Genomic DNA, 56,510 nt, shown 5'->3' with positions numbered 1-56,510 from the left:
CGTGATTTGATGGATATTGAGTATATTCGAATTACGGAAGATCGACATAAGTATGATTAAAAGAAAACGACTGCAGGCGAATGCCATCAGTCGTTTTCTTTCTTTATTTAAGCTCTTGATGTTTCCCGCCCATACCACCAGACTCATTGCTATCTTGGTGTACAGTTAGTTTATTTGTTTTCGCATCTTTTAAAACTCTATATGTATATGATTCATTTGTTTCATCTTTAAACTGTACATTCATACCATACGAATCCATTTTGCTATAAAAGGCCGGTTTTATATATAAAATATCACTTTCTTTATATCCTTTATCTTGTAAATGCCACATCGTTGCGATAACCGCTTCTTCTCGCTTTTCTTTTTCACCAACATACATATATTTGTCCAAAAGAAACACTTTAGCATTTGCAATTAAACTAATTAACAGTACAATGATAAACACTATTTTTTTCATAGACTTCCCCTAAATTGTTATTTTTTACTACATTGTAACTTAAATGCTAGTAAAAAATAAAGTACGCCAGACTTTACTAGACTGGCGTACTTCCCAACTCAATTCTTAATAACTTCTTTCGTTAACCCCTTCGCCTTCTCCAAAGCGTTTTTGATTTGTTCAAACCCAGTCCCGCCAGCACTGTTACGACGCTTTACAGCTGCATATGGTGACAGCACTTCATACAAATCTTCTTCAAATAAGGAGCTCATTTCTTTATATGTTTCAAGAGAGACATCTAATAAATAAATTCCTTTTTGTGTGCAATATAGCACTAACTTTCCAACAATTTCATGAGCTTGACGGAATGGTAGTCCTTTGTTCGCTAAATAGTCAGCAATTTCTGTTGCGTTGGAGAAATCTTGCGTCACAGCTTGCCCCATTTTTTCTTTGTTTACAGTCATCGTTTCAAGCATGCCCGCTATAATATGAAGGCATCCTTCTACTGTTTTAACTGTATCAAACATTCCTTCTTTATCTTCTTGTAAGTCTTTATTGTAAGCGAGCGGTAATCCTTTCATTACTGTGAGTAAACTGAATAAATTACCGTATACTCTGCCTGTTTTACCACGGATTAGTTCCGCCATATCCGGGTTTTTCTTTTGCGGCATAATGCTGCTTCCCGTTGCATATTGATCGCTCATTTCAATAAATTGAAACTCTTGGCTACTCCATAAAATAAGTTCTTCGCAAAAGCGTGATAAGTGCATCATAAGCATAGAGGAGTTACTTAGGAACTCCAGTATGAAATCACGATCGCTTACTGCATCTAAACTATTTTCATAGATTCCATTAAATCCAAGAAGCTCCGCACTATACTCTCGGTCAATGGGGAATGTCGTTCCAGCTAACGCTCCTGCTCCTAATGGCGAAATGTTAATACGTTTTAACGAATCTTCATAACGATTCACATCACGCTCTAACATCCAAAAGTAAGCGAGAATATGATGAGCAAATGAAATCGGCTGAGCACGTTGCAAATGCGTATAGCCAGGCATAATGGTTTCAATATTATTTTCTGCTTGATGAACAAGAACAGTTTGCAATTGCTTTGTAGCTTTTATAATATGTTCTACCTTTTCTTTTAAATACAAATGCATATCTGTCGCTACTTGATCATTACGACTTCGGCCAGTGTGAAGTTTTCCTCCTACTTCGCCAATTTGTTCAATTAACATTTTTTCGATGTTTAAATGAATATCTTCTGCTTCTACTGAAAATTGTAGCTTATTCTCTTTTGCTTCTTTCAATAAATATTGAAGACCTATCTTTATTTTCTCTGCTTCTTCTTGCGTAACGATGCCTTGCTTTGCTAGCATCGTGACGTGCGCAATACTTCCTTTTATATCTTGATTTACTAATTGTTGATCGAAGGAGATGGATGCTCCGAACTCTTCAACCCATGCTTCCGCTTCTTCTGTAAAACGTCCGCCCCAAAGTTTGTTCACGCTTCCACCTTCTTTTGATTCACTTGGCTGTATACTTTCGTCGGTAAACCGAATAATGAAATGAATCCAACTGCTGCATCATGATTAAATTCATCTTGAGCAGTATATGTTGCTAATTTTTCATCGTATAAAGAGTATTCAGATTTACGTCCTTCTACAATCGCATGACCTTTAAATAATTTCACACGCACTGTACCTGTTACATTCTTTTGCGTTTCTTGTAAAAATGCATGAAGCGCTTGTTTTAAAGGCGAGAACCATAAACCATTATAAATAAGTTCTGTTATTTTCTGTTCAATCACTGGTTTAAAATGTGCTACTTCTTTTACGTGTGTTAAATCTTCCAACTCTTTATGCGCAGTGATTAACGTCATTGCTGCTGGGCATTCGTATACTTCACGAGATTTAATACCGACAAGACGATTTTCTACGTGATCAATACGTCCAACGCCGTGTTTTCCAGCAAGCGCATTTAACGTTTTAATTAATTCTGCAAGTGAATATGCAGTGCCATTTAAAGTAGTCGGTACGCCTGCTTCAAATCCGATTTCTACAAACTCTGGTTTATTCGGTGTATCTTCTAATGCCAATGTCATCTCATATGCATCTTCTGGCGGCGCTGCCCATGGATCTTCTAAAATTCCACATTCGTTGCTGCGTCCCCATAAGTTTTGATCGATTGAAAACGGGCTATCTAAATTAATCGGAATTGGTACATCGTTTTCTTTTGCATAGGCAATTTCTTCTTCACGTGACCACTTCCATTCACGTACAGGTGCAATCACTTCTAAGTAAGGATTTAATGCTTGAATAGAAACTTCAAAACGAACTTGATCATTTCCTTTCCCTGTACATCCGTGTGCAACTGCAGTTGCGCCTTCTTGTTCTGCGATTTCTACTAATTTCTTCGCAATAAGCGGACGAGATAATGCAGAGACAAGAGGGTATTTCCCTTCGTATAATGTGTGTGCTTGCATCGCCATCAATGCATATTCATTCGCGAATTCTTCTTGAACATCAATCATATATGATTTAATTGCACCTACTGAAAGTGCCTTTTCTTTTACAAATGCTAAGTCTTTACCTTCCCCTAAGTCTAAACAAAGCGCGATAATATCATAATTCTTCTCTTGTAACCATTTAATTGCAACGGAAGTATCAAGACCTCCGGAATATGCTAATACAACTTTTTTCTTCTCCATTTTGCATCCCCCTAAGAATAAATATTCATTTTCTTTTATAATAATTCACACTTTACCACCTTTCACAAAATGTATCAAGAGTCATTTTCAAATTTTTTCAAACAATTTCGTCGAACTTCTTTCTGTTTTTCTGTACAATATAAGCAGGACAACGGGGGTGAACTTATGGAAAAGTATTTCTTATACGATGATCATCTAGGAATTGAAATTCCTCATTTACAAGAAGATTGGGAAGATATCCCCGAAAAAATGCAGCATGCTATTTTACTAAGGTGGGAACAAGTTCGCGGAAAGATTCCTGATCGAATAAAAGAACTCGAGCACTCTATTAATGCAAAACAGCATCATTTAAATAACGAAGAAGACTTCGAAATTTCTTGCAAATTGAATTCAGAAATTGCCGATCTCGCTTCCATCATTAATGACCTTTGGCTTTGGTATCGACTCACTCAAAATGTATCTGAGGGGAAAGCACACCAATGAAAAAAGCATGCCCCTCAATTACTTTGGGTCATGCGTTTTTGTCGTAACATGATTTACAATATATTTCTTGTGCTGTTTTCGCCAAACATACATCGAATGGACCAACTAATATACTTCTTTCTTCCGGCAACTTTACAAAAGCAACAAGCTCTTCTTCATATTGAATTTTTTTCTGACATGAAATGCATATTAATTCTTTTCTTTTGAACATGTCTTTTAGCATACCTTCACTCTCCCCTTCATCTATCTATATTAATATAATCTCATAACAGTTAAGACTTGTAAAAAAATGACACATTCCGAATCGAATGATTCATATACTATGTACAAAGGGGGGTCTAAAGCTTATGCGTGCTTTCGTTATTATTGCTTTAACTTTTTTAAGTGTGATTAGTTGGGATGCGTTTTTTAAAGATAAAAGTGATGAAAAGAATACAACTGAATAAAACCCTTTTTTTCTTACTTATTGGACAAACCGTTACAAACTGTCCAATCCTCCGAAATAACTTAGGCTTTTCTACAAAAATATTTAAACATAACATTTTTTGTAGATTCCCTCCGTTTATTGTCGGTTTCCATCCGCATACATTTTTTAAAAGTATGATATAATAGTATAAATCTTGAAGGAAGGGATTTTGATATCATGATCGCTCGAAGGAGCATGTGGCATCGTATTGACGAATCATACACGTAGCGTATTTTTTAGCTCAGATACTTTAGTCTAGCGAAAAAAATACGAGAGTGGGGAAATTATGATTGCCCGAAGGATAATTTGGCAAAAAAAAGACTCTTCTTACACATAGCGTTTTGTTTAGGACTTAATTGTTACTAACTAAACAAAACAAAGAAGAGCAGGATTGCTAAATGACGAATCCTACTCCACGTTTTGTTTAGTCGTTTTAAGACTTAAACTAAAACGAAGGTAGGGAGAATTGATGGACGAGAGGATTATTCGTTATTTCTTCAGCGACATATAGCGTAGTTAGTTTTTTCGTAAACTAACTGAAAGCTACATGTGAGCTCGTAGTTAGTTTACAACACAAAAAGGACTACTAACTACGGAAAGAAGGAATAACGATGAGGAACATCCAAAGTCGGCAAATTATTAAAGAAATTTTTATGGTTTTAATCGGTTCATTTATTTTAGCAGCAGCGCTATATCACATTCACTTCCAAAACCACTTAACAGAAGGTGGCTTTGTAGGAATTGCACTATTCATTCAAAACTTTTATGATATTTCACCATCTATTTCAACTGTATTAATGGATATCCCAATTATTTTACTGTGCGCTTCATTTTTAGGTAGAAAAATGGTTGGTTATTCATTCCTAGGTTCAATTTCATTCGGAGTATTTTATTCCTTTATGGAAAATTATTCTCCATTTACGGTAGATTTATCAAATAACTTATTTATAGCTGCAGTAGTTGGCGGTGCGTTAGCTGGTATTGGACTCGGTTTTATATTACGATTTGGCGGTGCAACCGGTGGAGACGATATTTTAACAATTGTATTAAGTAAACGAACTCGTTTTACAATTGGGCAAATTTTCTTCGTCTTTGACGCGATTGTTCTTGCGCTTTCATTATATTATTTAAATTGGACAGAAATTGCTTTTACTATTCTTTCGATTGCCGTACAGGCAAAAACATTGGATTTAATTTATTATCCAAAAACAGAAAAAACAGCAGAAAAGCAGCCAGTATCTGTTCCAATGTCCAAAAAACATGCAACGAATTAAAAAAGCGAAAGGCTTCGGCCTCTCGCTTTTTTTATGCTCTTTTTTCTTTCTCGACTATATGGCGCACTTGATAAAATCTATTTGCAAATTCAGTAACGTTTCTTGTTAAACGATAATTCACTGTAGATCCAATTGCCATTCCAATTACCGGTATACCTTGGAATAATTTACGACGAAGAGCATAAATCGAAAATGTCTTCAAAATTTGTTTTAACACAACCTCAGTAGAAGCTGTTTGTAGCACTGCTTCGTCTCCTTCGTAAAAGAACGAATCTTCTTGCTCCAGCTCTTGCAATAAATTGTACCATGCATATTGCTGAAGTCTTCCTGGTAGTAATGACGCATGAAACACCTTTAACGCAAGCATCATTTCATACGGCTTGTTCACATCATGTCCAAATGATGTTGCAATAAGTTGGACTGCCTTCACATTTAACGCGATCATAACCGGAAAATCCGCCGTTAATAATAATAAACCTCCAGCACCTGTTGCCCCACCTTGTACAAATGAATATAGACGATGACGTGCTGTTTGCTGCTCTGCTATGTATGTTAATTGATCAATAGATAATGCTTTCAAATCTTCAAGCTGTTCAATCGATTCATCAAATAACCTTGATGTTCCTAAAATCCGATTACGTGCATCTAACTGTGCTTGTGAACTTTGAATAAATGCATGCAAATGAAAGAGCCATCCATCTGCTTTCGTGAAGAATTCTTTTCGCTTTTTCTCAGGTAATTTCGCAACTGTAGCATGTAACCATTTATCAAACACTTTTTGAAAATCGGTCGCTTCTTGCTCAACTAATTGCGCTTCCCATTCTTTTATATTGTCTAAAATGGCTTGTTCTCGCTTCGATCGCATCGTAACAACCACCTCGTTCGATTTTTTTCTATTGTAACATATTTCTGCTTATTCTTTGCAAATATGCTTGTCTATCTTTATTCACATACCATTTTTGAATGGCATAAAATATTAACAAAAAGGATGAGATAAATCACATGAATCTATCCGATATAAAAAAAGAATATAATGCGGTATTCAGCTTAGGACAAAACTGCTGGCCCGCTTGGGCATTATATCAATTAGAATTATCACCATTTTTTGGCGTTATTGATTTTATGCTAAGTCCCTCATTAGAAAAAGTGAATGTATTATTACAAAATCGATTTGACCGCTTTTTAAATTTCGAAAATTTATCCTTCATCTCATTTTGGGATGATGATGCAAAATTAAGATTAAGGGACAACCTTTATGAAATTGACTCCTGTCATGACTTTAAAACAGATGTAAATACACCAACTTCTTGGCCTTCTTATACAGAAATTAAGTTAAACTATGAACATCGTATTAATCGTTTTCTAGCTACAATTGAAACGGCAGAATCCATATTATTTATTCGAACTGGAGGAACATATGAAGAAGCATGTTCCCTAGAACAAATTTTATCTCAAATCGTTACACATACATTCTCTGTCCTGTTACTAATTCCTGCCGATATACCAACTATCACCCAAGAAGATTGGGGATTACAACGTATTTGCGTTATGAAATGTCCTATTATGGATGTATACCAATACAATGAAGCATTTTGGAAAGACTTATTTGATGGAATTACAATTAGACCGCACACTTAAATACACGATACTTTTATCACACCATACATTATAATCGTCCTTATACAAAACAAATAAGGAGTGATTCTATATGTATCCACGTGCAAAAGCTTTCGGTCTTGCTATACATCAAGATCGCCTTCTCGTACAAGAATATTATACAGAAGGCGAAATATATTATCGTCCTCTTGGCGGTTCAATTGAACTTGGTGAAAAATCAGCACATACTGTTATTCGGGAGTTTAAAGAAGAGCTTCATACGGAGATAGAAATCACCAATTATTTAGGGTGTTTAGAAAATGTCTTTCATCTCGATGGAGACATTGGTCATGAAATCATTCAACTATATTCTTTGCGTTTATTAGACACGTCACTATATGAAATGAAAATATTAAATATACAAGATGAAGAAACAGTAGCGTATGCGAAATGGATTCCTATTACGGCATTCATTCAGAAAGAAAAAATATTATATCCAGATGGAGTTTTAAAATACATCCAAAAGAAAAAAGACGAAATCCTATAGGATCTCGTCTTTCTTTTCATATATTAACCAATATCTCCAAGACGTAGTACGTCACGAGCAATCATAACTTCTTCGTCAGTTGGAATTACGATAATTTTTACTGGAGAGTGTGGGAAGCTGATGAATGCTTCTTCACCGAATACGTTATTACGTTTTGCATCGAAGTATACGCCCATGTACTCAAGGCCTTCTAATACACGCTCACGAATAATCGCACTGTTTTCACCTACACCAGCTGTGAAGATGATTGCGTCTACACCTTTCATACGAGCAGTGTAAGAACCGATGTATTTGTGGATACGGCTTACGAATACATCAAGTGCTACTTTCGCACGGTGGTCGCCTTCTTCTTCTTTCGCAATGATGTCACGTAGGTCACTAGAGTAACCAGTAAGACCTAACATACCACTCTTCTTGTTTAATACGTTAACTACTTCTTCTACTGTTTGGCCTGTTTTTTCCATGATGTATGGAATTAACGCAGGGTCAAGGTTACCAGAACGTGTACCCATTGTTACACCAGCAAGTGGTGTGAAGCCCATAGAAGTATCGATAGATTTACCGCCTTCTACTGCTGCGATACTTGCACCGTTACCTAAGTGACAAGAAAGTAAGCTTAAGCTTTCAATTGGACGACCTAATAATTCAGCCGCACGCTCAGTTACATATTTATGAGAAGTTCCGTGGAAACCGTATTTACGGATGCCGAATTTTTCATAGTACTCATATGGTAAGCTGTATAGGAATGCAGATTCCGGCATTGTTTGGTGGAATGCTGTATCGAATACTGCTACTGCTGGTACGTTTGGTAATACTTCTTGGAATGCTTTAATACCAACAACGTTTGCTGGGTTATGAAGTGGTGCTAAATCGCTTAATTCTTCGATATCAGCTAATACTTCATCAGTAATTAAAACAGAGTCAGCAAATTTTTCGCCGCCGTGAACAACACGGTGACCGATACCGCCAATCTCATCTAGAGATTTAACGATTCCGTTTTCAGTTAACTTTTTAAGAAGCATATTAACTGCTACTGCGTGATCTGGAATGTTTGTAATTTCTTTTTGTTTTTCGCCATCTACAGTAATAGTGAAGATACTATCTTCTAAACCGATACGTTCTACTAAACCTTTTGTTAATACTGTTTCACTTGGCATTTCAAATAATTGGAATTTTAAGGAAGAGCTTCCTGCGTTAATCGCGATGATTTTTGACATCTAGTCTTTCGCCCCTTTTTCTCTTGGTAGTTGTGTGGATGTTTCCACAAACCGCTCGATTTTATCTGATCAAATTCACCAAATATGAAAACGTTTCATCATTAGCAAATTTTATACTCACGATTTTAATTTAAACATCGTCCGACATATATTTCAAGTGAAAAAATTGTAACACCAAGAAAAAATATATATTACAGATTTCAAAAAAATTCAGTTAAATCTTGTATATATTTAAAAATATGACATATTATATAAAACTGTACTACATGAATCACTAATGCTGTTACATATACCCAGCTTTATTTATGTGTTGCAAACCAAGTATTTAATTGATCCATAATGTCTTCCATCGCCTTCATGTTAGAGAATTTAGGCAACTCCACTAATAATGCCTGTTTTGGCATTGTTACATTAGCGCCTTTCTTTTGGAGAACAAATATACTTTTTGCATTTTTCTCGTTTTTAAACATGGAAACAGGAAGCTGTAATAACCCTTGAATAAAGCATGTTTCTTTAATAAATGCATGTAATTTTGGTGCCTGGTCACTTTCAAAAATGAAGTTTGGTACTAAGAAGAATAAGTAACCGCCCTCTTTCGTATGTTTCACACTTTGTTCAATAAATAAGTGATGGGCATACGACATTCCTTCATCTGCTTTTAATTTATATTCACTTGCACCGATTTCGTTTGGATAATAACCAACCGGTAAGTCTGAAACGACTGCATCAACTGGATCGATATAAAGTGGTGCTAGTCCATCTTGATGGAAGAATTCGATTGCATGCTTTTGTAAATTTGCATTTACTAAAGCAAGTTTAATTAGCACTTCATCCACTTCTACACCAAATCCACTCATTGTTAGTCCTTCTTTGGCGCTATTAAACACTGTAGTCATTAAATTACCTGTTCCAATTGCAGGATCTAAAACTGTGATCTCGTTTTGACCTTGCATAAATTTATGGAATAAGTAACTCATGAACATTCCAACTGCATCAGGCGTCATTTCATGATTCGCTTGTACGCCTTCTTTCATTCCTTTTAAGATGGCTAACTGAAATGCTTTACGAATTTCTTCACCTTTATATGTTTCTTCATTAAACGTACTATATTCACGATTCAGCCTTTCAATTGCTGATTCGGATAATTCCTCTTGTAAAATCGCTCCCTCAAACAAGTTATCACCTGTTTCTACAAGCGCCTCTAAATATGTTACATCTAATTCTTTACGTAAAACTACCGCAGAAGAATCAAAAATAGAAAATAATGTTTCTACTGTCTGACTCACGTACATTCCTCCTTCTCTCTTTTACACATAACTTATATCATACCACAAAGTGATTTTTTCCAAAAAGAAAAAGCGACCTCCTGTAAAGAGCTCCCCTTTAGTTATATATGATATAACGTTTTTTCTCATATATCGATGCTGTTACAGAGCAATATATGAGAAAAAACGACCTCTTTATAAGAGGTCATTCTCTTCACATTACTTCGCAGATTTAGCTGCTTCTAATGCTTCTTCATAGTTTGGATGGCTTGTACCTTCGCTTACGTATTCTGCGTAAACTACTTTGTCATTGCTATCTACTACGAATACTGCACGAGCAAGTAAACGAAGCTCTTTCATTACTAAGCCATAAGCTTCACCGAATGAAAGGTCGCGGTGGTCAGAAAGTGTAACAACATTTTCTAAACCGTTTGCTGCACACCAGCGTTTTTGAGCGAATGGTAAATCAGCGCTAATTGTTAATACTTTCGCGTTTTCAATACCTGCTGCATCTTGGTTAAAACGACGTGTTTGTGCATCACACACACCTGTGTCGATTGAAGGTACAACACTAATTAATTTCACTTCGCCTTTGTATGTTTCTAAACTTACTGGAGATAAGTCGTTTGCTAATACTTGGAAGTTTGGCGCTTGATCGCCAACTTTAACTTCTGTTCCAACTAAAGTCATTGGATTACCTTTAAAAGTTACGTTTGCCACTTGAAAATCCTCCCTTATTTAAACAAAATATGTACAATGTAAATGATAGTTTGTCCCTATCGATAATGCAAATAAAATCGCTTTATTTACAAAAAAATTAAAGAAGCTAACCTATTGATTAGCTTCTTTATTCGTTAAATTTGAAATTCAGGATCATCTTCTTTTCGTTTATCCATCATTTCTTTCACTTTATCAACAGCTTGTGGCGCTAATTCAATTATTTTATCGATGACGTGTGTTTGTTTATCTAAGTGCAATACTTTCACACCATCTCCATTTATAACAAGAAAGGCAACAGGATTAATAGAAACTCCTCCACCACTTCCCCCGCCAAATGGATGACGACCTGAATGTTCTACTTTACCAAATTCACTTCCACCAGCAGCAAATCCGAAACTTACTTTCGAAACTGTAAGAATTACGCTTCCATCTGCCGCTTTAATTGGGTCACCAACAATTGTATTTACATCAGTCATTTGTTTTAAATGCTGCATTGCTGTTGTCATTAAACCTTGAATTGGATGGTCCATTCTATATCCCCCCTATGCTTGAACAGATTTTTCTGTCATACCAGATCTTTGTCTTCTCATAAATACGAGTAATTTGACGCCAGTTTTTATAGCGCGGAATATACGAAAAGATGCTGTTAACTCGCATCTTGATGCAAATCCTTTCCCTTGAAAAACTGGGGTAATTTCAAATTCTGGTACGTCGACAATATGCATATATTGTCCGACAACTCCAGCAGCCATACCTTTTGTCCCCCATGCATATCCAGTGACAATTCCAGTACTAGCTGCATCGCCTGCTCCAATTTGTGTATGCCATTTCCAACCATTGATTTTCACTCGTTTGAGAAAATCTTTAACAATAGTATGAACTTCTTGAAGCTTTTTTATCAGTTCACCAATGCTGTCAAGTTGCGCCATAATTTTATTATCGAGTCCGCCGTCCTCTTCAGCTTTTTCGATTTTCTGTCCTGTCTTTTTCTGCTGTTTTTCAATTCTTTCCAACACATCAAATGTATATCGAATCATCCATATTTTCACTTGAAGCAAACATTGCTTTTCCATTTCTGAATATAAAAATGTCACCTTAAGCTTTATTTTCGACAATAGTATAAACAAAATAAAAAGAAGAAGAATTATTATTCCAATTACGAGCCACTTCATACGTATCATCCTTTCACTCCGTACCCATTATCGACAAGTTTATTCATCGTTAAACAGAGTTCTATAAGATTGAATATAAAAATTTTTCTAAAAATAAAAAGGTATTTTGACAATTTATATCGAAATATATTATTTGAACATATCATCAGGGAACGGACTCTAATGATATGTAGCACGAAAAACAGAAAATTTAACTGCAGTGGAGGGATACATAATGGCAGATCGTCGCAATTTATTTTTCTTTTATGGTGATGACAAAGCAACGCTCGTTAAAAAAATGAAACCAATCTATCGTATTTTAGAAGAGAATGGATTTACCATATTAGATCATCCAAAAAATGCAAACGCTATCGTCAGTGTTGGAGATGATGCAACCTTCTTACAAGCCGTTCGTAAAACTGGTTTTAGGGAAGATTGCTTATATGCAGGGATTTCTACGAAAGATGAAATTTCGTTCTACTGCGATTTCCATATTGATCACGTTGATACAGCCCTTCAAGAAATTACAAAAAATGAAATTGAAGTGCGAAAATATCCAACAATTCAGGTAGATGTAGATCACAGTACATCTTTCCATTGTTTAAATGAGTTCTCATTACGTTCTAGCATTATTAAAACATTCGTTGTAGATGTTCATGTTGATGATTTATATTTCGAAACATTTAGAGGGGACGGTTTAGTAGTTTCTACCCCAACAGGAAGTACTGCTTACAATAAATCATTGCATGGTGCAGTTGTTGACCCGCTTATCCCATGTTTCCAAGTAAGCGAACTAGCATCTTTAAACAACAACACTTACCGTACGCTCGGTTCACCTTTCATTTTAAATCACGAACGTACATTAACTTTAAAACTAAGACCAGACGGTAACGATTATCCTGTTATCGGCATGGATAACGAAGCGCTTAGCATTAAACAAGTGGAAAAAGCTGTTGTACGCTTAAGCGATAAACAAATTAAAACAGTTAAATTAAAAAACAATTCTTTCTGGGAAAAAGTACAGAGAACGTTTTTATAAGATTAAAATAACCGCAGAATTATGGAATTCCATAATTCTGCGGTTATTTATTTACCCCGATTGACGCGAACAATACTCTCTTACTATCCGGCCGTTATTCTTGTCAGTTTTTGTCGGTAATTCGATATATTCCGAAAACCGCTCATATATTTTTACGCATCTTTTCTATAGACAACTTGGCCATCTATTACGGTCATTTCTGCTTGTACTTCTTTTATTTCTTCTGCCTCAATTTCAAAAATATTGCGGTCTAATATTGTAAAGTCTGCTTCATATCCTTTTGTAATTTGCCCTCGCTTCGCTTCTTTTCCAATTGCATAGGCACTTCCTGTTGTAAATAAAGAAACAGCCTCATATACCATTAATCTCTCCTCAGGCATATAGCATACACCGTCAATAAAACTTCTACGTGTAACAGCGCTATATATGCCTAGAAACGGATTTACTTGTTCAATGGGAGCATCTGAGCCACCGTTGCAGTGTAATCCTGCTTCCAGTAACGTCTTCCAAGCGTACGCATAACGAAGACGGTGCTCGCCTAGTTTTTCAATGACTGACGGAAAATCTGATGAAAGAAAGACTGGCTGTATATCGATAATGGCTTGCAAGTTTTTCATTCTTTCTATCAACTCTTCACGAGCAAGCTGACAATGAATAATGCGGTCACGTAACCCTTCTGCTGGTGGATATAATTCGAGTGCATCAATGACATATTCAAGCGATAAGTCACCGATAGTATGAATCGCAACTGGCATATGTAAATCTCGTGCTTTCTTTACTAATTCCGCAAGTTCTTCACGTGAGAAAATCGCAACTCCATTTGTTTCCTTCGCATCTTCATACGGTTCACTTAATAATGCTGTTCTTCCGCCAAAAGAACCGTCAGAGAAAATTTTCATTGCTCCAAATTCAATATAATGTTCATTTTCATATTCTTTTCGTTCATGTGCTACTTCATGGTGAACGAGCAAATGGGCTTTAAATGGCATTTCTTTTATAACGTGAGAAAACGCATTATATGTTTTTCTAAAACCACCATAATAATTTAAATCTTCCGTATGCCCGCCAACAAGTCCGTATTTCCAGCAATCTTTAATCGCTGTTTGCAGAGCTCTTTGTAAATAAGCTTCATCAATTTCTGGCTGAACATGTTTAATTAATTCTTGCCCTTGTTCATATAAAAGCCCTGTTAACTTATTTGATGAATCCCTACCAATTTTCCCGCCTTTTGGATCTTCTGTCGCTGCTGTTATATTCGCTTCTTGCAGTATGTATGCATTCACCCATGTAACGTGACGACAAACTCTCTTTAATAAAATGGGATGTTCTTTCGAAATTTCATCTAAATCACGCGCGTGAACATCTTTCGTATCTGTAAAGTTATTTTCATTCCATCCTTCTCCAATAATCCAAGAGCCCTTTGGAGCTTCTTCCACTCGCTTCTGAACAAGAGTAAGCACTTCGCCATAAGATGTACAATTTGATAAATCTAGACGGAGTAATCTCTCTCCATGCCCAATAAGATGCATATGACTATCAACGAGACCTGGGATCATTGTTTTGCCTTTTAAATCGTACAATGTAACCGCGGCATATTGGTTTTCTAACTCTTCTTTACTTCCAACATCAACGATCGTACCGTTTTCAATGTAAACAGCGTCCACTTTTTCATTTTCTTCTCTCATTGTGTAAATGGTGCCGCCATACCAAATTTCTCCCATATATCCCATCTCCTTTATTTTTTATTGTATAAAAAAAAGCACCATTTCAAAACATGGTGCTTTTCTAAAAATTACTTTTGTTCAGTAGTAGACGTTGTAACTTGCCATTCAATATTAAATTTATCTTTCACTTGTCCGTATGCTGGGCTCCAGAATGTTTCTTGAAGTGGCATGATAACTTCTCCACCTTCTTGTAACTTATCGAATACTTCTTTTGCTTTTTCTGCATTACTAATTTGAATTGCGATTGTTACTTGAGATCCGATTGCATGCCCTTGACCTGGGAATGTATCAGAAATCATAAGATCCGTATTACCAACTTTTAAAGTAGCGTGTAAAACGCGCTCTTTCGCTTCAGCTGGAATCGGGTATTCTGGATTTTCAGGCATGTCACTAAAAGTTTGCATGACTTCTACTTTTGCATCTAAAGCCTCTTTATAAAACTGTACAGCTTCTTGCCCACTACCATCTAAAACTAAGTACGGATTAATACCTAAAATCATACGGACACCTCTTTTTTAAATTTATAAAATCGAACTTGTGTTCGTTTTTATTTTATCATTGATTTACATTTCATTCAACTATTTACTTCACTGTTTTCAAAATTATTTTGACGGAATCTCCATCTCTTGTTTTCTAAGTTCAATACGGCGAATTTTCCCAGAAATCGTTTTTGGTAGTTCATCTACAAATTCAATTTTGCGAGGGTATTTATATGGTGCAGTGAGTTCTTTGACGTGTTGTTGGAGTGTTGGAATTAGTGTTTCTTCGTTCTTTTCTATATTCTCTCTTAATACGATAAATGCCTTCACGACACTTCCACGAATTTCATCAGGACTTGCGACAACTGCACATTCTCTTACGTAAGGATGTTTTACAAGTGCATCCTCTACTTCAAACGGCCCGATTGTATAACCAGAGCTAATAATGATATCATCGCCGCGCCCTTCAAACCAGAAGTAGCCGTCTTCATCTTTCTTCGCTTTATCACCTGTAATATAATAATCACCGCGAAATTGCATCGCTGTACGCTCATCGTCTTTGTAATATTGTTTAAAGAGGGCCGGCGTTTCAATGTGAACTGCAATATCACCAACTTCGCCTACTTTAACTGGAGTACCTTCCTCATTTACGATATCGACATGGTTACCTGGCGTTGGTTTCCCCATTGATCCTGGTCTAATATCCATCCCTTTCATTACACCAACAAGTAATGTGTTTTCCGTTTGCCCATAGCCGTCTCTCACTGTAATATGAAAGTGCTTTTTGAACGTTTCAATGACTTCTCTATTTAACGGCTCACCTGCCGATACAGCGCTATGTAATGCCTCTAAATTGTACTGGCTTAAATCTTCTACCTTTGCCATTAATCTATACTCAGTCGGTGTACAACAAAGTACATTCACCTTATTATCGTCTAATAAGTTTAGGTACGTTTTCGGTTCAAACTTACCGTGATATACAAACCCTGTTGCCCCTGATCCTAAAGTTGCTAAAAACGGGCTCCAAATCCACTTTTGCCAGCCTGGACTAGCTGTTGCCCATACAATATCATTCTCTTCAATTCCCAGCCAATTTGGAGCGCTCGTACGTAAATGAGCGTATGCCCACGCATGTGTATGAACGACACCTTTTGGATTTCCTGTCGTTCCTGACGTGTAAGATAAAAAGACCATATCTTCTTTATCTGTCTTCGCCATTTCTAACATGTCACTCTCTGTTTCTAACGCTGTTTTTAAATTAATCCATCCATCTACTGACTGCTCGCTCAGGACAAATTTTCGAAGAGATTCCATCGCTTCTATATCATCAAACTGCCTAATATACGGCTCATAGCTTACTATCGCTTTTACTTCTCCATGTCCAATTCGATATTCTATATCTTTTTTACGTAACATTTCCGAGCTTGGAATTACGACAAATCCTGCTTTAATAGCAGCAATATACGTCATGTACGCTTCAATTAAACGCGGCATCATAATGAGAAGCTTGTCCCCTTTTTGCAAACCACTTTTTATAAAAGCGTTTCCAATTTTATTCGCACCTTGCATTAATTCAGCGTATGTAACTTCCCTTCGATTCCCTTTATCATCTTGCCAAATTAAAGCTAACTTCCCTTTATCACCTGTATATTTCTCTATTTCAGAAACTAAATTATAAGACGGTGGCGCCAACAATTCTTCTCGCTTCATAAAATATCCTCCCTTTTCTTTATGCCTCCTTTATATAATAAAGAATTTTCAGTTAATTTTGAACCCTCTTCTTTTGACAAATTTTTCAGTTCTGTCGAATTAGTAAACGAAATTACATCGACTTACCGACAAATAGCGACACAACACAAAAAAGAAAGAGCGGGAGAACCCGCTCTTTCTAAGCCATCATATGGGATTATTTTTGGTAACCGCCTAATTGTTGCTCAGCTAGTGAAACTAGACGTTTAGTGATTTCACCACCAACAGAACCGTTAGCGCGAGCTGTTGCATCAGCTCCAAGTTGAACACCAAACTCTTGAGCGATTTCGTATTTCATTTGGTCTAATGCTGATTCAGCACCAGGAACCGCTAATTTATTTGTGCTACGTGACATGTTATATCACCTCCTTGTGAGTATAGAGTGTGATAAATAACATGACTTCATACACGTTTTAGATATGGTAATTTATGGTTTTAGAAAAGTTCTTCAAATTTTTCTTCTTCCGCCACTACTTCTACCGTTTGTAATACCATTGTTTCTTTGTTCGCTACAGCTTCATCGATTAATGGTGTGAAATCGTATTTCGCTTCAAAACGATTTGCTTTTTCACGTTTCGGCTTCGTCGCTGGGCTTGCTGGTGTGAATACAGTACAGCAATCTTCATATGGACGAATTGAAATATCATACGTGCCGATTTCTTCAGCGATTTTAATAATCTCTAATTTATCCATCGTAATAAGCGGACGAATAACTGGGTAGTTTGTTACTTCGTTAATCGTATGCATACTATCTAACGTTTGGCTTGCTACTTGTCCAAGACTTTCACCAGTCGTAATTGCAAGTGCGTTACGCTCCTCAGCAATACGTTCTGTAATACGCATCATCATACGGCGCATAACCGTCATTGAATAGCTAGATGGGATTTCTTTATTAATCGTTTTTTGCACTTCTGTAAACGGAACAAGGTGAAGCGTTACTCGTTTACAATACTTCGTTAACTCTTGTGCTAAATCGATTACTTTTTGTTTTGCACGCTCACTTGTGAAAGGTGGACTATGGAAGTGAACTGCTTCCACAGATACGCCGCGTTTCATCGTTAAGTAAGCTGCTACTGGGCTATCAATACCACCAGAAAGAAGTACCATTACTTTTCCGCCAACGCCAACTGGTAAACCGCCAGCTCCCATACGCTCATCGCACATGATATAGCTATAGCCACTGCGGATCTCTACGCGTACATTTACATCTGGATTATGAACATCTACTGTAATATCTTCTGTATTTTCTAGAATGTGTCCGCCAATCTCAGGTAATAATTCCATCGTTCTCATTGGGAAATGCTTATAAGAACGGTGTACAGTAATTTTAAATGTTTTCACATCACCTTTTACTTGTAAGAAAGCTGCTAATGCACCTTCTTTAATGTCTTCTAATTCTGATGGTACTTTCATCGCTAAGTTAAACTTATGAATACCAAATACATCCTTCAATCTTTCAGAGACTGCTTCATGATCTTCACCATTTAACTGGATGTACATACGATCATGTGTTGCATCGATTTTAATATTTGGGAATTTTTTCAGTTTGAACTTCACGTTATCTTTTAATGTGCTTACAAACTTAGAACGGTTCTTACCTTTTGTCGTCATTTCTCCGTAACGCACTAAAATATATTCATATTTCAACATAATTTCTTTACCTCATCACTTCATATAATTTTGGCATCGTCTCTTTTACAATACCTTCAAATTGTTTTACTTCTTCCATTGTGTTTTCTGGTGCCAAACTAATACGAATAGCGCTTGCAGCTGCTGCATGCGGCACTCCCATTGACACTAACACTCTGCTCACTTCATTTGCTTTTGAAGAACAAGCAGATTTCGTTGACACATATACACCGTGTTCTTCTAAAGCATGAACGACTACTTCTGGTTTTAAACCAACAAATGATACATTTAAAATGTGCGGTGCTGCATATGCAAGCGACGTGTTAATCGTTACATCTTCCATCTCTTTAAAGAAACGAACAAGCTCTGCTTGTAAACTTTGCAAATGAGCTACCTTTTCTTTCACTTGTTCCATTGTCATGCGAAGTGCTTTCACCATCGCTACAATGCCAGGTAAATTCTCTGTACCAGAGCGATACTTAAGCTCTTGTTGACCACCTGATAAAATCGGATCTAATCTTACGCCATCGCGTACATATAGAAGACCCGTTCCTTTTACACTGTGGAATTTATGTCCAGATATTGAGCAAAGATCAATATGAGACGCATATAAATCAAGCGGTACTTTCCCTATCCCTTGTACATGATCTACATGGAATCTTATTTTCGGATGATTCGATAATAACGTTCCAATTTCAGCAACGGGCTGAATTGCTCCAGTTTCGTTGTTCACATGAATAATTGACACAAGAATCGTATCTTCACGAAGTGCTCGTTTCACATCTTCTACCGACACAACACCATGCTCGTTAACCGGTAAATATGTTACATCAAACCCGAGTTCTTCTAATTGCTTATATGCCTCAAACACAGACGCGTGTTCAATATTTGTTGTAATGATATGTTTGCCACGCGAACGATTCCTCATCGCTATCCCTTTAATCGCAAGGTTATTCCCTTCTGTTCCACCTGATGTGAAAATAATTTCAGAAGGTTTAACACGAAGAAGCTGCGCTGCAATCGTTCTTGATTGTGTTAATAGACGCTCTGCCTCTCCTCCAAGCGAATGAATAGAAGAAGGATTACCAAAATATTTCCCAGCAACCGTCACGTACGATTGAAGAGCTTCTGGATATGGCTTCGTCGTCGCACTATTATCAAAATAGATCATCGTTCTTCCCCTTTCAGCGCTATCACATCGTATAATCATATCATAAATACGTGTCATTACGCTAAGACTACGCAAAGGTTCCGTTTTATCTCGATTGGTGAAGGCTAATAATTGTCGAGGATGCCCTCCTATTACAGTTTCACTTTATCCCGCATGAACAGGCAATAAGACTCTCACCTCAAAATCCAGTTAGAGCAAAGAAGTTAGGTAGGAGTCGGGCTGTCCGTAAATGCCCGATTGGTGAAGGCTAGTAATCAATGGGGATGAATCCTCCTACTGATTACAGTTTCACTTTATTTTGAAACGAATAACCTTGCTGTATTCCGCTATTCATTATAGCAACATCGTCTGCAAAATTACACAAAAAAACAAACCCTTTTATGAAAGGGTTTGTTCATTGTCTACATATTCAGCTATTTTTTGAACAACGCCAGGTTCAAGTTGCTCTAATACTGAAGCCGCTTGTTCTAAAGCTGCATCATATTGATATTCACGGAATAATTTCTCAGCATAATTTAAACTTTCTGCTAGGTTTTCATCATGACTACGGTAACGGTTACCGTACTGAATTAATTTTTCCACTAAATATGCTTGTCCAATTAACTCTTCTGTCATTTCAGCCACACCGTTCACAGTTGTGTATGCTTCTTCTAAACTGCTATTTACAGCGTTCATATTTAACGGCTTCACTTCTAATTGTTCATATACAGCTTGCATTGCCATTTGCCCTCTTTTTAAATCTTCCATAATACTCTCTGGAAGACCTGGCAAATTCGACTTTTGCATAAAGCGTTTCGTTTCGAAAATAGTATTTCGCATTTCTTGTAACTTCTCACGTGCTTCAAATTCTTCTTTGCGCATCGCTTGCAGCATTTCTTTATATTCTGCATGAAGTACTTTTAACGTTTCACATTGCTCATAAACCTCTTCTAGTTCCTCACGAATAATAGAGAAGGCAATATCTTGTTCTGCAACGCGTAATTGTAGCATTTCAAAACGTTTCGTTAAAATGTGCATTTGCTTTTCAATTACTTTTTGAGACTCAATGTCTTTATCTTGTAACTGATAGCTTTGTTTCACAAGTTGTGTTTCTGTTTTCGTTTCAATCGTTTTGATACGCATTTCTTCTAAGTCATCGTAAACAGAAAGTGTTTTTTGCTCCACATAATGTCTCGCATGTACTTCTTGTTCCAATTGATCGTAGAAGCCATCTAAACGTGTTTTTAAATTTTCTACTTTTTCAGCCGCTTCTGTTATATGAAGCTCCTGTATATCCATTAAACATGTTTGTAGTTGTTTCGTCATATCGCGAACTTCTTTAGGGACTTCCAAATAATCTAATACATAACCTTGTCTTACCATATCATTATGTCCGTGTAATAAATCTTCCAGCTGAACTGGTAACGTCGCTTGACACTCTACCAATAAATCTGGAATTTGGTGAATAATGATTTCTAAATCTGCTAAACCTTCTTCCAAACTAATAACAATTTCTCTCGCTTTTAAATAGTCGCCATTGTTTGTTGCTTCTTCAAAGGTTTTAAATTTCTCAGATTCAGCGTCTAGCATCTCTTCGATTTTCTGCTCTGCTGCTCCATACATATGTCTATGAGCAAGAACACTCTTTTTCATACTACGATATGTATCACGTAACCCTTCAATTTCCGAGCTATTTTTCTCATGGCTTTCTAACAATTGCTGTAATTCATTTAAAATGTCAGTAATACGATTATCAGCGTCATCTAAACCACTTATGGATTCGTTCATCGCATGCTTTGCTTTTCGGAAGGAGAATTGCGAGGCGAATTTTCGCGCTTGCGCTAAATCTTTGTCAGCTTTCGGAAGGGTTGTTGATACAATTTCATCCCATTCTTCACGCCATTTACCAAACAGTTCTTCTGTTTGACCCGTCATGTTTAAATCTTTTACCCGTTTTAGTTCATCTGCCACAGGTTTATCTTTTATCTCTTGTTTCCACTGCTCCAGTGCTTCAATATCTTTATATGAACGATTTCTTATCACAAGCTCTATCATGAGCAGCACTAGAATAGAGCTTACTACAATGATAACGATCGTCAGGATAGAATCCATGCAAAAAAGCCTCCTAGTTATATCTCTTTTTTTGTCCGTTCCGTTTATGAAATGGAAGGCATTATGTATAAAAAGGGAATTCCCCTATATTTAACAACTAACAATGTACTAATCATACCATGTAATGGTTTGTTTTTGACCTAGTTTTTTTTAAAATTTCATGTTTCTTTCAATGTGATTGTAATCTTTCTCAATATTCCGCCTACCTCACTACCTATCCTCAAATGATTGTAATAACAAACAATCTTTCGTATGGGATACGAAATAAATTTTCCGCATGAGTGGTGGTTCAACAGAAATTACATGTACATTTCCTTGCCTTACAGATTGCTCCACTGCCCTTTCTGGAAGTAACGTGATACCAAGGCCAGCTTTTACCATTGCAAGCATCGGTTCTGCGTAAGATGTTTCCACAGCTATAGTTGGTTTTACACCTATTTCATGAAACATGTTCATAATCATTTTCCTTACATCACATATTTCTGGATATACAATTAATTTTTCATTGTGTAGCTCTTCTATTTGAATGACTATCTTCTCTTTGTACGGATGATTATTTGAAACGGCACAAACAATTTTCTCTTGTTGCACTTCTTTTATATACGTAGCACCTTCTACTACTGAATCGATGAACATCGCGTCAATCTCCCGCGCTTTAAATAAATCTCTTAATACTTCCGTATGCCCGATTTGCCATTCCACTTCGAACTCACCACCTAATATATCTTTACATTCTGATATGTAACGCTCCGCTAAACTCGGTAGTATACCAATTGAAAACTTCCGGTTCTCTTGATACCCCCTCATTTCTGTTTTCACTTCATTTATTTGCTCCAAAATCGGTAACATTCTTTTTATAAATAACTCTCCTGCCTCCGTTAACTCTACTCCTTGCGCAGAACGCTTAAGTAACGTAACCTCTAAATCCGCTTCTAACTTTTGAATTTGTTTACTAAGCGCTGGTTGCGATATATGTAAAATCTTACTTGCCTTTGATAAACTTCGCGTATGCTTCACTTCAATAAACGATCGTACTGCCTCCAAATCCATCGTACACACCTCTAACAAAAAGTTATAACCGTTATAAGAAATCGATATTTCCTCCTATAAACAATTACTCTTTATACTTATTTCATCAACTTACTATAACGAAATGTAAAGGGGAAAGATACTCTTGAACAAAAAACAAATGCTACTCGGATCCTTTCTATGCTTACTCGCTGTCACTGCCTGGGGATTTATGTTTCCTGTAATGGCAAATGCTCTGCAATTTATCGATCCATTCTTCTTCACAACGATTCGCTATGGATCAGCAGCTATTATTTTTCTTATTTTGCTATTAATTACTGAAGGAAAGACTTCACTCCGCTTAGAAAAAAGAACACTTTCTCTATTCTTTTACGGGACAGTCGGTTTCGCGGGGTATGGTTTTCTCGTTTTCTACGGACAACAACTTGCCGGACCTTCCGGAGCAATCCATGCAGCTATGATTCAATCCCTTATGCCACTGATTGCCTTATCACTGCAATGGATAACGAAAAATCGCCGCCCACAAAACTATACATTCCTTTGTATGTTTGTTGCATTACTTGGTGTTATGCTTGTCATTTCAAAAGGAAATATTCACTTATTATTTGGAGCTGCAAGCCACTTATCAACAAACATATTGATGCTATGCGGCGTTACTTGCTGGGTCATTTATACAAACGGGGGTGCTCGTTTTCAATCTTGGTCACCACTTAGGTACACGACATTAACTTGTTTATTTGGCTCCATTTCACTCATCGTTATTGTTACTTTCTTAACGTACACAAATATAGTTACTATGCCGTCACTGCGTACAGTTGTGAGCGTTCGTTTTGAGCTCTTTTATATGTCGATTATCGCAGGCGTTATCGCTGTATTTTGCTGGAATATGGGAAATCGCTATATTTCATCTATTAACGGCATATTATTTATGAATTTAGTTCCTATCCTTGCACTGATCGGTTCTATCTTTCGAGGTTATACAGTCGATAAAATTGAAATCGCTGGAGCTGCATTAACAATTATAGCGCTATTATGTAACAATTTATGGCAAAGAAAAGTAAACATAAAAACCCCCACCTCAGTTCGTTAGGTGGGGATTCTTCACATATGAACAGCTCTTGGCCATTCATGGTACATATTCGCCTTACATAATGCTTGTTCCATCCATTGCTCAATCTCTTTCGTGTACATTTCTATGAAAAATGTCTCAGACGGGAAAGAATGCAGTACTTCTGATATATATTGTGGATATAAAAACGGCATATTTATCATACCTTTTAATTGCGTCATAAACATTGTAAATGATACTTTCTGAAATTCTTTTTTCATTTGTCCTTGTCTAATCATTTGTTCTATATAATATCTTTCTTTAGAAAAATAAACGGTCATCACTTCACGAATTAATGTCGTATCAAGCGAAAGCTCTCGGTAGAAGAAACGTGTTAGTTCTCTATTTTCAAATTGATATCGTAAAATCCCGCGCATCATTTGCACCATCACATCTTTAGCCGACAAATACTCTCTCTGTTCAAACGACATTTCAATCACATGAATATATCCTTCTAAAAAATCAGTAATAAGCTGTTCTAATAAACCTTGCTTCCCAGCAAAATAATATGAAATATTCGCTACATTCACATCCGCTCGCTTTGCAATGTCTCGCACCGATGTTCCATCATACCCTTTCGTATTAAACAACGATATTGCCGCATCAATTACTTTTTGTTTCGTCTGCTTCATGCGCTCACTTCCCCTCACTGAACAGCTATAGTTTAAATTTCTTGACTTTTAAGACAAATTCCTTTAATTTTCTATCGACAAAGTCATGTGAAATACATCGTATTTTGCTAATATTTTACACATCTCGATAAAAAAGGAGCTGTTTCCATGTTTACTAAAGAAAGTTATGCAGGATCTCGCGTGCAGCAATATGAGACAGTAATTAAACAACTGGATGCGTTATTAACTGGCGAATCAAACGTAGTCGCAAACTTATCAAATGCGTCCGCATTATTAAACCAATTTTTAGATCGCGTTAATTGGGTTGGCTTTTACGTAACAGAAGGAAATCAGCTTGTCCTTGGACCGTTCCAAGGAATGCCTGCTTGCGTACGCATTCCATTTGGACGAGGCGTTTGCGGCGTAGCAGCTGAAACGAAAACAACACAGCTTGTAGCAGACGTTCACCAATTCCCAGGTCACATCGCTTGCGATAGTGCTTCTAATTCAGAAATCGTTGTACCGATTGTGAAAGAAGGAGCTGTCATTGGTGTACTTGACATTGATAGTCCTGAAAAGAATCGTTTTGATGAAGTAGATCAGCGCTATTTAGAAAAGTTTGTGGAAACACTCCTAAAACATATGTAAAAAGAAAAGAGCGAGTTATCGATTTAGTACGCCCTGTACAAAACCGATAGCTCACTCTTTTTTCATTGATTTACAGTAGATATTTTCTTTAATGCCTGCTCTAAATCAGAAACGATATCCTCCCACGATTCTAAACCGACTGATAAGCGTATTAAATTATCGAAAATGCCCATTTCTTTTCTTAGTTCAGCTGGAATCGCAGCGTGCGTCATCGTTGCTGGATGCTGAATTAACGTTTCTGTATCTCCTAAACTCACCGCAATTGTAATAAAGTGAAGATCATTAATAAACGCTTGCGTCTCTTCTTTTCCGCCTTTTACTGAAAAAGAAATAACACCGCCCCCGCGTTTCATTTGACGAGATGCTAACTCCCCTTCTGGATACCAAACACCTTCTACCGCATCATGTTTTCTTAGGAACGATACAATTTTTTCTGCATTATCACAATGACGATCCATTCTTACTGCTAACGTCTTTAACCCGCGTAATAATAACCACGCATCAAACGGTGCCATAATACCGCCAATATCCTTTCGCATCAGGCGAATCTTTTCAGCTAATGCTTTCGTTTTACAAATTGTTACGCCCGCTACAACGTCACCGTGACCACCAATATATTTTGTCGCACTATGCACAACAGCGTCACAGCCAAGCTCAAGCGGTTTTTGTAAATAAGGTGAACAAAATGTATTATCAACAATAACAAGTAAGCCATTTCGCTTTGCAACCCGAATCACTTGTTTTAAATCAATTAATTTCATTGTCGGATTAATTGGTGTTTCAACGAAAATAAGCTTTGTATTTGGGCGAATTTTATTTTCAATATCAACCTCTGTTTCCATATCACAAAACGAATGCGTAATCATAAATTTTTCTTCTAACACTTCTAAAAAACCGTACGTGCATCCGTATAATCCATTTGAACAAATAATATGATCTCCAGCCTTTAAAAAACCGATTAAAGTCGCTGAAATAGCTGCCATACCAGATCCGAAGGCAAGTGCCTCTTCTCCTTCTTCTAACACCGCCATACGTTCTTCAAATAATTTCACAGTTGGATTTCCAAGCCGTGAGTAAATATAAGATGGATCCACTCCCGCAAAACTCGCCTCTCCTTGCTGCGCAGTCTCAAATGTAAATGTAGAAGTTTGAAATAAAGGTGGTGTTAAACTTCCTTTATGTTCCTCAGGTGTATAACCGTGATGAATTAACGCTGTCTCCATATGCTTCTTTTTCATAAAAACATCCCCCTTATGTTTTTATTGCCGCATATTCATCCATAAAAATTTGATGAACGTTTTACTTCATTTTATGTAAGCGTTTTATTTGTGTTTCTATCTCTTCTTCTATATTGTTTTAAATTCCTTCTTATATTAATTTCCAAAATTTATATGCATAAAACAAAAACGTACTCGCTTGACGAAACTCTGGGTAAAAGATATAATAGCGTTTGTGTAAAATAAAAAGGCAGCCTTGTAATGTGAGTTTATCGTTTGTATTTTGTTCCTCTACGGAGGTGTATCTCGTAACTCCCTGCTGCTGGAGCGAAGGTACATGAAAACAAAATGCCCGTAAATATCGATTACGTCTGTTTTTATTTTACGTAAATAAAAACATTTTTAAAGGAGGAGTCAACTATGGCTCGTTATACAGGTCCAGCTTGGAAACTGTCTCGTCGTCTTGGAATCTCTCTAAGCGGCACAGGAAAAGAATTAGAAAAACGCCCTTACGCACCAGGTCCTCACGGTCCTAACCAACGTAAGAAACTTTCAGAATACGGTTTACAATTACAAGAGAAACAAAAACTTCGTCACATGTACGGCATGACTGAGCGTCAATTCCGTCGCACATTTGACCAAGCAGGTAAAATGCCTGGTAAGCACGGCGAAAACTTCATGATCCTTCTTGAAGCTCGTCTTGACAACTTAGTTTACCGTATGGGCTTAGCTCGCACTCGTCGTGCAGCTCGCCAATTAGTAAACCACGGTCACATCATGGTTGATGGCGCTCGCGTAGATATCCCATCTTACCGTGTAAAACCTGGTCAAACTATCAGCGTTCGCGAAAAATCTAACAGCCTTGTTGTTGTTAAAGAAGCGATCGAAGTTAACAACTTCGTACCAGAATACTTAACTTTCGATGCTGACAAATTAGAAGCTACTTACACTCGTCACGCTGAGCGTGCTGAGTTACCAGCTGAAATCAACGAAGCATTAATCGTAGAGTTCTACTCTCGTTAATGACAAAAAGCCAATCCTGTGGATTGGCTTTTTTCGTTTATATATAAAATAAAATTATTTATTTTCCTCTTTCTGAACATATACATAAGCATCTTTCTGCTCTTTATGTACATCCACCTTCGAATTCTCTGCAAGCTGACCCGCATTTAGCAAAGAAAAAATAATGAGCGCTTCTAGTGACATTTTGTTTTACCACTCCTTTCTAGTTGTTATACATTTATCATACCGCTTACATGTGATTTCCGTATGAACTCGAAAAGGAGATTACAACAAAATGGTTACAAGCATATGAATGCACGCTATATTAACCATAAAATGGGAGGTGGATTCTTTTTGACAATAAATCAAATGGTTCAACTCGGAAGTTCATTTATGCTATTTATTACTTCCGCACTTATTAATTGGTATCAGGGAAGTAATTTAATAGATGATCCTGATGAATGGAAATATAGCGCTAAATTTACGAATTACTTTAAAGGTACCGTTTCAAATTACGAAGATATTTATCAAATCGACTTCTTTATATATGCAGCAAAATTTTATCCAACAGCATTTATCGTTATGCTAGTGAGTTTACTTTATATGCTCATATTAATTCTTTATATTCTATTCAAAAGAAAAGATGTGGCGTTTTAAATCCATACATAAAAACCCCGAATCATAAACTTTTCAGCCTACAATTCGGGGTACTATTTGTTTATATTCGTTTCGGATTAGTAACGAATTAAGAAATATTTCTTTTTACCGCGGCGAATGATTGTGAATTTACCTTCGATGCGGTCTTTTTCTGTTACAACGTAGTCTAATGCTTGTGTACGCTCACCGTTTACATAGATTGCGCCGTTCGTTACATCTTCACGTGCTTGACGTTTTGATGGAGAGATTTTGCTTTCTACAAGTAAGTCGATTAATACTGTATCTTCTGCAGTACGTTCTACAGATGGTACGTCTTTGAATCCTTGCTCGATTTCGCTTGCAGTTAGTTCTGCTACAGAACCGCTGAATAATGCAGCTGAAATTTTAATCGCTTGCTCTAATGCTTCTTCACCGTGAACAAGTTTTGTCATTTCAGAACCTAACGCTTTTTGTGCTGCACGTTTTTCTGGCGCTTCAGCTACTTGCTTTTCAAGCTCAAGAATTTCTTCATGAGATAAGAATGTGAAGTATTTTAAGTATTTAACAACGTCGCGGTCATCTGTGTTAATCCAGAATTGGTAGAACTCGTAAGGAGTTGTTTTCTCTGGGTCTAACCAAATTGCGCCGCCTTCTGTTTTACCAAACTTCGTACCGTCAGATTTAGTAACTAGTGGAATTGTTAAACCGAATGCTTTCGCATCTTCTTCTGATTTACGGATTAATTCAAGACCAGCTGTAATGTTACCCCATTGGTCACTACCACCGATTTGCAGACGGCAATTATGTTGTTGGTATAAGTTTAAAAAGTCGTATGATTGTAAAATCATGTAACTGAACTCAGTGAATGAAATACCAGTTTCTAAACGAGATGCTACCGTATCTTTTGCTAACATATAGTTTAAACCGAAGTTTTTACCAATATCGCGTAAGAATGAAATGACATCTAAGCTACCAAGCCAGTCATAGTTGTTAGCCATCGTTGCTGGGTTGTCCACGTTTTCAAACTCTAAGAAGTTTGAAAGTTGGTTTTTAATGCTTTCTGTGTAGTAAGCAACTGTATCTTTCGTATTTAATGTACGCTCTGCTTTTTTACCACTTGGATCACCGATCATACCAGTACCACCGCCAACAAGTGCGATTGGTTGGTGACCAGCTAATTGGAAACGACGTAACATTAATACTGGTAACATATGGCCAATGTGTAAGCTATCTGCTGTCGGGTCGAAACCACAGTATAATTTAACGCTTTCTTTTTCTAATAATTGCTCAAGGCCCTCAGCATCTGTTTGCTGATTAATTAGACCGCGAAATTCAAGATCTTGTAAAATACCCATATCCTACATACTCTCCTTTAAGTTCATTACTGGCGTGAAGGTTGAAAACATAAAAAAATCGCCCCTTCAAATAAGGGACGATTTTGATTATCGCGTTACCACCCTAGTTGCAAGCAAAAAAAAGCCTACCACCTTATTTACATAACGGCTTAGCACCGTCTTTTCCCTTTTGAATACAATTCAATCGAAAAAAGATGCTCTAGGGGCGTAATTCGCGATCATCTATGTGCTGATTTTCACCGGCCATCAGCTCTCTAAAACAGGGAAATGATCACTACTTCTCCCTTTCCACGCTCAATTATTCATATACTTTTCTTTATACCATCATTTATATAGGCGTGTCAAATAGAGGTCGGGTTTCCCTCCTTGCCAATCCTTTACAACGCCATAAAGAGTATCGTAATAAGAGAAAGAATTGGAACCCCAACTAATAACGATACATGAAACACAACCGATAAATCATTCCCAATGGTCGCCTCCACAGGATCTTTCGCCGGGGAACCAAGAAACCCGATTAATCGATCGAATCGACTTACCGTTTTTGGAAAGTCTGGTATTTCTACATGATCACTATCTAAATGTTGTTTTAACTTATATTCACTCTTAAAGGGATTTTCGCTCAATTTCGTCCACCTCCAGCAATTGTTTCAATTTCTTTATCCCGTTATGAAGTCTCGATTTCACGGTTCCAATCGGAATGTTTAATATCTCTGCAATTTCTTTTTGCTGCATGTCATGATAATAAGAAAGGATTAGGACCGCTCTTTGCTCTTCTGGAACTTTCAAAATTGCTTCTCTTACTGTGAGCCGATCTTCGTGAGAAAATTCTTTTTCCGGAATCGGCACTAAAAATGGCAAAAGCGTACGCCACTTTTTTCTCCTATTTAATTTATTAATCATAAGACGATAACCAATTTGAAATAAATACGTTTTTATTTTACCTTTTTCAAGTTCATACATATGTTTCTTACGCTCTAGCGTCAAAAACGTATCTTGCACAAGATCGATACTTAATTGTTCATCTCGGTTAAATCGATATAAAAATGTGTATAGCGCTGGTTTGATTAAAACGTATAGTTTTTCCCCAGCCTGCTTATCCCCACTTTGATACGCAAGCATGAGCTCCTCCTCAATCCCAATCTGCGCCATGATTTTTGATCTCCTTTATTCCTTTTAACGTTAATGAAATACGGGAAATTAAATATGCAATCGCAATAAAAATCCACAATTGTGATTGATTTGTAAAAAATTGCACATATGGGTTTTGAATCGTAAATCCCATTGCAACTAAAGTATTTAACGCTTGCACACATATGCATGCATACAACGCAAGGCAGACAGAAATAGTGTCAAATACATTCCAGCGAAAATACACTTTTGTTTTTGTAAAATCAATTTTATATCCATTTTTCCGTACTATATGTTTTCTATCAAATGGAATAATGATTGAAAACAGAACACCCATTATAACTCCAGCTGTAAGCATTGATACTCTATATCCAATTGGTATCGGTAAGAAAAGACCACAAGAAAATACAACTATAATTCCAATTAAAGCAAAAGCAAGAAGTAATTTATTAGACATAAAAAAGCCTCCCTCATCTATTCTTTCATAAATGTATACAGACGAGGAAGGCACTTCGTTCAAATATTATTTTAGTTTTTTTATAATCTTTGCAGGATTCCCGCCAACTACTACATTATTAGGCACATCTTTCGTTACGACAGCACCAGATGCGATCACCGCATTGTCTCCAATTGTTACACCTGGATTAATAATTGCTCTTCCGCCAATCCATACGTTATCGCCAATTGTAACTGGTTTTCCGTATTCTGATCCGCTTATACGCTCTACCGGATCAAGCGGGTGCGTTGCTGTATAAATGTGAACACCTGGAGCTAACATACAGTTCACTCCGATTGTTACCGGGCATACGTCTAAAATCGTACAGTCAAAGTTCGCGTAAAAATTTTCACCGACATGAATGTTATAGCCGTAATCACATCTAAAAGAAGATTCAAGATGAATATTATCTCCTGTCGTTCCGAATAATTCTTTTACGATTTCGCTACGCTCTTTCAATTGCTCTTCTGGCGTATCATTTAATTTTCTCGTTAATATACGTGCTTGCTCTCTTTCTTGTACTAAAACTGGATCAGCCGGTATGTACATTTCTCCTAGTATCATCTTTTCCTTTTCTGTTTTCATCATACTATCCCCTTTAACTTATATATATGAGTTCATGATATCATAAAAAAGAAAGGCCTGAACATTTTTCGTTCAGACCTTTCTCTCTTAATCTTCCATCGTTGATAAGTCACCTGTTGGTAAATTCAGCTCCCACGCTTTTAATACGCGGCGCATAATTTTACCACTTCTCGTTTTCGGTAATTTATCTCTAAATTCAATTTGTCGTGGCGCTGCATGAGCTGCTAGGCCTTTCTTTACAAATTGACGAATTTCTTCTTTTAATTCATCAGATGGTTCGTATCCTGCTCGAAGTGCGATAAATGCTTTAATAATTTCGCCGCGCACCGGATCAGGAATACCAATTACACCAGCTTCTGCAACAGCAGCATGCTCGATTAATTTACTTTCTACTTCAAACGGACCAACGCGCTCACCTGACGTCATAATTACATCGTCAATACGTCCTTGGAACCAGAAGTATCCATCTTCATCCATATAAGCAGAGTCACCTGATACGTACCAATCTCCCGGCATGAAATAAGATTCATATTTTTGCTGGTTATTCCAGATCCCGCGCATCATAGATGGCCAACCTTTCGCAATTGCTAAGTTACCCATTGTGTAAGGAGGCACTTCATTTCCTTCATTATCAACAATCGCTGCTTTCACACCTGGAATTGGTTTCCCCATTGAACCTGGACGGATTTCCATACAAGGGTAGTTACAAATTACTTGTCCACCTGTTTCTGTCATCCACCACGTATCATGAATACGAAGTCCAAATGCATTCATACCCCAGCGAATTACTTCTGGATTTAACGGCTCACCAACGCTTAATACGTGACGAACTTGTGATAAGTCATATTTTTTAATTACGTCTTGTCCAGCTCCCATTAACATACGGAATGCTGTTGGTGCGCTGTACCAAACCGTCACACCATAATCTTGCAGTGCTTCATACCAAGCTTCTGGACTAAAGCGTCCACCTAAAATAACGTTTGACGCTCCAACTAACCACGGTGCGAAAATACCGTAAGCTGTTCCAGTTACCCAGCCCGGGTCAGCAGTACACCAATATACATCGTCTTCTTTTAAATCTAATACCCACTTCGCCGTTTGATAGTGCTGAACCATTGCGTTTTGCGCATGAAGCACACCTTTTGGCTTACCAGTAGAACCAGACGTGTAATGTAGAATCAAACCGTCTTCACGGCCTAACCATTCAATATGTAATTCTTTTGAAGCTTGTTCAAATAACGGATTGAACGCTACCGTTTTACCGCCTTCTTCTACATTATCTCCAACAAGGAAAACTGTTTTTAAAGCCGGTAAATCATTTAATGGTACGCGCTCTAATAATTCAGGCGTTGTAATTAACACCTTTGCTTCGCTATCTTCTAAGCGATCGCGAACTGCGCCTTCCATAAATGCTTCAAATAGCGGTCCAACAATTGCTCCTAATTTCACTGCACCTAAAAGTGCGAAATATAACTCTGGAGAACGTGGCATAAAAATAAAAACGCGATCGCCTTTTTCTACATCGCCATAATTCTTAAGGACGTTTCCTGCTTTATTAGAAAAATCCTTCATTTCCTTAAATGTATATTTCTCTTTTCGCGATCCATCTTGATAATAAAGAGCTACTTTATTCTTTCGATCGGATTTCGCATGCTTATCAATTGCCTCATACGCCATATTTACTCGGCCTGTTTCATTCCAAGTAAAGTTTTTATTAACCTCTTCCCAGTTAAAATTCGCGTATGCCTCATCATAATTCGGCAAATTATTTTCTCCTTTAATGACAGGAAGCGTTTCTACTTTCATACTTTACATCCCCCTCCTATGTATTCTATTATCTATTATAATGACATTATTTAAAATTTTCAGTATATTTGTTGATTTTTAGACAAATTTTTAATGACAAATTTCGATTCACATCGCATATATTATAAAGTACGATATTAATAGATTCACAAACCCTCAAGGTGGTGAGCAATACATTGATTCATAAAAAAATATATAATGCTAGAAACTTAAAAACAGCGAAAGGCACTTTAATTATTGAAGGTCCTGTCTCTACACATAACTTAGAAATGTATGAGTTTCATCCAGACTTAATTGCGTTTCGTCCTGCCGAGCAACAATATAAAGCAATTGTCGAAATTTCTAAATTACCAGAAGCTCGTCTCATTATTGCTAGACATGACCAAACAATTGTTGGATATGTTACATACTTGTATCCTGATCCACTTGAACGATGGTCAGAAGGAAAAATGGAAAACTTAATTGAGCTTGGGGCAATTGAAGTAGTCCCAGCCTTCCGTGGGAGTTCTGTCGGAAAGAACTTACTAGAGGTTTCTATGATGGACGATTATATGGAAGATTACATTATATTGACGACTGAATATTATTGGCACTGGGATTTGAAACAAACAGGATTGAATGTGTGGGAATACCGAAAAGTAATGGAGAAGATGATGAATGCTGGCGGGTTACAATGGATGGCTACAGACGATCCTGAAATTTGTTCACATCCTGCCAACTGTTTAATGGTCCGCATCGGTAAACGCGTTGATACGGATTCTATTCAAGCTTTTGATCGTCTACGTTTTCACAATCGTTTTATGTATTAATAAAGGGGGCAACTGGAATGATTGTAGAAGAAATTATGAATCAAAATGTAGTTACATTACATCCAAACGATACAATCGAAACAGCAATCCGAACGATACGCACGAAAGGCATTCGGCACATTCCAATTGTCGATCAAAATAATCACGTCGTAGGCATTATTTCTGATCGGGATGTAAGAGATGCAAGTCCGTCTATTCTAGATGAACAAGTTTCACTCGATATGCTACAGCAACCGCTCGAACTTATTATGAAACATCCTGTTATGACTTGCCATCCTCTCGATTTTGTTGAGGAAATTGCTACTTTATTTTTTGAAAATAAAATTGGCTGTCTTCCTGTTACAAAGGCCGGGAAGTTAGTTGGAATCATTTCTGAATCTACAGTATTACACACGTTAGTAAAATTAACAGGAGCACATCAACCAAGTTCGCAAATTGAAATTCAAGTAAAAAACGAACCTGGTATTCTTGGAAAAGTCGTTGCTATTTTTAGTGATTTACAAATAAATATCGTGAGCGTTCTCGTCTATCCAGCAAAAGATGAGAATGATAAAGTACTCGTTTTCCGCATTCAAACGATGAATCCTCTAAAAGTGATTGATGCACTTGAAGCAGAAGGCTACCGCGTATTATGGCCAAACATCATGGGGATGCAGGCATGAGTAGCGCGTTTATTTATTCGGATGACTTCCGGGGCTATTCATTTAGCCCTGATCATCCTTTTAACCAACTGCGCGTCACACTTACGTATGATTTATTACAAAAGGGCGGTTTCATCTCTCCCTCTCAAATCATCTCACCACGGACGGCTACAGATGAAGAAATCGCCTACGTTCATACAGAGGAGTACATAAATGCGGTAAAACGTGCTGGAGAAGGAAAGTTAGAAAAATCAATTGCAATGACATATGGACTCGGAACAGAAGATACACCGATGTTCCCAAATATGCACGAAGCAAGCGCATTGCTCGTTGGTGGTACATTAACAGCTGTCGATGCTGTTCTTTCTGGGAAAGTAAAGCACGCTCTCAATTTAGGTGGCGGCTTACATCACGGCTTTCGCGGCAAAGCATCTGGCTTTTGTATTTATAACGACAGTTCTATCGCAATGAAATATATTCAAAAGAAATACGGTTTACGCGTCTTATATATTGATACAGATGCTCATCACGGTGATGGCGTACAGTGGTCGTTTTATGATGACCCTAACGTATGCACCATTTCACTGCATGAAACTGGTCGCTATTTATTCCCTGGAACTGGCGCTGTAAACGAACGTGGACAAGGTAATGGTTATAGTTATTCTTTTAACGTTCCACTCGATGCTTTTACAGAAGATGAATCGTTCTTAGAATCATATCGAACTGTTGTAAAAGAAGTTGCAGCGTACTTTAAACCGGATATTATTTTAACGCAAAATGGTGCTGACGCACATTATTATGACCCACTTACGCATCTTTGTGCGACAATGAATATTTACCGCGAAATACCGAAGCTCGCTCGTGAAATTGCTAATGAATATTGCGACGGTCGCTGGATCGCTGTCGGTGGCGGTGGCTATGATCACTGGCGCGTCGTTCCAAGAGCTTGGGCACTCATTTGGCTCGAAATGAACAACATCCAAAACATCTCAGGTTATCTCCCTCCAGAATGGATTGAAGCTTGGAAAGGACAAGCAGAAACAGAACTTCCCCTCACATGGGAAGATCCAGACAACATGTATAAACCTATCCCCCGTAAACCAGAAATTGAAGAAAAAAACGCATTAACTGTAGCGAAATCCCTTGAAATTATTCGGAATAATATGACAAAATCTTTGTACTAAACGAAAAGGAGGCTCGTTTTTGAATAGCCTCCTTTTATTTATTGTCGGTTTCTGTCGGTAAGTCGATATATTTTAATAATCGCTGATATATTTCGAAATGCGCCGATATATTTTCATTTCATAACAGCCTGGCCCAACTTTTATGAGAAAAGGTAGTGATATTATGTGGAAACGACAAATGATCCACACGAAACGTGGTACATTTGAACTCTTTACAAAAGGAGATGGCGAATCGCTTTGTATTACACATCACTATTCACAATTTAATGAAACTGGTGATTACTTTGCGGATGTTTTTACTGCTACGCATCGTGTATTTCTCATTAATTTACGAGACGCTGGTAACTCGTTAAAAGCCAATTCAGAAAAAGAATTAAGCATGATTGAAACAATCCACGACTTGGAAGCCATACGAGAAGCATTACAACTTCCAACATGGCATTTCGCTGGCCATTCAACAGGTGGTATGCTTGGACTTTTATATGCAATTACATATCCACATTCCTTACAATCATTAGTCGTAGCAGGAGCTGCAGCAAGTAACTATACCGAAACACCATTCTGCATTTATCACCCAGCACATCCACAGTTTCATTATATGCAAAAACTCATCGAAAACTTAAAAAGCCCTCACCTTACAAATGAAGAACGGAAAGAACTATCTACTAAGAGAACAAAATTATCATTGTATAAACCAGAAAACTACAACTCTTATTTTTGTAAACCAATCAATAAAACAATGTCCATTAGCCGGATGAATGCTTTCGCCAATGAATATCCTTCATTTGATTTAAGAGAGAATTTACCTTCCATCCAAACAAAGACACTTATTATATGCGGAAGATATGATGTACAGTGCCCAATTCAATATTCTATCGAGATACATGATGGGATACGTAATTCTATCTTCATTCCATTCGAAAACAGCAACCATTATCCTTTTTTAGAAGAAGCTGCTCAGTTTACTTCTACTACTCAAACATTTTATAAATCGTTATTACCATTATTATTAAGAAAAACTAAACACTGACAAAAAGCTCATAGCCTCTATACGACTATGAGCTTTTTTCAAATGAAATATTTCACACTAAAAACAACTAAAAAAACAAAAGAAATAACAACTAAACCCACATCAAGTAATACCGACTTTTTATCTCTATCTTTTAAACTTACCTTAGAGCTAGAAATGCTTTTAATTACCCAAAAGACCGCAAAAAAGAACCAACCGAAATGATCATTCGTAGAATCTTCATCATAAAACATTTGTATTGCACCAATAATCAATAAGATAAGTACGATATTAGTTCCAATCTTTAAAGTCTTATTTGATTTATTATCTTTTAATATATCCCCCAACATATAGCTCACTCCTCATGCTCTCCTCTGTTTTGTTTCTCTTTACATTTTAACATAAATTACCTATTCCTTCCTTTTCATTCGAATAACATACAAAAAACCTGCCAATTACTCGGCAGGTTCCCTACACATTAAAACGATAGCCAGCTCCCCATACTGTTTCAATATATTGCGGGTGAGCAGGATCTCTTTCAATTTTTTCACGTAGTTTTCTAATGTGAACAACAACAGTAGCTAAATCACCAGCTGAGTCTAGTCCCCAAATGCGTTCAAATAACTGTTCTTTATTTAATACTTGGTTTGGATGTGTTACAAAGAATGTTAATAAATCAAATTCCTTCGTTGTAAATGCCACTTCTTCATTGTTTATAAAAACTTTTCTCGCTCGTTGATCGATAGAAATTCCGTGAATATATAACGTATCACGTTGCTTACTTACATTTCCTAATAATCTTTCATAACGGGCAATATGCGCTTTTACTCTTGCGACTAATTCACTCGGACTAAACGGTTTCGTTATATAATCATCCGCTCCTAATCCGAGTCCGCGAATTTTATCTATATCTTCTTTTTTTGCTGAAACAAGTAGAATCGGAATATCTTTTACAGCACGTATTTGTTTACAAATTTCGAATCCGTTCATTTTCGGAAGCATAATATCTAAAATAATTAAATCATAGTCTTCTTGCAAGGCTGTTTGTAAACCTATTTCTCCTGAATGCTCTACATCAACTTGGAAATCATTAATTTCTAAATAATCTCGCTGTAATTCTGCAATACTTACTTCATCTTCTATTAGTAAAATTCTTTTCAATTTACTCACCACATTCCTCTACTTTTTCCAATGAGAAGAAAATGCTTGTGCCTTTACCAAGCTCGCTTTCCGCCCAAATTTTCCCGCCATGTTCTTCAACAATTTGCTTCGCTATTGCTAAACCAAGTCCACTTCCACCTGTGCTAGAATTCCGCGATTGTTCTGCACGATAAAAACGTTCAAAGATATAAGGTAGCGTATCAGATTCTATACCTGATCCATTGTCCATCACTTTCACAATAACTTTATTATTATTACTCGATACTGTTACAGTAATTTTCTTCTCTTCTTTATCCATGTATTTCACACTATTATGAATTAAATTTGATATAACTCTATTTATCTTTTCGCAATCAGCCGTTACATATAGTGGTGATGCATGTAATTGCAAGTTAACTTCTATACCTTCTTTACTTAAATCCATTTGCATCTCTTCGATTAACTCTTGCATAAACATATTTAATTCAACCGTTTCAAACTGAAAGGGAACTCGATTCAAATCGAGCTTCGAAAACAAAAAGAGTTCATCAATGAGTGTGTCCATATGTTTTGCCTTCGTATGGATAGTTGTTAAATACTTATCCATTTTTTCTGGCGTATTTGCTACTCCGTCCTTTATTCCTTCTACATATCCGATAATTGATGTAATCGGTGTTTTTAAATCATGAGAGATGTTTGAAATAAGCTCTTTTCGATTTTCTTCATACTGCGTTTGCCTCTCTATCGATTCTTTTAATCTCTTCCTCATTTCCTCAAATCCTTGATTTAATTGCCCTATTTCATCGTGTGATGTAACTGGTATTTGAAAATCTAAATTTCCTTCTTTAATTTTCTCCGTTGCGCCTTTCAATACAAAAATTGGTTTTATTACACTTCTTGAAACGAGGTAACTTAATAATCCAATAAGCAAGATGGCTAACAGTAAAAGTGATACGAACAAAATCGGAAATAATTTTTGTGTAAGATCTACAAATGAACTTTGCCTTTTTAATACAAATATACTTCCCTCTTCTTCCTGAGGAAAATAAAAATCAAACTTTACATATCGATAAAATGTATCGCCTAGTTCCGTTGTACCACGACTATTAATATTTGCTGATTCAAATTTCGGAAGGGCTTCTTTTAAAGATACACTTTCAAATACGTTTGAAGCATATGAAAGTGTTTCTCCTTTTCTTACTACTATTTTCACACCCTCTTTTTCTATTGCTGAGACAAACGACTCATCTAACAATTGAGATTGATGCTGTTTAGCTGCTGACTTCAACTCAAGATAGGCATTCTCTTCTTCTGGTGTAAGCGGCTTTTGAATATAAGAACTTTTATAGAAATTTTTCACTGCTTCCAAGTCACCTGTTATCGAAAAAACGATTAAAAATCCCGCGACTAATATAAGCGTAATGGAAACGAGGATAACAGCAATATAAGAAAATAAAAACCTTGTTTTAATAGACATATCTTAAATCCTCACTTTATCAAACCTTATTATTTATAAGCATAAAAATATATGTTCAATTACTCAAGCGATTTTATAGTAATTTTAGCGCCAGTTTATAAAAATTTAATGTTCCTATTTTACAGTTGAAATTAGGAGGTTGAAATTCCATGTTCAAAAAAACATTCAGTATGATATGTTGCGTAATTTTTTTACAAGGATGCTCGCAAGAACAAGAAGTAAAAAAGGAGATGACAAACATGGAGACTGCACTACTAGCAGCTACTGAAAAAAATGAAACGAATACTGTTATATCTTTACTAAAACAAGGCGCAAATATAAATGCGACGGATAGTCAAGGACGCACTCCGCTTATGATTGCTACATACAAAAATGATGTAAAAACCGCAAAAGCGCTTATCGAAGCTGGTGCTGACGTAAATATCCAAGATGACATGAAAAACAATCCCTTTCTATACGCCGGTGCGGAAGGTTACTTAGACATTTTAAAGCTTACGATTGATGCTGGTGCAGATCCTACGATTACAAATCGTTACGGCGGAACAGCTCTTATCCCAGCCTCAGAACATGGCTATATTGACGTTATAAAAGAACTCCTCACTCGAACAAATATTGATGTAAATCATGTAAATAACCTGGGATGGACAGCTTTAATGGAAGCCATCGTACTAAGTAACGGAAACGAAACACAGCAACAAGTCATTCGCCTTCTTATTGAGCACGGTGCAGATGTAAATATTCCAGACAATGATGGTGTTACCCCGCTAGAGCATGCTCGCGCTCATCACTTTGAGGAGATAGAGAAGATTTTGTTAGAAGGCCGTAAGTAAAAAGCTAATTTTTGCCTTCCTCCCCCACCCTATGCTACATTTAAGCCGGTACATTACTATTAATAGGGGGGGGAATAAACATGAACAAACCTAAAATTGGGATGATTGGACTTGGAAGTATTGCGCAAAAGGCCTATCTTCCAACACTTACAAAAGAAACTGATTGGAATTTTGTAGGGGCGTTTACACCTAACGCAGAGAAAAGAAAACAAGTTTGCCAGCAATACCGAATTCAAGACTTTCATTCTATTGAAATGTTAGCTTCGGAATGCGATGCAATCTTCGTTCATAGTTCAACTGCATCGCATTATGAAATCGTTTCTGAACTTCTAAAAAAAGGGATCGACGTTTATGTTGATAAACCGCTAGCAGCTACAGTGGAACAAGCTGAGCAACTAGTCGAGTTAAGCGAGAAGTATAACCGAAAATTAATGGTCGGATTTAATCGCAGATTCGTTCCTATGTATGTCGCTGCCAAAGAACAGGCTAATGATATTTCATGGATTCGAATTGAAAAGCATCGTACAAATAAAGTCGGGCCATATACGTACGACTTCACTATGTTAGATGATTATTTACACATTGTAGATACCGCTCGCTGGTTAGCTAATGATGACCTTAACGCCGTTCACAATATGATGCAAATCAATGAAAAGAATGAACTTCTTTACGGACATCATACATATACAACTCCAAGTGGACTGTTACTTTCTACTGCAATGCATCGCCATGCCGGTACAAATTTAGAACAAATTGAACTTGTAACGCCAGGGAAAATCATTCGCGTAAAAAATATGAATACATTTGAAATTGAACAGGAAAACTCAGTTTCACAAAGTGGTTCCCCATCATGGGATACGACGTTAAAACAACGTGGTTTTGAAGATGCTGTTCATCATTTTATTGAGTGTGTACAAGGCGATACAAAGCCTGTTGTAGATGGATTAGAAGGATTAAAAACGCAGCAAATGCTACAATCTTTACTAGATGATGTAAACAAAAATTAAAACGGATACATTTTTCAGAATTCACTTTCATTCCCATTCCCTCTTTATTTCTCTCGTAAATTTCTATAGAATATGTTGATAGGAATTATAAATTTCATAATGAATCGTGGAAAGGATGGGATTAACACATGTGGAACGAGTTTAAAAAATTCGCTTTCAAAGGGAATGTCGTTGATTTAGCTGTCGGGGTTGTAATCGGTGCTGCATTCGGTAAAATCGTTAGTTCTTTAGTAAAAGATATCATCACACCATTACTTGGTATGGTATTAGGTGGCGTTGACTTTACAAGTTTACACTTTGGATACGGTAAATCTGCTGTTATGTATGGTAACTTCATCCAAACAATTTTTGACTTCTTAATTATCGCAGCTTCTATCTTTATGTTTGTTAAAGTTTTCAACAAACTAACATCTAAAAAAGAAGAAGAAAAAGAGGAAGAAATTCCAGAACCAACAAAAGAAGAAGTTCTTCTTGGCGAAATTCGCGACTTACTAAAACAGCAAAACTCTTCTAAGGATAGAGCATAATTGAACGGATAAAAAGGCATGTCCCCTTGGGACATGCCTTTTCTATATGCTATAACGTTTCCGAATTCATATGAATAAATAAAATAATACCAGCAACCATAAGTACCATAATGCTACCTGCAAATAGTGTAATACCAATAAACATTAAACTTGTGCTCATATCTACTGATACACTTTCAATAAAAATAGAAATTACATACGTGATAAGGGCAATTCCTGCAAGAATACTTCCTGGAACAAATCGCTTTAAACCATTTTGTTTTAACGTCATATATGCAAAAATAGCAGTCATACAAAGCGTAATTATCCAAAGAACGATCATCTCTTTTCCCCCCTCACAAGCCTTTTCTTTCTATTATACATGACATTGCCCTATAATAGTTAAATTTGCACTTATGTGACATATAACAAGGAATAGCCCCATCTATAGTGAAGGCATTATAACATACACTTATACAATAAGGAGGCTTTCATTTGGAATATACTACTACATATAAATTAGAGCTATCCGAACGATTCGATTATGTTACGATTGACTTAGACAAACAGTTTTTTTACATCGAAGTTGTAAATTTACAAAGTAATATAACTGTACTAAAAATATCAATTAACTTGCAAAAAGACGAAACGATGGTAGAGGGAAATATAATTCATTATGATACTTTTCACGTAGATGCATTATTACAAGGATTGAAATATGTTGCTCGAACATGTATTGATCACAATTTAAAAAACCAAGAGGAACTGTTTGCATTTTTAGAAGAAAATTAGCTCCAACAAAAAAAATGGTTATTTTTTCTTTTTATTGATATAATTGTTATATAGAAATATTCTTTATAAGGGAGTGTTCATAATGATTTGGATTTCACTAATCGTATTAGCTTATTTCATCATTCTCGTCCCAATACAGTACAACTACATTAAAATGCTCAAAGAAAAACAGAAAAAAATGAGTGTCTCACAAAACGAACTATATGACAACATGTCTTATGAAGAATCCCAAGTACATTACCATTATCAAAGTAACGTATTTACAATACCTGCTTCGCTTGTCGCAAGTATTATTTATAAAGTGAACCATGTAGCATAATATGTACGCTGTAAAATTATTGTTTGAGTCTGTTCATTCTAGTGAGCCTGATTCTACGAAAATTGATGAGTATTATGAAGAGAATCACGATACACTTTTTGAAGAAAGTATTATTCTTGTTAAAGCAAACAGTTTGGAAGAAGCTCATGCACTAGGCGAACAAATCGCTATACAATCTGAGCATACGTACGATAATAAGTACGGCCAGCAAATAACATGGACGTTTCGAAAACTATTGCATGTGTTTGAATTAGACGATACCCCATTTGAAACCGGAAAAGAATTGTATGCAAGATTTTTACACGTTAAGAAAGACGAAATGGTAAATGCAGTCGTACAAAAATACTATCCTGAATACGAATAAAAGCTCACAGCAATCGCTGTGAGCTTTTTTATACTTACTTCGTTGAATCTCTAAATTGGATACGGTGAGGTAAGATAACAGTGTGATCTTCCACTTTTTCTTTGTTCATATACTTTGTTAATAGACGCATTGCTACTGCACCGATATCATACATCGGTTGAACAACTGTTGAAAGCTGCGGACGAACCATTAATGCAAGGCGTGTATTATCGAAACCAAGTACTTCAACGTCAGTTGGTACGTTTAATCCAGCGTCTTGTGCTGCATGGATTACACCTAGTGCCATTTCATCAGAAGATACGAATATTGCTGTTGGCTTTTCATCATTGCTCCAAAGCTTTTCGAATGCTTCGATACCTGAGTCATATGTGTAATCTCCATCGATTACAAGATTTTCATCATATGAAATACCTGCTTCTTCTAAAGCTTTTTTATAACCTTGTAACTTCTTCGCGCTTCCCGCTTTATCAATGAAAGGACCAGAGACGAAACCGATACGTTTATGTCCTTGCTCGATAAAGTGCTTCATTGCATCATAAGCTGCTTGTGTATAATCAATATTTACTGATGGCGTTTCATTTTGCTCATCAAATGATGCTGCTAATACAATTGGTACTGGAGATTTTTTAAATTCTTCAATGTGAATGTCTGTAATATCTTCACCCATGAAAACAATTCCGTCCACTTGTTTTCCAAGCATCGTATTTAATAAATGGAACTCTTTCTCTTTGTTTTGGTCAGAGTTACTTAAAATGATGTTATATTTGTACATTGTTGCGATATCTTCAATTCCACGAGCTAGTTCTGCATAAAACGTATTTGAGATATCAGGAATAATAACACCTACTGTAGTTGTCTTCTTACTTGCTAGTCCACGTGCTACCGCATTTGGGCGGTATCCTAAACGATCAATTGCTTCTAATACTTTCTTTCTTGTTGTAGGCTTTACATTTGGGTTACCGTTCACAACGCGTGATACGGTAGCCATTGAAACGTTCGCTTCACGCGCTACATCATATATTGTTACGTTCATCTCATCGCACACTCCTTCTATTTTTGTTATCTATTTTTATGTATCGGTTACTTGAATGAAAAAAAGACATCAACTCTATTTGCAGATGCCACCAATCGTCCCGAGTTCTTCCTTTTACTAATGATACGATAAAAACGCAGGCTCATACAATATTTTCCCGCAAAAGTTTCGAAAAAATTCGCTTCTTTTCTCGTATTTTCGTATTTTTTATGAAAAAAGGGCATTTTTTGTAAAAAAATAGATGTTTCCTTAGTAGAAATCTTATTTTAAGCAGTACGATAGTAAATGAAATTTATATCGGCGATTTTTCGAATATATCGACTGTAACTCGAAATATATCAGCGATTTTCCAAATATATCGACCGCAACTCTAATTATATCAGCGATTTTTTAAATATATCAACTTACCAACAAAAATCGACAATGACAGTCGCTATACAATAGGAGAAAGCTGTTCCAAAATGCCTTTTTGGAACAGCTCATTAAAAGTTTTTATAATTTACTTCCAAATGATTTTAATTCATTCATAAAATCATTGAACTGCGGTATATTCATTTGTTGCGCTGCATCAGATAAAGCTACAGCTGGATCTGGATGTACTTCAGCCATAATTGCGTCTGCACCAATTGCCATCGCTGCTTTTGCAGTTGGTAAGAGAAGGTCACGTCGCCCTGTAGAATGCGTTACATCGACAACGACAGGTAAATGTGTTTCTTTCTTTAAAATCGGCACAGCGGAAATATCAAGCGTATTACGCGTCGCTCTTTCATACGTGCGAATACCTCGTTCACATAAAATAATGTTCCCATTTCCCTTTGCCATAATATATTCTGCCGCATTAATGAATTCTTCAATCGTTGCTGATAGACCACGTTTTAATAATACTGGTTTATTCACAGCACCAGCTGCCCTTAGCAAATCAAAGTTTTGCATATTGCGAGCGCCAATTTGAATAACATCAACGTAATCTAATGACATCTCAATATCATTCGGATTTAAAATTTCACTAATAACAGCCAAATCATATTCATCTGCTACCTGGCGCAAAATTTGTAATCCCTCTAATCCAAGACCTTGAAAATCATACGGTGAAGTACGTGGTTTAAACGCACCACCACGCATTAATTTCAGACCTTGCCCTTTCATTGCTTCAGCAACTTGACGTACTTGTTCATAACTTTCCACTGCACACGGTCCCATAATAAAATGCTGATTTCCGTCACCAATTTTTTCACCATTAATTTCAACAATCGTATCTTCTGTTTTTTTCTTACGAGAAACAAGTAATGCTTTACGATGATCGTCTTCTTGTAATTCTAAACCAGCTTGAAAAATTTGTTTGAAAATATGTTGTAAAGTCGAAGTTTCAAATGGACCATTATTATTCTCTGCAATTAAATCCAGCATATTTCTTTCACGTACAGGATCAAAACGTTTCACACCTTGTACTTCTTTTAAATTACCAACTTCTTGTACGAGACGACCTCTTTCGTTTAGTAACTCTAATATTTGTAAATTAAGTTGATCAATTTCAGAACGTAAACGACCTAATTGTTGTGATGCCATAAGAAAGCCACCTCTTTCAAATTCCTATATGTTACTTTTTTAAGATAATTTATTATAGCTGATACATATACGATTGTCACACGATATACAGCAAGGAATTACTATCAAAAAACATTATATATTTTCATTTAAAATAAAAAAAAGACAGTTTACATACTGTCTTTTTTTACAAGAAGGAAACAAACGGTTTATCACTGTTTTTCTCTTTTATAATAACGGCCTCAATTTTACTCTCGGACTTGATCTGTAATTGTACTTTCGCATCTTTAGGCAATTTGTCTAACATGCCTTGAGCAGCCAATTGGGTAAGAGCCATTAATTCTGTTTTACCGTTATATTTAATAACAATATTCATATTTAATGTATCCATTTGATCTTTCTTATAAGAAACTTTAGCGTTGACTGGAATAAAATCTCCATTAGAAAAACCTTTTATTTCCTTAGCAAAGTTATTTATTTTTGTATTATCTTCTCCATGTGCTTGTGTAAATTCATCAGAAGGATATGAATACGACTTTTCATCGATCGTACTCCAATTTCCAAGGTTCGTATCATTCTTTTGAACAGTAGCACTAGCAATATACGTACCATTTTTTAAAGAACTTGTACTTTCTTGCTTAAAGATAGCAAACGTAATTGGAGATTTGTTATATTTATCATTTTTGTTAATAGCTTCAATAAGTTGTTTAGCAACTTCAGTCCCTTTAGACATAGCCTCTTCATTCGATACACTTGAAGACATAGCTAAGCCAATCATAACACCAGATAAACTTAATTCATTTGAATTCTGTTTTCCGAAATAATCTTGTTCTATAATATTTGTCAAAACTGGCGCTTCTACTTTCGCAACTAGTTCATCAATTAGTTTCTCTGGAATATACTGGTTTAATTGCAGTACGTGACTCTCTGTATCAAATTGCTGCGTTGCAATATTTATTAAACCATTTTCATACTCTGCTAAATCTAATTTAGAATTTGTTTTTATATTAGCTGTATTAATAACCTTTTGTTCTTTTAAAGGAATAACAGTTCTATAATAATCTTTAGAAACAGCAGTTCTCGGAATCATACTTTTTTCTTTTGTATCTTTTTGTATAACTTCATCCTTCTTACTAATCGTATTACTATTGTTACTACAAGCTCCCAGTAATAAACTTACGACTGCGAAGGATAATGCCATTTTCTTCATTACTTAAAACCTACTTTCAACAATCTAGTTATTTAGTTTGAACTATTAATAGTGTACCACTAAATATATTTCAACAAAAACAAAAAAAAAGAAGCAAGCACCTTTAGCTTGCTTCTTTTTACTTTATATTCTCTTCTAAAGCATCTTTTTTAATATTCCAATGAGATGTATTCCATACTACCATCCCATCTTTTATGTATAACACTTGTGGTGATTCATGTCTAATACTGTATTGTTCTGCAACACGATTTGACACATCTCTCGCATCTTGTACGTATAAGTAATACGCTGGTACTTCTCTTTCTTCGCTGCAATACGCTTGAAATTCTGTGTATGCACCGTGACTAATTGGGCATGTCGTACTGTGTTTAAAAAGAACATACGGCTCGTTCTTTTCTACTAAGACTTCAAGCTCTTCAATTGTTTCAAGTTTTGTCATATTCATCACGATTCACCTCTCATACGAAATCTAGAGCGTTTCTCTTTCTTTTCAGCTTTTTTCTCAATTCTTTCTAATTTACGCTCTTCTTTTTCAACCTTCTTCTCTTGTCTCGACGTACGGTAATGATTGTATACTTCAATCGCCGCACTGCTCCACTGTACAACTTGCGCTACTTTATCAGCGTTATTTTCAATTTCGTCCGTTACAGAGTCTGATACATTACGAAGCTTCGTATTTAAAGATTGGATTGTCGTTCCAATCCCATCTACACCCGCTACCACTTTATTTAATGACTGTGACTTCTGTTGAATATCATCAGCTAACGCATTCGTTTTATGTAATAATTGCTCTGTCTCTACGCTAATTCCTTGCATTTGTTTTTCTAAACCTTCTAACGTGCTTGCAACGTTTTCTAACGTCTTCTGAACCGATAACAACGTTCTACATACATACACTACTAATACTGCGAAAGCAACCGCGATAATAGCCGCACTTACATATAAAAGAACTTGCATTTCATCACTTCCTTTATCTTTTTCATACTTTCCCCTATTATACAATCATTTTCCGTTTCATTCTAATCCCTATCTCATCATTAGAATTTTCATACTTATTCGTTAACTGTAACATAAATCATTCAACAAATTCCACTAAGTAGGTTACAATAGGAGAGGATACATAATTAGTAGGGAGGCTTTACATATGAAAGATCCACGTATTGAAAAGTTAGCATACAATTTAATTAACTACTCTATCCGCTTACAAAAAGGTGAAAAAGTATTAATTGAAAACTTTGGCTTACAAAAAGAACTTGTAACTGCACTTGTAAAAGAAGCATATGCAGCTGGTGGTTTCCCATTCGTCTCTTTAAAAGATCATCAAGTAGATCGCTCTTTATTAATGGGTGCTACTGAAGAACATTTCGAACAAATCGCTGCATATGAAGCAAGCGTAATGAAAGACATGGACGCTTATATCGGCCTTCGCTCTGGCGATAATATTAATGAACAAGCTGACGTTCCAAGTGAGCGTATGAAAGTTCATGGCCAAACAGTTGGTAAAAAAGTTCATAGAGACATTCGCGTTCCAAAAACACGCTGGGTTGTTCTTCGCTACCCAAATGCTTCTATGGCACAGCTTGCTAAAATGAGTACAGAAGCTTTCGAAGACTTCTACTTTGAAGTATGTAACTTAGACTACGGTAAAATGGATAAGGCGATGGACAGCCTTGTTACATTAATGAATAAAACAGATAAAGTTCGTTTAACTGGTCCTGGAACTGACTTAACATTCTCTATTAAAGACATTCCAGCAATTAAATGCTCCGGTCATTTAAACATTCCAGACGGTGAAGTATACTCTGCACCAGTTCGTGATTCTGTTAACGGTACAGTTTCTTACAACACACCATCTCCTTACAACGGTTATACATTTGAAAATGTACAACTTAAGTTCGAGAACGGCCAAATCGTTGAAGCAACTGCAAACGATTCAGAACGCATTAACAAAATCTTCGATACAGACGAAGGCGCACGCTACGTTGGTGAGTTCGCAATCGGCGTAAACCCATACATCTTACATCCAATGGGAGACATCCTATTCGATGAAAAAATCGATGGCAGCTTCCACTTCACTCCTGGACAAGCTTACGACGATGCATGGAACGGTAACAACTCGAACATCCATTGGGACTTAGTATGTATCCAACGCCCTGAATACGGCGGCGGCGAAATTTACTTTGATGACGTACTAATCCGTAAAGACGGGCGCTTCGTTGTACCTGAATTAGAAGCTTTAAACCCAGAGAACTTAAAATAATGAAAAACGCTCGGAATTATGTTAACGGGTTCGGTTTTGAGGTACAAAATCAGAAAAAGCAATGCAAAAAACAACTGATTTAGCTTGAATTTTGTACCTAAACTAATACATTTAATAGCATAGAAAAAAGCATCAATTTCAGATGCTTTTTTCTGTTTTCAAGACAACATAACAAGATGTCTTTTTAATCCTCTATACGTTTGTTTTTATCAGGTTCTTGAGAATAACAGTCGTCATTTTGTTCAAAACCTTCTGGTTCCCAATTCTCCTCTGGGTAGCCATTCTTTTCAAAAATATCTCTTAAATACCGTATAGCTTCTGCCCATTTCACGAACTCTTTATATTCGAAAGGAGGTTGTCCTTCATCATTCCATACTGCCCAATTTTTATTAGGTAATTGGGTTGCAAACCATTCTGCATCGGGAGGGATAATGAATATGTGAAAGGAATTGTCCATTAACTCATTCCAAGTAGAATATCCAAGACTTTGGCTAAACTTTTCCAAATCGCTAAAAAATAGTTTTTTTATTATTTTTTTCATTGTGTTCATCTCAATCCCCCTTCTTTTTGAAAGAAATGATTTTCTTAAATAGATAATATCATTTAACTCATATTTTTTTCTACTTATACGAAGCCTCTGAGCAGGTGTAGCAACAATATCGGAATCTATTTTAGCATGATTTCCAAACATATGATATTGGCTATTGTCAATACGTTAATTACCAATAAACCTTATTAAATCAACAAAAACAAAAGGTTCAAATCATATACGATTTGAACCTAAAATTATTACGCTATTTAAGTTATTGTACTCCTAATCCGAACCCGTTAGAATTATATCCGAGCGTTTTTTTATTATCCTCACTCTATATCGAGCTACTGTTCTTACTTTTTGTTTGCTGAAAATGAAAATAATATAAAAGTGCCACTGCGATAGTACCTATTAATATTGGTACATATAAAGGCAGGTTCCATTTCATATTTATCCTAGTGCAGATAGCAAACACCAGCATAATTTCCAAGCAAAAAAAAGGTTTTATATATTTCATTTCTTCCCTACCATTTCTATTTTCACATGTGGATTTTCTTTCTCTATAAGCGCCAAGAATTCATCCATATTTTGCGGCATCGCAACCATATGTACTTTATATGCATTCGTCGTAATTTCAAGAGACTTTCCGACCTGACGTATAATTCTCACATCTTTTAATACAATATCATCATTTAAAATACCGTACTTTAATACGCCATTTTCTACTTTATGTTTTTTAATAAATACTTCCCAAACGAGTGGTACATTTACAATGAAGCATAAACCCATCCCAATCAACGCTGACATCCAATGCGCTTTATTAGTGAAAAGCATGACAATTGGATATATAAACATAAAAACTAACGTAAGGCAAACGAAAATGACTACTGACTTACTTCTTTGAATTGGAAAGTTCATACCTACACCCCCCTAATCCAAATTATACCACTATTTCCATTTTAGTTCATAGAAAAAGGCCATTTCTAAATGACCTTTTACACAATGTACCTATAAAATTTCTTATCTACCTGTAGCACCGGAAAGTTTTTCGGCAACTCGTCTATACTCACACTTTGAAAACCATTCTTTTCATAAAAACGATGTGCCGCTAAAAATTTTACTGTTGTTCCTAAGTAAATATCTTTCAATTTTTTATCCTCAGCCCATGAAATTGCTGTTTGAAGCAACATATGTGATGCGCCCCATTCTTTTCCGCGAAACTCTTTTTGTACGAACATTTTTCTTAGCGCTACTTGATGATTCTCAATATCTAATAAAGCTACTGTTCCAACTACTTTACCATCATAAATTGCTACCCAAAAGTTTCCGTGATCCTTTTGATAGAATGTTTCTATTTCAAGTAAATCAGGTTGCTCTTCTTTCGTAATTGAAACATTATACTCTTTTTGCTGAATATGAACGATAAGATCTACTACTTCCTCTTGAAACGTACTTTCATATGGAACAATACGAATCTTCTCGTTCATCGAATCTCTTTCCATTCTGAAGCTAGTAAACTATATACAGCGATATCATGAAAATGATCATATAGCCATTCTTCATCTCGTAAAATACCATCTAACTTAAATCCTAAACGTTCTGGAATTGCGCGGCTTTTCGCATTTCCAACACCGCACCGAATTTCAATTTTATTCAGCTTTAAATTTTCAAATGCATAGTGAAGTACAGCCTTTACGCTACGCGTCATAATACCTTTCCCGCCAGCATCTTCTGCAAGATAATACCCAAGACTCGTCGCTTTCTTCCCCCAGCTCACTGGATGAATGCCTACCATCCCAACGAGCTTTCCTTTGTAACGTATACCACTTTCAAAACCGTCTCCCTCTGCAAACTTCTTTAACCACATCGGAAAAATTTCATCATAAGCATCAGCAGATTTTGTCCCATCTACCCAAGGGAGCCATTTCCGTAAATGATTACGGTTTTGATCTAATAATTGATATAATTCCTCTTTATGATGTTTTTCTAGTAATTGTAGTTCGATTTCGTCATCTACTCGGAGTGTGAACATGTTTTTTAGTCCCCTTTTTAGTTTTCTTATTATTCTAACATTTATATTTCAAAACGCGTACCAATATATCAACGATTTTTGAAATATATCGAACACAACTCCATATATATCGACGTTTCAACATTAAAGCACAACCACGACAACATAAAAAAGACGCACAGCCAAGCTATGCGTCTTTTCTATTATTTCTCTGCAACTTGAACTTCTTTTACGTAAGCCGCTTCGAATTTTTGGATGTCACCTGCGCCCATGAAAATTAGAACGCCGTTTTTATGTTTCTTTAATACATCCGTTGTTGTATCTGTAATTAATTCTGCACCGTCAATACGCTTTTGCAGATCTTCGATTGTTAATTCACCTTTGTTTTCACGTGCTGATCCGAAAATATCACATAAGTATACTTGGTCAGCTTTGCTTAGGCTTTCTGCGAACTCATCTAAGAACTTTTCTGTACGTGAGAATGTATGTGGCTGGAATACAGCGACAATTTCACGCTCTGGATGTTTTTGACGAGCAGCTTCAATCGTTGCATTAATCTCTGTCGGATGGTGTGCGTAGTCATCGATGATTACTTGCTCTCCCATCGGCTTTTCATTAAAGCGACGTTTTACGCCTTCAAAAGTTGTTAATTGATGTTTTACTGCTTCTACATCAACATTTTCATAATGGCAAAGCGCGATTACTGCTAACGCATTTAATACGCTGTGATTGCCGTATCCTGTAATTTTGAACGTATCATAGTACGTGTTACGAACGAATACATCGAATATCGTGCCATCTGTTCTCTTTTGAATGTTGCGTGCTTGGAAATCATTATCTTCTCCAAATCCATAGAAAATAACAGGTACTTTCGCTTGAATTTTTTGAAGTTCTTCATCATCTCCACATGCAATAATGCCTTTTTTCACTTGCAATGCCATCTCTTGGAATGCACTGAATACATCATTGATGTCTGCAAAATAATCTGGATGATCAAAATCAATATTCGTCATAATTGCATAGTCTGGATTATAAGACAAGAAATGACGACGATACTCACAAGCTTCAAATACAAAATACTTACTATTTTCTACCCCATGCCCTGTTCCATCTCCAATAAGGTAAGATGTTGGGTGTGCACCTTGCATTACATGGGCTAACAAACCTGTTGTTGATGTTTTTCCGTGTGCACCAGTTACAGCAACACTTGTGTATTGGCTCATCAGGTCACCTAAGAAATGATGGTAACGATGGACTGGGATGTTTAATTCTTTTGCTGCTACGATTTCTTCATGCGTATCAGGAAATGCATTTCCTGCAATAATCACTTGTCCTTCTTCTACATTATTCTTATCAAAAGGAAGGATCGAGATACTACGCTTTTCCAACGCTGTTTGTGTAAAGAAACGCTTTTCATAATCAGACCCTTGAACAGTATGCTTCATATCATGAAGAATTTGCGCTAATGAACTCATTCCTGTTCCTTTAATTCCTACAAAATGGTAAACTGTCATCTTAAAGAACCTCCAACATTTCGAACTAATACAACGGCCTATCTATAAGACAGTATATGAATCTTTTCTTATTTTGGTAATCATCATACATTTTTGATGTAGTGAAGTTATTCTTTCCCTTCACTTATCAGGATAAACTCGTACGTACTTCTTTATATGTCCATAATAAGTCCATTATAGCAAAAAAGAAGCCGCTATACTATGATAACAGAAAAACTGATAGGGTCAATCACCTATCAGTTTTTCTCTCTTTTACATCTCTTCTCTTTTTTCTAATTGAACACGCTCTAAACGTGGGTTTGGACGATATTTACGACCAGCTTTTGCTTCTGGTTTCCCATTTAGTTCTACATTATCACCAGTAAAGCCAATATTCATTTTTAATAAGCTACTTCCTACCCCGTATATGTCAACAGGTACGTTTTGAGCTTCAAATTCACGAATACGCTTCTCATCAAATCCACCAGTTACAACGATGTCTACATGCTGGAATCCTTCTTCATCAAGTGCTTTACGAAGTGCGAATACAAGCGATGGGTTTACACCACGTGGATCGAATGTTCCAAGTACTTCTGGGTGGCGAATAAAGTATTGATCAATCATCGTGCGGGACGTATCTACACGCACACCTTTTAATGTTGATCCAAATTCACGTGCTACACGAAGTGCATCTGTAATAACATCATTATTGTAATCAATCAGTACAACTAATTCATCTTCTGGGAATTTCTTATGATATGCTTTTGCCGCTTCCACAACATCACCATTAAACATTTGAATTAATGCGTGAGGCATCGTCCCCATACCACTTTTGCCCCACCATTCATTCATCGCATGCGTCGCTTGTGCGCTCATACCTCCGATGTATGCTGCATAACCGTCACCAGCTTGTTGTGTATAATGATCATCACGGTCTCCCATGAAAATAACTGGTTTTTCTTTATCTACGCTACGCGCAGCTTGGACAACGTTATATACGTTTGTCGCAACCGATGTACGACGAGCTAAAATCCCATCAATGACACCTTCTAAAAATCCGAAATTTTCATAAGGACCATGAATTGTTAACACTGTTTCAAATGGACTAATTTTATCGCCATCTTTTAAAGAGTTAATTTCAAGTTCCTCAGGATTTTTAGCGAATGTTTGTAGCAATGCAATTACTTCATCCGTTCCGCAAAGAACTGCATTTTCCTTTTGGAAAAATTGCATCGTTACAACACTTTTCGGGCGAAATTCTTCGATGATTTCTCTAGTCTTTAAAAAGTAAACGGCAGAGAACCAACCTTCTCCAACACGTTCGTCAAATTTAAATGTTTTATTTGTTAGTCTATTTATTTCACCTTTTAATTTTAATTCAATTTCTTTCATGTCGCTTTACTCCCTACTTTACTATCCAACATTTTCTCTTAGTATACAGCAAAACCGTTTACTATACATTTGTTTCCTGCATAGCGGCAAATTCATCCTCAGAAATAAGGACATCTCTCGGTTTCGTTCCTCTACCTTCAGAAATAATTCCTTGCGATTCCATCTCTTCAATGAGACGTGCCGCGCGATTATAACCGATGCGGAATTTTCGCTGTACAGAAGATGTGGACGCTCCCCCTTGTTCTACAACAAATTGACATGCATCAAGGAACAATTCGTCTTCCGACTCAGCTTGTTCTGTTTTCGCTAATAAATCCTCTTGCTTAAATAAGTAATTCGGCTTCATTTGCTTTTTCACATGATCAACTGTTTTTTCAATCTCATCATCCGATACATATACACCTTGTACACGAACTGGTTTAGATGTACCGTTCCCTAAGAATAACATATCACCACGGCCAAGTAATTTCTCCGCGCCCCCAATATCAATAATCGTACGCGAATCAACTTGAGATGATACAGTAAACGCAATACGCGTTGGAATGTTTGACTTAATTAAACCTGTAATAACATCTACAGATGGACGCTGCGTCGCTACTAATAAATGAATACCACAAGCACGTGCTTTTTGCGCAATACGACAAATCGCTTCCTCAACATCACCAGGTGCTACCATCATTAAATCGGCTAACTCGTCAATGACAATAACGATATAAGGTAATGTCTCTCCTGGAATTTCTCGCTCACTTACAATCGTATTGTAGCGAGTTAAATCACGAGCACCTGCGTGTGCAAACAATTCATAACGGCGTTCCATTTCCTCAACTGCCCATTTTAATGCAGCTGTCGCTGCTTTTACATCCGTAATAACAGGTGCTACAAGATGCGGAACAGAATTGTATGGTGCAAGCTCAACCATCTTCGGATCAATTAACATTAACTTCACTTCATGTGGTTTCGCTTTATATAAAATACTCGTTAAAATCGCGTTAATACACACACTTTTACCTGAACCCGTTGCACCCGCAATAAGTCCGTGCGGCATTTTTCGAATATCCGTTACAATTGGGTCCCCTGAAATATCAAGTCCAAGCGCAACAGTAAGCGGTGATTCACTCTTTGTGAATACAGGACTTCTTAAAATTTCGCGAAGAAATACTGGCTTGCTTTCTTTATTTGGAACTTCAATTCCAATTGCACTCTTCCCTGGAATCGGCGCTTCAATACGAATATCTTTCGCAGCTAAACTTAACTTAATATCATCACTTAAGTTTGTAATTTTATTTACTTTCACACCTGGGTCTGGCTGTACTTCAAAACGAGTTACCGCTGGCCCTTGCGATACATTAATAACATGTGCGCCAACGTGAAAATTATTAAACGTTGTATCTAATAATTCTTTCTGCTCCTCTAACCATTCTGTATTATCTAACGCTGATTGCTGTGGAATCGACAACAGCGCTAATGGTGGAACAGTATATGTCGGTGGTGTATGCAATACATTTCGCATATCGTTCTCTCTTTGATTTACAACATATGCTTTCTCTTGTACTTCCGTACTTGAAATTGGCTTTTGTACTTGCTCTAC

At 36.5% G+C, this 56,510-nt stretch carries 65 protein-coding genes and 1 other annotated feature (1 of these 66 running past the window's edge); of the genes, 21 read left to right on the top strand and 44 right to left on the bottom strand.

The features are described from left to right. On the top strand, positions 1-60 hold the 3' end of the coding sequence (locus tag MR107_RS03895; protein WP_000342760.1) for a hypothetical protein. 120 nt of this gene lie to the left of the window's left edge; 60 of the gene's 180 nt are visible here — the last part of the coding sequence; its start codon lies beyond the left edge, outside the window; it ends in the stop codon at positions 58-60. A gap of 43 nt (positions 61-103) precedes the next feature. On the opposite strand, the gene MR107_RS03890 is transcribed toward MR107_RS03895, so the two are convergent. The 3 genes from MR107_RS03890 to MR107_RS03880 all read right to left on the bottom strand — a co-directional run bounded on the left by MR107_RS03890 (position 104) and on the right by MR107_RS03880 (position 3,146). Beyond that, complete coding sequence (locus MR107_RS03890; protein ID WP_242292068.1) at positions 104-457, bottom strand: DUF3139 domain-containing protein; 354 nt, start codon at positions 455-457, stop codon at positions 104-106. A 98-nt stretch (positions 458-555) separates the two neighbouring features. After that, positions 556-1,944, bottom strand: a complete 1,389-nt coding sequence (argH, locus tag MR107_RS03885) for an argininosuccinate lyase (RefSeq protein ID WP_242292067.1) — start codon at positions 1,942-1,944, stop codon at positions 556-558. Then, positions 1,941-3,146 (bottom strand): argininosuccinate synthase, encoded by a 1,206-nt coding sequence (locus tag MR107_RS03880; protein WP_000412315.1) that lies wholly within the window; start codon positions 3,144-3,146, stop codon positions 1,941-1,943. The genes argH and MR107_RS03880 overlap by 4 nt, the downstream gene beginning before the upstream one ends. A gap of 165 nt (positions 3,147-3,311) precedes the next feature. On the opposite strand from MR107_RS03880, the gene MR107_RS03875 reads away from it, so the two are divergent. Further along, the gene (locus tag MR107_RS03875) at positions 3,312-3,629 is read left to right on the top strand and encodes a hypothetical protein (RefSeq protein ID WP_000417207.1); all 318 of its coding nucleotides are present in this window, start codon (positions 3,312-3,314) and stop codon (positions 3,627-3,629) included. A gap of 28 nt (positions 3,630-3,657) precedes the next feature. Here MR107_RS03875 and MR107_RS03870 read toward each other — a convergent pair whose 3' ends face one another. Next, entirely contained in the window at positions 3,658-3,852 is a 195-nt protein-coding gene (locus tag MR107_RS03870; RefSeq protein ID WP_242292066.1) for a hypothetical protein, read from the bottom strand. 854 nt (positions 3,853-4,706) lie between these two features. Here MR107_RS03870 and MR107_RS03865 point away from each other — a divergent pair. After that, the gene (locus tag MR107_RS03865) at positions 4,707-5,369 is read left to right on the top strand and encodes a YitT family protein (RefSeq protein ID WP_001244515.1); all 663 of its coding nucleotides are present in this window, start codon (positions 4,707-4,709) and stop codon (positions 5,367-5,369) included. 31 nt (positions 5,370-5,400) lie between these two features. On the opposite strand, the gene MR107_RS03860 is transcribed toward MR107_RS03865, so the two are convergent. Further along, complete coding sequence (locus MR107_RS03860) at positions 5,401-6,234, bottom strand: EcsC family protein (RefSeq protein ID WP_001256850.1); 834 nt, start codon at positions 6,232-6,234, stop codon at positions 5,401-5,403. 137 nt (positions 6,235-6,371) lie between these two features. On the opposite strand from MR107_RS03860, the gene MR107_RS03855 reads away from it, so the two are divergent. Both MR107_RS03855 and MR107_RS03850 read left to right on the top strand, forming a co-directional pair. Next, entirely contained in the window at positions 6,372-7,007 is a 636-nt protein-coding gene (locus MR107_RS03855; RefSeq protein ID WP_001053728.1) for a DUF1796 family putative cysteine peptidase, read from the top strand. Between the two features lie 70 nt (positions 7,008-7,077). After that, positions 7,078-7,512: an NUDIX hydrolase gene (locus MR107_RS03850; RefSeq protein ID WP_000283485.1), complete on the top strand. Its 435-nt coding sequence runs from the start codon at positions 7,078-7,080 to the stop codon at positions 7,510-7,512. A gap of 23 nt (positions 7,513-7,535) precedes the next feature. Here the strand turns inward: MR107_RS03850 and ackA are convergent, their stop codons facing one another. The 5 genes from ackA to MR107_RS03825 all read right to left on the bottom strand — a co-directional run bounded on the left by ackA (position 7,536) and on the right by MR107_RS03825 (position 11,895). Continuing rightward, on the bottom strand, positions 7,536-8,729 hold the full coding sequence (gene ackA, locus MR107_RS03845) for an acetate kinase (protein ID WP_000034575.1): 1,194 nt from the start codon (positions 8,727-8,729) through the stop codon (positions 7,536-7,538). A 299-nt stretch (positions 8,730-9,028) separates the two neighbouring features. After that, positions 9,029-10,015, bottom strand: a complete 987-nt coding sequence (locus MR107_RS03840) for a class I SAM-dependent methyltransferase (RefSeq protein WP_000084367.1) — start codon at positions 10,013-10,015, stop codon at positions 9,029-9,031. A gap of 198 nt (positions 10,016-10,213) precedes the next feature. Continuing rightward, positions 10,214-10,714, bottom strand: a complete 501-nt coding sequence (gene tpx / locus MR107_RS03835; RefSeq protein ID WP_000024526.1) for a thiol peroxidase — start codon at positions 10,712-10,714, stop codon at positions 10,214-10,216. Between the two features lie 134 nt (positions 10,715-10,848). Further along, a complete protein-coding gene (ytfJ, locus tag MR107_RS03830; RefSeq protein ID WP_000350003.1) occupies positions 10,849-11,244 on the bottom strand; it encodes a GerW family sporulation protein in 396 nt (131 codons plus the stop codon). Positions 11,245-11,256: 12 nt separating this feature from the next. Then, the gene (locus MR107_RS03825) at positions 11,257-11,895 is read right to left on the bottom strand and encodes a DUF2953 domain-containing protein (RefSeq protein ID WP_002164419.1); all 639 of its coding nucleotides are present in this window, start codon (positions 11,893-11,895) and stop codon (positions 11,257-11,259) included. A gap of 205 nt (positions 11,896-12,100) precedes the next feature. Between MR107_RS03825 and MR107_RS03820 the strand changes: the two genes are divergently transcribed. Beyond that, positions 12,101-12,904 carry an NAD kinase gene (locus MR107_RS03820; protein WP_242292065.1) on the top strand — a complete coding sequence of 268 codons (804 nt, stop codon included), beginning with the start codon at positions 12,101-12,103 and terminating at the stop codon, positions 12,902-12,904. A 152-nt stretch (positions 12,905-13,056) separates the two neighbouring features. On the opposite strand, the gene MR107_RS03815 is transcribed toward MR107_RS03820, so the two are convergent. The 8 genes from MR107_RS03815 to MR107_RS03780 all read right to left on the bottom strand — a co-directional run bounded on the left by MR107_RS03815 (position 13,057) and on the right by MR107_RS03780 (position 22,797). Further along, positions 13,057-14,625, bottom strand: a complete 1,569-nt coding sequence (locus MR107_RS03815; RefSeq protein ID WP_000503978.1) for an amidohydrolase — start codon at positions 14,623-14,625, stop codon at positions 13,057-13,059. Between the two features lie 71 nt (positions 14,626-14,696). Next, positions 14,697-15,128 (bottom strand): VOC family protein, encoded by a 432-nt coding sequence (locus MR107_RS03810; RefSeq protein WP_242245130.1) that lies wholly within the window; start codon positions 15,126-15,128, stop codon positions 14,697-14,699. 102 nt (positions 15,129-15,230) lie between these two features. Further along, positions 15,231-16,817: an acyl-CoA synthetase MbcS gene (mbcS, locus tag MR107_RS03805; RefSeq protein WP_000817767.1), complete on the bottom strand. Its 1,587-nt coding sequence runs from the start codon at positions 16,815-16,817 to the stop codon at positions 15,231-15,233. A 196-nt stretch (positions 16,818-17,013) separates the two neighbouring features. Next, positions 17,014-17,211 (bottom strand): alpha/beta-type small acid-soluble spore protein, encoded by a 198-nt coding sequence (locus MR107_RS03800; RefSeq protein ID WP_000091640.1) that lies wholly within the window; start codon positions 17,209-17,211, stop codon positions 17,014-17,016. 80 nt (positions 17,212-17,291) lie between these two features. Next, positions 17,292-18,506: a tRNA uracil 4-sulfurtransferase ThiI gene (gene thiI, locus MR107_RS03795; protein WP_000922337.1), complete on the bottom strand. Its 1,215-nt coding sequence runs from the start codon at positions 18,504-18,506 to the stop codon at positions 17,292-17,294. A 7-nt stretch (positions 18,507-18,513) separates the two neighbouring features. Next, positions 18,514-19,656, bottom strand: coding sequence for a cysteine desulfurase family protein (locus MR107_RS03790; protein WP_000638992.1), 1,143 nt, complete (start codon positions 19,654-19,656; stop codon positions 18,514-18,516). Positions 19,657-20,034: 378 nt separating this feature from the next. Beyond that, the gene (gene ezrA / locus MR107_RS03785; RefSeq protein WP_242292064.1) at positions 20,035-21,747 is read right to left on the bottom strand and encodes a septation ring formation regulator EzrA; all 1,713 of its coding nucleotides are present in this window, start codon (positions 21,745-21,747) and stop codon (positions 20,035-20,037) included. Between the two features lie 210 nt (positions 21,748-21,957). Then, complete coding sequence (locus tag MR107_RS03780; RefSeq protein ID WP_242292063.1) at positions 21,958-22,797, bottom strand: LysR family transcriptional regulator; 840 nt, start codon at positions 22,795-22,797, stop codon at positions 21,958-21,960. A gap of 124 nt (positions 22,798-22,921) precedes the next feature. Between MR107_RS03780 and MR107_RS03775 the strand changes: the two genes are divergently transcribed. Next, positions 22,922-23,866: a DMT family transporter gene (locus MR107_RS03775; protein WP_242245129.1), complete on the top strand. Its 945-nt coding sequence runs from the start codon at positions 22,922-22,924 to the stop codon at positions 23,864-23,866. Positions 23,867-23,877: 11 nt separating this feature from the next. Here the strand turns inward: MR107_RS03775 and refZ are convergent, their stop codons facing one another. Further along, on the bottom strand, positions 23,878-24,516 hold the full coding sequence (gene refZ / locus MR107_RS03770) for a forespore capture DNA-binding protein RefZ (RefSeq protein ID WP_242245128.1): 639 nt from the start codon (positions 24,514-24,516) through the stop codon (positions 23,878-23,880). Positions 24,517-24,663: 147 nt separating this feature from the next. On the opposite strand from refZ, the gene MR107_RS03765 reads away from it, so the two are divergent. After that, positions 24,664-25,143, top strand: a complete 480-nt coding sequence (locus tag MR107_RS03765; RefSeq protein WP_000494340.1) for a GAF domain-containing protein — start codon at positions 24,664-24,666, stop codon at positions 25,141-25,143. Between the two features lie 62 nt (positions 25,144-25,205). Here the strand turns inward: MR107_RS03765 and megL are convergent, their stop codons facing one another. After that, on the bottom strand, positions 25,206-26,381 hold the full coding sequence (gene megL, locus MR107_RS03760; protein WP_025689072.1) for a methionine gamma-lyase: 1,176 nt from the start codon (positions 26,379-26,381) through the stop codon (positions 25,206-25,208). A gap of 399 nt (positions 26,382-26,780) precedes the next feature. Here megL and rpsD point away from each other — a divergent pair, with 399 nt between their 5' ends. Continuing rightward, complete coding sequence (gene rpsD / locus MR107_RS03755) at positions 26,781-27,383, top strand: 30S ribosomal protein S4 (RefSeq protein WP_000135315.1); 603 nt, start codon at positions 26,781-26,783, stop codon at positions 27,381-27,383. Between the two features lie 54 nt (positions 27,384-27,437). On the opposite strand, the gene MR107_RS03750 is transcribed toward rpsD, so the two are convergent. Beyond that, positions 27,438-27,566, bottom strand: coding sequence for a hypothetical protein (locus tag MR107_RS03750; RefSeq protein WP_000050944.1), 129 nt, complete (start codon positions 27,564-27,566; stop codon positions 27,438-27,440). A 105-nt stretch (positions 27,567-27,671) separates the two neighbouring features. On the opposite strand from MR107_RS03750, the gene MR107_RS03745 reads away from it, so the two are divergent. Further along, positions 27,672-28,019: a YjdJ family protein gene (locus MR107_RS03745; RefSeq protein ID WP_242245154.1), complete on the top strand. Its 348-nt coding sequence runs from the start codon at positions 27,672-27,674 to the stop codon at positions 28,017-28,019. Between the two features lie 77 nt (positions 28,020-28,096). On the opposite strand, the gene tyrS is transcribed toward MR107_RS03745, so the two are convergent. From tyrS to acsA, 6 genes are all read right to left on the bottom strand, one after another. Then, positions 28,097-29,353: a tyrosine--tRNA ligase gene (tyrS, locus tag MR107_RS03740; protein WP_242245127.1), complete on the bottom strand. Its 1,257-nt coding sequence runs from the start codon at positions 29,351-29,353 to the stop codon at positions 28,097-28,099. 70 nt (positions 29,354-29,423) lie between these two features. Further along, positions 29,424-29,653, bottom strand: a binding site (T-box leader). A 77-nt stretch (positions 29,654-29,730) separates the two neighbouring features. Further along, complete coding sequence (locus MR107_RS03735) at positions 29,731-29,976, bottom strand: hypothetical protein (RefSeq protein ID WP_001293782.1); 246 nt, start codon at positions 29,974-29,976, stop codon at positions 29,731-29,733. Beyond that, entirely contained in the window at positions 29,957-30,502 is a 546-nt protein-coding gene (locus tag MR107_RS03730; RefSeq protein WP_000057185.1) for an RNA polymerase sigma factor, read from the bottom strand. The genes MR107_RS03735 and MR107_RS03730 overlap by 20 nt, the downstream gene beginning before the upstream one ends. Beyond that, on the bottom strand, positions 30,483-30,938 hold the full coding sequence (locus MR107_RS03725) for a hypothetical protein (protein ID WP_000066429.1): 456 nt from the start codon (positions 30,936-30,938) through the stop codon (positions 30,483-30,485). The genes MR107_RS03730 and MR107_RS03725 overlap by 20 nt, the downstream gene beginning before the upstream one ends. A 66-nt stretch (positions 30,939-31,004) precedes the next feature. Then, positions 31,005-31,565, bottom strand: a complete 561-nt coding sequence (locus MR107_RS03720) for a maltose acetyltransferase domain-containing protein (RefSeq protein WP_002026426.1) — start codon at positions 31,563-31,565, stop codon at positions 31,005-31,007. 84 nt (positions 31,566-31,649) lie between these two features. Beyond that, a complete protein-coding gene (gene acsA / locus MR107_RS03715) occupies positions 31,650-33,368 on the bottom strand; it encodes an acetate--CoA ligase (RefSeq protein WP_242245126.1) in 1,719 nt (572 codons plus the stop codon). A 176-nt stretch (positions 33,369-33,544) separates the two neighbouring features. Between acsA and acuA the strand changes: the two genes are divergently transcribed. From acuA to MR107_RS03695, 4 genes are all read left to right on the top strand, one after another. After that, entirely contained in the window at positions 33,545-34,177 is a 633-nt protein-coding gene (gene acuA / locus MR107_RS03710) for an acetoin utilization protein acetyltransferase AcuA (protein ID WP_000581388.1), read from the top strand. Between the two features lie 17 nt (positions 34,178-34,194). After that, positions 34,195-34,839 carry an acetoin utilization AcuB family protein gene (locus MR107_RS03705; protein WP_000634583.1) on the top strand — a complete coding sequence of 215 codons (645 nt, stop codon included), beginning with the start codon at positions 34,195-34,197 and terminating at the stop codon, positions 34,837-34,839. Then, entirely contained in the window at positions 34,836-36,002 is a 1,167-nt protein-coding gene (gene acuC / locus MR107_RS03700) for an acetoin utilization protein AcuC (protein ID WP_017674370.1), read from the top strand. Before MR107_RS03705 ends, acuC begins: the two co-directional genes overlap by 4 nt. A 142-nt stretch (positions 36,003-36,144) precedes the next feature. Continuing rightward, the gene (locus tag MR107_RS03695; protein WP_139245450.1) at positions 36,145-37,032 is read left to right on the top strand and encodes an alpha/beta fold hydrolase; all 888 of its coding nucleotides are present in this window, start codon (positions 36,145-36,147) and stop codon (positions 37,030-37,032) included. A 38-nt stretch (positions 37,033-37,070) separates the two neighbouring features. On the opposite strand, the gene MR107_RS03690 is transcribed toward MR107_RS03695, so the two are convergent. From MR107_RS03690 to MR107_RS03680, 3 genes are all read right to left on the bottom strand, one after another. Beyond that, positions 37,071-37,361, bottom strand: coding sequence for a hypothetical protein (locus MR107_RS03690; protein WP_061457768.1), 291 nt, complete (start codon positions 37,359-37,361; stop codon positions 37,071-37,073). A gap of 121 nt (positions 37,362-37,482) precedes the next feature. Beyond that, positions 37,483-38,172, bottom strand: coding sequence for a response regulator transcription factor (locus tag MR107_RS03685; RefSeq protein ID WP_001986686.1), 690 nt, complete (start codon positions 38,170-38,172; stop codon positions 37,483-37,485). A gap of 1 nt (position 38,173) precedes the next feature. Then, positions 38,174-39,628: a sensor histidine kinase gene (locus MR107_RS03680; protein ID WP_242292062.1), complete on the bottom strand. Its 1,455-nt coding sequence runs from the start codon at positions 39,626-39,628 to the stop codon at positions 38,174-38,176. A gap of 149 nt (positions 39,629-39,777) precedes the next feature. Here MR107_RS03680 and MR107_RS03675 point away from each other — a divergent pair, with 149 nt between their 5' ends. The 3 genes from MR107_RS03675 (at position 39,778) to mscL (ending at position 41,992) form a co-directional block, all read left to right on the top strand. Beyond that, complete coding sequence (locus MR107_RS03675; protein WP_242292061.1) at positions 39,778-40,458, top strand: ankyrin repeat domain-containing protein; 681 nt, start codon at positions 39,778-39,780, stop codon at positions 40,456-40,458. Positions 40,459-40,538: 80 nt separating this feature from the next. Then, positions 40,539-41,465, top strand: a complete 927-nt coding sequence (locus MR107_RS03670; protein ID WP_001039693.1) for a Gfo/Idh/MocA family protein — start codon at positions 40,539-40,541, stop codon at positions 41,463-41,465. A gap of 128 nt (positions 41,466-41,593) precedes the next feature. After that, positions 41,594-41,992 carry a large conductance mechanosensitive channel protein MscL gene (gene mscL / locus MR107_RS03665; protein ID WP_070180569.1) on the top strand — a complete coding sequence of 133 codons (399 nt, stop codon included), beginning with the start codon at positions 41,594-41,596 and terminating at the stop codon, positions 41,990-41,992. Between the two features lie 49 nt (positions 41,993-42,041). On the opposite strand, the gene MR107_RS03660 is transcribed toward mscL, so the two are convergent. Continuing rightward, on the bottom strand, positions 42,042-42,314 hold the full coding sequence (locus tag MR107_RS03660; protein WP_000636589.1) for a DUF3917 domain-containing protein: 273 nt from the start codon (positions 42,312-42,314) through the stop codon (positions 42,042-42,044). Positions 42,315-42,466: 152 nt separating this feature from the next. On the opposite strand from MR107_RS03660, the gene dhp61 reads away from it, so the two are divergent. From dhp61 to MR107_RS03645, 3 genes are all read left to right on the top strand, one after another. Beyond that, positions 42,467-42,763, top strand: a complete 297-nt coding sequence (gene dhp61 / locus MR107_RS03655; RefSeq protein WP_242292060.1) for a protein Dhp61 — start codon at positions 42,467-42,469, stop codon at positions 42,761-42,763. Positions 42,764-42,845: 82 nt separating this feature from the next. After that, positions 42,846-43,082 carry a DUF3949 domain-containing protein gene (locus MR107_RS03650; protein WP_242292059.1) on the top strand — a complete coding sequence of 79 codons (237 nt, stop codon included), beginning with the start codon at positions 42,846-42,848 and terminating at the stop codon, positions 43,080-43,082. Position 43,083: 1 nt separating this feature from the next. After that, positions 43,084-43,446 carry a DUF4288 domain-containing protein gene (locus tag MR107_RS03645; protein ID WP_002164415.1) on the top strand — a complete coding sequence of 121 codons (363 nt, stop codon included), beginning with the start codon at positions 43,084-43,086 and terminating at the stop codon, positions 43,444-43,446. A 34-nt stretch (positions 43,447-43,480) separates the two neighbouring features. Here the strand turns inward: MR107_RS03645 and ccpA are convergent, their stop codons facing one another. The 5 genes from ccpA to MR107_RS03620 form a co-directional block, all read right to left on the bottom strand. Beyond that, positions 43,481-44,479 carry a catabolite control protein A gene (gene ccpA, locus MR107_RS03640; protein ID WP_001103297.1) on the bottom strand — a complete coding sequence of 333 codons (999 nt, stop codon included), beginning with the start codon at positions 44,477-44,479 and terminating at the stop codon, positions 43,481-43,483. Between the two features lie 492 nt (positions 44,480-44,971). Beyond that, positions 44,972-46,045: a bifunctional 3-deoxy-7-phosphoheptulonate synthase/chorismate mutase gene (locus tag MR107_RS03635; protein ID WP_000168209.1), complete on the bottom strand. Its 1,074-nt coding sequence runs from the start codon at positions 46,043-46,045 to the stop codon at positions 44,972-44,974. Positions 46,046-46,211: 166 nt separating this feature from the next. Next, complete coding sequence (locus MR107_RS03630; RefSeq protein ID WP_000738025.1) at positions 46,212-47,234, bottom strand: CamS family sex pheromone protein; 1,023 nt, start codon at positions 47,232-47,234, stop codon at positions 46,212-46,214. Between the two features lie 118 nt (positions 47,235-47,352). Then, positions 47,353-47,679 carry a bacillithiol system redox-active protein YtxJ gene (gene ytxJ / locus MR107_RS03625; protein ID WP_001057469.1) on the bottom strand — a complete coding sequence of 109 codons (327 nt, stop codon included), beginning with the start codon at positions 47,677-47,679 and terminating at the stop codon, positions 47,353-47,355. After that, entirely contained in the window at positions 47,679-48,191 is a 513-nt protein-coding gene (locus MR107_RS03620) for a DUF948 domain-containing protein (RefSeq protein ID WP_242292058.1), read from the bottom strand. Before MR107_RS03620 ends, ytxJ begins: the two co-directional genes overlap by 1 nt. 187 nt (positions 48,192-48,378) lie before the next feature. Here MR107_RS03620 and MR107_RS03615 point away from each other — a divergent pair, with 187 nt between their 5' ends. After that, positions 48,379-49,494 (top strand): aminopeptidase, encoded by a 1,116-nt coding sequence (locus MR107_RS03615; protein WP_000654729.1) that lies wholly within the window; start codon positions 48,379-48,381, stop codon positions 49,492-49,494. Positions 49,495-49,678: 184 nt separating this feature from the next. On the opposite strand, the gene MR107_RS03610 is transcribed toward MR107_RS03615, so the two are convergent. The 8 genes from MR107_RS03610 to MR107_RS03580 form a co-directional block, all read right to left on the bottom strand. Further along, positions 49,679-50,044 (bottom strand): hypothetical protein, encoded by a 366-nt coding sequence (locus MR107_RS03610; RefSeq protein WP_061457772.1) that lies wholly within the window; start codon positions 50,042-50,044, stop codon positions 49,679-49,681. A gap of 316 nt (positions 50,045-50,360) precedes the next feature. After that, a complete protein-coding gene (locus MR107_RS31655) occupies positions 50,361-50,543 on the bottom strand; it encodes a hypothetical protein (RefSeq protein WP_088344510.1) in 183 nt (60 codons plus the stop codon). Beyond that, on the bottom strand, positions 50,540-50,944 hold the full coding sequence (locus tag MR107_RS03605; RefSeq protein WP_001010643.1) for a PH domain-containing protein: 405 nt from the start codon (positions 50,942-50,944) through the stop codon (positions 50,540-50,542). Before MR107_RS03605 ends, MR107_RS31655 begins: the two co-directional genes overlap by 4 nt. A 77-nt stretch (positions 50,945-51,021) precedes the next feature. After that, the gene (locus tag MR107_RS03600; RefSeq protein ID WP_001003163.1) at positions 51,022-51,513 is read right to left on the bottom strand and encodes a GNAT family N-acetyltransferase; all 492 of its coding nucleotides are present in this window, start codon (positions 51,511-51,513) and stop codon (positions 51,022-51,024) included. Next, entirely contained in the window at positions 51,510-52,058 is a 549-nt protein-coding gene (locus MR107_RS03595; protein WP_000494681.1) for a GNAT family N-acetyltransferase, read from the bottom strand. Before MR107_RS03595 ends, MR107_RS03600 begins: the two co-directional genes overlap by 4 nt. 182 nt (positions 52,059-52,240) lie before the next feature. Next, positions 52,241-53,551: a UDP-N-acetylmuramate--L-alanine ligase gene (gene murC, locus MR107_RS03590; protein WP_000219468.1), complete on the bottom strand. Its 1,311-nt coding sequence runs from the start codon at positions 53,549-53,551 to the stop codon at positions 52,241-52,243. A 252-nt stretch (positions 53,552-53,803) separates the two neighbouring features. After that, complete coding sequence (locus MR107_RS03585; RefSeq protein ID WP_000658370.1) at positions 53,804-54,922, bottom strand: nicotinate phosphoribosyltransferase; 1,119 nt, start codon at positions 54,920-54,922, stop codon at positions 53,804-53,806. Positions 54,923-54,983: 61 nt separating this feature from the next. Further along, positions 54,984-56,510: DNA translocase FtsK (locus MR107_RS03580; RefSeq protein ID WP_242292057.1), on the bottom strand; the 1,527-nt coding region annotated here is incomplete at its 5' end.

Source organism: Bacillus cereus group sp. BfR-BA-01441, assembly GCF_022663075.1.
GTDB lineage: Bacteria > Bacillota > Bacilli > Bacillales > Bacillaceae_G > Bacillus_A > Bacillus_A cereus.
Note: the sequence above shows the minus strand (reverse complement) of the source record. Positions and strands in the feature narration are given on the sequence as shown.

What these genes read in the sequence shown, in the direction of transcription:
- MR107_RS03890 (WP_242292068.1), bottom strand. Translation starts at nt 457, where the DNA reads ATGAAAAAAATAGTGTTTATCATTGTACTGTTAATTAGTTTAATTGCA.
- MR107_RS03880 (WP_000412315.1), bottom strand. Translation starts at nt 3,146, where the DNA reads ATGGAGAAGAAAAAAGTTGTATTAGCATATTCCGGAGGTCTTGATACT.
- MR107_RS03875 (WP_000417207.1), top strand. Translation starts at nt 3,312, where the DNA reads ATGGAAAAGTATTTCTTATACGATGATCATCTAGGAATTGAAATTCCT.
- MR107_RS03870 (WP_242292066.1), bottom strand. Translation starts at nt 3,852, where the DNA reads ATGCTAAAAGACATGTTCAAAAGAAAAGAATTAATATGCATTTCATGT.
- MR107_RS03865 (WP_001244515.1), top strand. Translation starts at nt 4,707, where the DNA reads ATGAGGAACATCCAAAGTCGGCAAATTATTAAAGAAATTTTTATGGTT.
- MR107_RS03860 (WP_001256850.1), bottom strand. Translation starts at nt 6,234, where the DNA reads ATGCGATCGAAGCGAGAACAAGCCATTTTAGACAATATAAAAGAATGG.
- MR107_RS03855 (WP_001053728.1), top strand. Translation starts at nt 6,372, where the DNA reads ATGAATCTATCCGATATAAAAAAAGAATATAATGCGGTATTCAGCTTA.
- MR107_RS03850 (WP_000283485.1), top strand. Translation starts at nt 7,078, where the DNA reads ATGTATCCACGTGCAAAAGCTTTCGGTCTTGCTATACATCAAGATCGC.
- ackA (WP_000034575.1), bottom strand. Translation starts at nt 8,729, where the DNA reads ATGTCAAAAATCATCGCGATTAACGCAGGAAGCTCTTCCTTAAAATTC.
- ytfJ (WP_000350003.1), bottom strand. Translation starts at nt 11,244, where the DNA reads ATGGACCATCCAATTCAAGGTTTAATGACAACAGCAATGCAGCATTTA.
- MR107_RS03825 (WP_002164419.1), bottom strand. Translation starts at nt 11,895, where the DNA reads ATGATACGTATGAAGTGGCTCGTAATTGGAATAATAATTCTTCTTCTT.
- MR107_RS03820 (WP_242292065.1), top strand. Translation starts at nt 12,101, where the DNA reads ATGGCAGATCGTCGCAATTTATTTTTCTTTTATGGTGATGACAAAGCA.
- MR107_RS03815 (WP_000503978.1), bottom strand. Translation starts at nt 14,625, where the DNA reads ATGGGAGAAATTTGGTATGGCGGCACCATTTACACAATGAGAGAAGAA.
- MR107_RS03810 (WP_242245130.1), bottom strand. Translation starts at nt 15,128, where the DNA reads ATGATTTTAGGTATTAATCCGTACTTAGTTTTAGATGGTAGTGGGCAA.
- mbcS (WP_000817767.1), bottom strand. Translation starts at nt 16,817, where the DNA reads ATGAAGCGAGAAGAATTGTTGGCGCCACCGTCTTATAATTTAGTTTCT.
- MR107_RS03800 (WP_000091640.1), bottom strand. Translation starts at nt 17,211, where the DNA reads ATGTCACGTAGCACAAATAAATTAGCGGTTCCTGGTGCTGAATCAGCA.
- thiI (WP_000922337.1), bottom strand. Translation starts at nt 18,506, where the DNA reads ATGTTGAAATATGAATATATTTTAGTGCGTTACGGAGAAATGACGACA.
- MR107_RS03790 (WP_000638992.1), bottom strand. Translation starts at nt 19,656, where the DNA reads ATGATCTATTTTGATAATAGTGCGACGACGAAGCCATATCCAGAAGCT.
- ezrA (WP_242292064.1), bottom strand. Translation starts at nt 21,747, where the DNA reads ATGGATTCTATCCTGACGATCGTTATCATTGTAGTAAGCTCTATTCTA.
- MR107_RS03780 (WP_242292063.1), bottom strand. Translation starts at nt 22,797, where the DNA reads ATGGATTTGGAGGCAGTACGATCGTTTATTGAAGTGAAGCATACGCGA.
- refZ (WP_242245128.1), bottom strand. Translation starts at nt 24,516, where the DNA reads ATGAAGCAGACGAAACAAAAAGTAATTGATGCGGCAATATCGTTGTTT.
- MR107_RS03765 (WP_000494340.1), top strand. Translation starts at nt 24,664, where the DNA reads ATGTTTACTAAAGAAAGTTATGCAGGATCTCGCGTGCAGCAATATGAG.
- megL (WP_025689072.1), bottom strand. Translation starts at nt 26,381, where the DNA reads ATGAAAAAGAAGCATATGGAGACAGCGTTAATTCATCACGGTTATACA.
- rpsD (WP_000135315.1), top strand. Translation starts at nt 26,781, where the DNA reads ATGGCTCGTTATACAGGTCCAGCTTGGAAACTGTCTCGTCGTCTTGGA.
- MR107_RS03750 (WP_000050944.1), bottom strand. Translation starts at nt 27,566, where the DNA reads ATGTCACTAGAAGCGCTCATTATTTTTTCTTTGCTAAATGCGGGTCAG.
- MR107_RS03745 (WP_242245154.1), top strand. Translation starts at nt 27,672, where the DNA reads ATGAATGCACGCTATATTAACCATAAAATGGGAGGTGGATTCTTTTTG.
- tyrS (WP_242245127.1), bottom strand. Translation starts at nt 29,353, where the DNA reads ATGGGTATTTTACAAGATCTTGAATTTCGCGGTCTAATTAATCAGCAA.
- MR107_RS03730 (WP_000057185.1), bottom strand. Translation starts at nt 30,502, where the DNA reads ATGGCGCAGATTGGGATTGAGGAGGAGCTCATGCTTGCGTATCAAAGT.
- MR107_RS03725 (WP_000066429.1), bottom strand. Translation starts at nt 30,938, where the DNA reads ATGTCTAATAAATTACTTCTTGCTTTTGCTTTAATTGGAATTATAGTT.
- MR107_RS03720 (WP_002026426.1), bottom strand. Translation starts at nt 31,565, where the DNA reads ATGATGAAAACAGAAAAGGAAAAGATGATACTAGGAGAAATGTACATA.
- acsA (WP_242245126.1), bottom strand. Translation starts at nt 33,368, where the DNA reads ATGAAAGTAGAAACGCTTCCTGTCATTAAAGGAGAAAATAATTTGCCG.
- MR107_RS03705 (WP_000634583.1), top strand. Translation starts at nt 34,195, where the DNA reads ATGATTGTAGAAGAAATTATGAATCAAAATGTAGTTACATTACATCCA.
- acuC (WP_017674370.1), top strand. Translation starts at nt 34,836, where the DNA reads ATGAGTAGCGCGTTTATTTATTCGGATGACTTCCGGGGCTATTCATTT.
- MR107_RS03695 (WP_139245450.1), top strand. Translation starts at nt 36,145, where the DNA reads ATGAGAAAAGGTAGTGATATTATGTGGAAACGACAAATGATCCACACG.
- MR107_RS03690 (WP_061457768.1), bottom strand. Translation starts at nt 37,361, where the DNA reads ATGTTGGGGGATATATTAAAAGATAATAAATCAAATAAGACTTTAAAG.
- MR107_RS03680 (WP_242292062.1), bottom strand. Translation starts at nt 39,628, where the DNA reads ATGTCTATTAAAACAAGGTTTTTATTTTCTTATATTGCTGTTATCCTC.
- MR107_RS03675 (WP_242292061.1), top strand. Translation starts at nt 39,778, where the DNA reads ATGTTCAAAAAAACATTCAGTATGATATGTTGCGTAATTTTTTTACAA.
- MR107_RS03670 (WP_001039693.1), top strand. Translation starts at nt 40,539, where the DNA reads ATGAACAAACCTAAAATTGGGATGATTGGACTTGGAAGTATTGCGCAA.
- mscL (WP_070180569.1), top strand. Translation starts at nt 41,594, where the DNA reads ATGTGGAACGAGTTTAAAAAATTCGCTTTCAAAGGGAATGTCGTTGAT.
- MR107_RS03660 (WP_000636589.1), bottom strand. Translation starts at nt 42,314, where the DNA reads ATGATCGTTCTTTGGATAATTACGCTTTGTATGACTGCTATTTTTGCA.
- MR107_RS03650 (WP_242292059.1), top strand. Translation starts at nt 42,846, where the DNA reads ATGATTTGGATTTCACTAATCGTATTAGCTTATTTCATCATTCTCGTC.
- MR107_RS03645 (WP_002164415.1), top strand. Translation starts at nt 43,084, where the DNA reads ATGTACGCTGTAAAATTATTGTTTGAGTCTGTTCATTCTAGTGAGCCT.
- ccpA (WP_001103297.1), bottom strand. Translation starts at nt 44,479, where the DNA reads ATGAACGTAACAATATATGATGTAGCGCGTGAAGCGAACGTTTCAATG.
- MR107_RS03635 (WP_000168209.1), bottom strand. Translation starts at nt 46,045, where the DNA reads ATGGCATCACAACAATTAGGTCGTTTACGTTCTGAAATTGATCAACTT.
- MR107_RS03630 (WP_000738025.1), bottom strand. Translation starts at nt 47,234, where the DNA reads ATGAAGAAAATGGCATTATCCTTCGCAGTCGTAAGTTTATTACTGGGA.
- ytxJ (WP_001057469.1), bottom strand. Translation starts at nt 47,679, where the DNA reads ATGAATATGACAAAACTTGAAACAATTGAAGAGCTTGAAGTCTTAGTA.
- MR107_RS03620 (WP_242292058.1), bottom strand. Translation starts at nt 48,191, where the DNA reads ATGCAAGTTCTTTTATATGTAAGTGCGGCTATTATCGCGGTTGCTTTC.
- MR107_RS03615 (WP_000654729.1), top strand. Translation starts at nt 48,379, where the DNA reads ATGAAAGATCCACGTATTGAAAAGTTAGCATACAATTTAATTAACTAC.
- MR107_RS03610 (WP_061457772.1), bottom strand. Translation starts at nt 50,044, where the DNA reads ATGAACACAATGAAAAAAATAATAAAAAAACTATTTTTTAGCGATTTG.
- MR107_RS31655 (WP_088344510.1), bottom strand. Translation starts at nt 50,543, where the DNA reads ATGAAATATATAAAACCTTTTTTTTGCTTGGAAATTATGCTGGTGTTT.
- MR107_RS03605 (WP_001010643.1), bottom strand. Translation starts at nt 50,944, where the DNA reads ATGAACTTTCCAATTCAAAGAAGTAAGTCAGTAGTCATTTTCGTTTGC.
- MR107_RS03600 (WP_001003163.1), bottom strand. Translation starts at nt 51,513, where the DNA reads ATGAACGAGAAGATTCGTATTGTTCCATATGAAAGTACGTTTCAAGAG.
- MR107_RS03595 (WP_000494681.1), bottom strand. Translation starts at nt 52,058, where the DNA reads ATGTTCACACTCCGAGTAGATGACGAAATCGAACTACAATTACTAGAA.
- murC (WP_000219468.1), bottom strand. Translation starts at nt 53,551, where the DNA reads ATGACAGTTTACCATTTTGTAGGAATTAAAGGAACAGGAATGAGTTCA.
- MR107_RS03585 (WP_000658370.1), bottom strand. Translation starts at nt 54,922, where the DNA reads ATGAAAGAAATTGAATTAAAATTAAAAGGTGAAATAAATAGACTAACA.